Origin of the sequence: Rhizobium sp. BK181, assembly GCF_014193305.1 — a bacterium.
GTDB lineage: Bacteria > Pseudomonadota > Alphaproteobacteria > Rhizobiales > Rhizobiaceae > Rhizobium.
Genome location: NZ_JACHZA010000026.1, coordinates 1 through 54124, shown reverse-complemented (window position 1 = coordinate 54124; position 54124 = coordinate 1). Strand labels below are relative to the sequence as shown.

The window sequence follows — 54124 nt, the reverse complement described above, 5'->3', positions numbered from 1 at the left end:
CAGTCGAGAGCAGCGTGATTTTCGAGGAAATAACCGGGCTTCACCAGCTCTGACCACTTTTCAAAGACGGCCTTTACCTTGGGATCCGTGTAGGGCACCTGCCCGGAGGTCAACTTCATATGGAAGTCGTAACCGTTCACACGCAGATCGAGATAGTCAAACCAACCGCCGGCCGGCCATAGGGCTTTTGTGCCTATGGCAAAGGGCGTCACGCCGGCGGCTTTGAGTTTCTCGCTAGCGGCAAGAAGTTCGCTCCAGTCCTTCGGGGGCTCAATACCCTTGTCCTTGAAGATGTCTGCGCGGTAATAAATACCCCATTGATAATAGGTATATGGGACGCCCCACTTTTTTCCATCGATCGTCATTGCCGATGCGGCTGACTTCAGTTGGTCATCAAGCCCGTTGGCTTGCCAAACATCCGAAACGTCGGTGAAGAGACCGGCCTTTACAAACGGTTCCATACGATTTCCTGCGTACCACGCGACAACATCCGGGGCATCAGCCGTCAGGAAATTGCGGATCGCAGACTTATATCCTTCGTGGTCGAAGTTGTTCCATTTGACCTTGATGTCTGGATGTTTGGACTGAAAGTCGGCGATAAGCTCTTCCATTGCTTTCTTGGGCGCGGGATCGGAGTGGTCCGAGTTGAGCACGATTTCACCCGACAATGCCGCGGAAACGCCCATCGCATAGCTGAGCGCGACCGCGCCCAGACCAAAGAACTTCTTCATGGTTTACCTCCCGGTGTTGAACTGCAAGCCGCTCGCGCTTCTCTCCCACGCGAGTTCATTGCAAATGAGCAAGCAAACCTGTAAGTTTCTACCGACTTTTCGAAGATCACTTCCGGAATCCTAAGGTCCCTCATGGTTTCATCATCATTCACTCGAAAAGAGGACGAGTCGGTACCTGTTCATGATGGATTGTCACGACATCCACTTGTTGTTTTCGGGGATCACAGATTTTGTGCGGGCGAGCGCTTGGACGTGCGGACCATGAGCGGCCCCCACATGCACAGCCAAGTTGAGCTGAACTTCGTGTTGGACGGTACGATAACTTATTGGTTCGATGGTAGGCTGCTGCAAATAAAAGCCGGCCAGCTTTGCCTGTTTTGGGGAATGGTTCCGCATCAAGTGATCGACATCAAGGAGCCGACGAGTTTTGTCTGCCTTTATGTACCGATGTCCGCGCTCATCCATCTCGGCAATAGGCAAGAGTTCCGCGATGCGATTTTTGCCGGCGGACTTATCGAAGCGCAAGTCGTCACGGCATATGACCGCCCGGTCCTGCTTCGGTGGCGCGACGAGCTACTCAGCGGCAATCTTGAACTAGAACAGATTGTTCGAGACGAACTCGTAGCTCGGATCAAGCGGATCGCTGTCGAGGGCTGGCATGATCTACGCCATCTGGGTTCCGCACTCGCCCTGCCATATCATCATGATGCTGACCGCCTCCCCAAGGTGGAGCAAATGCTACGTTACATCGCCGAAAACTGTCATAAAAAAATAAGTGTGAATGACGTGGGCGACGCAGCGGCGCTTCATCCAAACTACGCAATGTCGATTTTCAAAAAATCGGTAGGCATGACAATAAATCAAGCTATTACACGCCATAGACTGGACACAGCGCAGTCTTTGCTTATCGCGACTGAGTCGCCAGTTTCAAATATCGCCTTCGATGCTGGATTCGCTTCATTATCAACCTTTTATGAAGCATTCGAAAAGAGATTTGGAGTGAAACCCAGAGATTACAGAAGCCGGTTCAAATCGGCGTCATCGCCATAGATGGTCCGATTTCTCGAAAACGCTGCTCCACTTAAGAAGACGCCCTACATTTTAGCTAGTGTCGGCTGAGCTTCCGATCGAGGAAATTGTGGATCAGAGGCGCAATCTCGGGCAGCTTGTCTTCCAGCGCGAAATGACCGGTGTCGAGGAGGTGCATCTCGGCATGGGGCAAGTCGCGTAGATACGGCGAGGCTCCGTCGGCCGGGAAGATCTTGTCGTTCTTGCCCCAGACGATAAGGGTCGGCGGCTTCTTCTCGCGAAAGAACTCCTGGAATTTCGGGTACAGGGGGACATTGGTCCCGTAGTCGTGGAACAGGTCCAACTGGATGTCGTTGTTTCCGGGACGATCAAGAAGCGCCTGGTCGTGCACCCAGTTATCGGGGTCGATGTGCGTGATATCGCTCATCCCATCGGTGTACTGGAATTTTGTGGTTTCAGGCGTAAATAGCACCATCAGAGCTTTGCGGTTTTCGGGCGTGTCGTTCTTCCAGTATGCCTTGATCGGGTCCCAGAATTCCTTGAGGCCTTCCTCGTAGGCATTGCCGTTCTGGACAATCAACGCAGACACGCGATCGGGTTGCTTCAACGCGAGCCGATAGCCGACGGGGGCGCCGTAATCCATGAGGTACATCGCGTATTGCTTGACATCCAGCTTGCCCATCAGGCTGTCGATAATGTCCGCATAATGCTGAAACGTATAGTCGAACTTGGTGTGGTCGGGCGCGTCGCTCTGACCGAAGCCCGGATAGTCGGGTGCTATTACATGGTACTTGTCAGCAAGTATCGGAATCAAATTCCTGAACATGTGCGACGACGTCGGGAAGCCGTGCAGGAGGAGCACGACCGGAGCGTCGACTGGCCCAGCCTCGCGATAGAACACGTTAGTGCCGTCAATCTCGACGGTATGATACGTGACCTGCGGCACGACGAGTTCGTGCTCGGCTGCGGACTTCTTGGCGGCAAAGGATGTCGTTGGAATGGCGCTGGACGCGGAGAGCGCGAACACCAAGACAAGGGTCGCCCTGCTCAACATCAATCTGTTCATTTGAACCTCCAAGCTGACGGCGAAGCTGATTGATCTTGGGCATGGTCGGCCGTCGAATGCCAAGATTGCTACGCCCGACGAGCTTCAAGGGCGAGTTAATTGTAGTGAGGCACCGTGAAATCCCGCGAGCAGGCATGAAAGTCCAGTTTATCGATACGCACGAGCATGCTAGCCAAAGCCGTCGGCTTTCCCGACGACACGATGCCGCGGAGATCGAATGGCGGGATCGTTAGCAAGGAAAACCCTGAGCGAGGTGTGGCCGTCGATGGTGTTCGAGGAATGCAATGTCCGTTTCCGGATTTAGCCCACGAGGAAGACACAGAAAGCATGAGGGCTGCACACTGCCGAGCATGCTGCTCAGAGCAGCTTCAGCCGATAGGCCGCGACGACAGCTTGAATGCGGGTGGTCACGCCTAGCTTCTTGATGGCAGTTTTTAAGTATGCCGTCACCGTGTGGCTGCTCAGACCGAGGATAATAGCGATCTCGTCGCTGCTCTTGCCTGCCGCTGACCACCGTAGGCACTCGATTTCCCTTCGCGAGAGAAGCTTGATCGCGCCGCTGCCGCGCGTGAGATCGTCCAAGGCGGTCATCAAATCGTATACCAGATCGGCGAGCTCTGCATTCGAGCAGTTCGATCCCGAAAGCATGAAGAGATATTGCCGCGCCTTGGCGTCATGCAGGGAGATTCCCACATTGCACGCGAAGCCGTCGTCATAAAACACCCCGCCAATCTGGCTTGCCACGCCTTCCCTTTCCGCCCGGGCAAAGAGCAATTGCTCCGACGAGACCGGGAGCACGCTTTCCTTCAGCTTTGCGACGATGTTGCTCTGGGTGAACATGTCGGTCGACCGATAGCTTTGCAGGAGATCGCCCGGCCAATTGGTCGTGATCAGGTTATCGAGAAGGCCGCCACGAGCCGCCTCTGGAAAGACGGAAACCAGGAAGAAGTTCAGCCCGAACTTCCCCACGACGTCGCGTATCGCGACCTCGAAGGCCGCCAGCCGACGGGGCTCCCTGTCCCATATGTGACGATCGTGATGGCTCATGACCTACCCTTTGCCACCACTACCATGATTTGGACCGTCTCGGTGTGAGATTGCGTTAGACGACCGCGCATCGCTCAGCTGCATACACCAAATTTGGGGCATTGGGCCCGTTCGGCCGAGCACCTATCTCGGAACACGGCGGACCTGGGCGACCACCCCCGCCTGAGTTCGACGTGGGCTTCCGTCACGAGGCGGAAGCCCGTTTGTTTGTGTCGCAAGTGAATAGATCAATCCGACTTAATCGAAAGCCCAACAGCCCCGAGCGAGCTACATTCCCATCGAGCGAACATATTCCATAGGGTTGAGAGCACCCAGATAGCTCCTCCCCACTACACCATACCTCAACAGCCCGAGCGTGTTCTGGCTGAACGCCTTCGCACGTCCCCAATAAGGAGAAACGCATGACCAAGAGACTTGAGAACAAGGTCGCCATCGTGACAGGCGCCAACAGCGGCATTGGCCTCGCCACCGCAAAGCTGTTCGCCGCCGAGGGCGCCCACGTTTACATCACTGGACGCCGCAAGGAACAGCTCGACGCCGCAGTCGCTGACATCGGTGGCAGCGTTACCGCCGTCAATGCCGACTCCACCAAGATGGAAGACCTCGACCGCCTGTTTGCGCAGGTGAAGGCCGACCACGGACGTCTCGACGCCATCGTCGTCAACGCGGGCGGCGGGAGCGTGCTTCCTCTCGGTCAGATCACCGAAGAGCAGGTCGACGACACTTTCGGGCGCAACGTGAAGGCCGTGATCTTCACAGTACAGAAGGCGCTTCCTCTTCTCAACAAAGGCTCCTCGGTCGTCCTGATCGGCTCCACGACCAGTATTGAAGGAACGGAAGCGTTCTCCGTCTACTCCGCCTCGAAGGCAGCAGTACGCAACCTTGCCCGTTCGTGGGCGCTCGACCTCAAGGGCAAGGGCGTTCGCGTGAATGTGCTGTCGCCTGGACCGACCCGCACTCCCGGCCTTGTGGAACTCGTGGGCGACGACAAGAACGCGCAACAGGGCTTCCTCGATGCTCTCGCGTCCACGATCCCGCTGGGCCGCGTCGGCGAGCCTGAAGAGATCGCAAAAGCAGCGCTTTTTCTGGCTTCCGACGATTCCAGCTTCGTGAACGGCGTCGAACTCTTCGCCGACGGCGGCAAGGCTCAGGTCTGAGCTTCCACGGGGCAGTCCTCTTTCGGCCGCCCCTCCCTCTCTCGTCATGTCTCCTTCTTGACGAGGGCAGCGCTTGCACTGTCAATTGCGCGGATCGAAACCAACCACATGAAGTGACCCTATGAACCTGGACGACGTGCTTCGCCTTCTGCTCGATCCGATCACGCAGTTCGCGGCGCTGGTCGTTGCACTCGTCGTAGCGAGAACGCTTGTCCGGGGCCGCCCGACGCACCGCTTCATCGTCCACATCGCTTTCTTCGCCATCCTCACCATCCTGCTCGTGGGTCACGACGTCGCTCCATGGACGACGGTCACTGGCGACGAGGACCTCACCCACAAGATGTTCATCGGCGTCGCCAAGGCTACTTGGTGGGCAGGCGGCGCGATGGTGCTCGCGAGTTCGGTGCGCGTCTTCCTGATCTTCGAGCGGAAACCCAGGGAGGGAAGGCTTATTCAGGATTTGCTCGTGGCCTTCATATACCTCGGCGCGGCTCTTTCGATCATTGCGTTCGTATTCGATCTTCCGGTACGTACCCTGGTAGCGACGTCTGGCGTCTTCGCCATCGTCCTGGGTCTCGCGCTCCAGAGCACGCTCAATGACGTCTTTTCAGGGATCGCGCTGAACCTTGGTCGGCCATATACCGTCGGGGATTGGATCGAGGTCGAGGGAGGCGTCCGTGGACAAGTGGTCGAGACGAACTGGAGGTCGACGCACCTGCTCAACGATACCAACGACCTCGTGATCGTGCCCAACAGCACCCTGGCCAAAGCCACGTTGACGAACCTTACTGGCACCGACTCCGTTCATGGCTCGAAGGTCGTCATCAGAGCATTGCCGACACGGTCGCCGGCGGTCATCGAGGAGACGATGAAGACGGTCCTCCTCAGCGCGAACACGATCCTCAAATACCCGGCGCCGTCGGTCTCGGTCACGGGCCTCGATGGTTCCGCGGTCGAGGTCGAGCTCTCCTTCAAAGTCGCTAACCTCGGCCGGACTGGGATCGCCAAGAACGAGATCTTCGACCTCGTCTTTAGGCACGCTAAGGCGGCAGGAATTCAGCTGTCGACCGCGGCGAACGCACTGACAGAGGCGTCGCCTGCTGAAAGCTCAAAGCATCCCGGCACGCCATGGCGCCTGCTGACATCGATCCCGCTGTTCTCGGCTCTCACCGAAGACGAGATGGAGACGGTGGCGAACACCATGAAGCGTTGCACCTTCAAGAAGGGCCTTGTCATAGCTCCGCAGAACGCTTCGATGACATCTCTGATGATCGTCCGGAGCGGTGTCGTATCGGTCGAGCGGGACGAGGAAGATGGAAGGAGCGAGGAACTGACGCGCCTGGCGCCCGGCGACCTGTTCGGTGAGCGGGGTGTTCTCATGGGCGCGCCGGAGCCAGCCACCATGCGCGCACTCACCTTCGTGGTGGTCTACGAGATTTCGAAGGACCATCTAGCGAGCGTCATGCATGAGCGCCCTGCCCTTGTCGAGGAACTCAGCCAGCTCCTGGCGAAGCGTGTCGAGACCGAGGAGCACCTGAGGGCCGACGGGAACGCTGGTGCGGAGGCCCATCCGGTTTCATTGGCAGCCAAGATAAGACATCTTTTCAGACTTCCGCACGGCAGCATCAACTGACATTTGGACGGCTTGGTCGTCTTCACTCCGCCGCCCGTGGGTGCGAGACGGTCAAAAGCCTGCCCTGGATCAGCAGGGCCATCGTTCCTATTGTGATTGCCCCGACAACGACGTTTGCAAACAAGAACAGGTAAGGCGCCAGCTGGCCTCCGATGCCGTCTCCGCCGCGGGATGCCATTCTCATGGACGCAGATGCCAACGCAGTAGTGCCGAGCGTTGCCGCCCAATATGAAGGGGCGAACGGCTGCTTCATGATCCAAGGCACGACGCGAACGAGAAGCGCCACTTGCAGAAGGCAGTAGCCCAGCAGCCCGTTTGCGAAGAGGTCAGGCGGGCCGGACGTCATGCTCAAGTAGGCGGCACACGCGACCGCAGGTGGAGCCAGAACGATGCCGAGCGTCGGCCGAAGTGCTGGAGCCATTTCCGGCGCAGTCAGCAGACGCTGCAGCAGGACGGACTCGGTAGCTGCCCAGGTGAACATCCCAGCGCCGAAAATCAACTGCGCGAGTCCCGTGTATCCGAACGAACCAAGGACAAGTGCTGACACGAGAGATCCCGCCACGGTCGGAAGATAGAGGATAGCCGTCGTCGCCTCGTGGTCGCGGCCGCCGCGCCACATGATCCCGGTTCGCCATGTGGCGAAGAGAATCGAGAATGCCATACCGAGGAACAGGAGGACGAGAGCCACTGGATGCGAATACGGCAGGACAGCTCGGGCCACGAGCATCGTCGCAACGCCTGCAAGGCCGATGAAACAGCAGTGGATCGGGTGCTCGGCCTCTTCCAGGGCCTCCTCCCTAGCAAAGATCCATTTGGCAGCGTAGAAGACGCTGATCGTCACCCAGACGGCGATGGCGACCACGTTGATCGCCTCGCCGACTATCGCGGGAAAACCCCAGAGTTCGTGCGCCAGCCGCCAGTCTCCGCCAAGTCCGGCGAGGCCGAGCACTATGCCGTACATGCCCGCAGGCACTCTGGGGAAGCTTCGGTGATTGCGTGCACTCATTGGCGTCAGCCCTCCACGAACCTGAATGCAGTCCCCGCCCGCTCCACGTAGCCAACGCCCGGATAGGTCCAGTGGTAGCCGAGCATGCGAAGCTTTTCGTTTGCCGCCTTGTCGAGCAGCGAAGCCCTATTCTTTAGGGCGATGTCCGGCTCAGTATCGAAGCCGAAGTGCCATCTCGGGTTCTCGAAGGAAACGACGTTGTTCGGAATGACATCGCCAGAGATGAGGAGATTTCCATCGCCTGCGAGTTCCAGCGAAATGTGTCCGGGCGTATGTCCCCGAGTGCTCACCATGCTCATGCCCGGTACGACCTCGTCTCCCGGCTTGACCAGAGTAAGCGTGTCCTTAACGGCGACCAGATCCCGCTGCGCCCCTCGGGCGAACTCATGCAGGGGCTTTGGCATCGCCGTCTCGTAGTCGGGATCGGTCCAAAACGACCATTCGGCCTCACTGACGTAGTAGTGGGCGTTGGGAAACATCAGCGAGCCATCGGATCTCGTCGTCCCGCCCGAATGATCGGGATGAGCGTGGGTAAAGATCACCTTGGTGACGGATTCGAAGTCAACGCCAATAAAAGCCAGGTTTTCCGCAAGGCGTCCATCGCTAGGCTGAAAGTTCGATCCCGCGCCCGTGTCCACGAGCATGATATCGACGCCGTGGCGGATCAGCGGGACGTTGGTCTGAAGGGGCGCGCTGTCCGCATCGCCTCCGAGCCGCCCGAGGATCGTTCCACGCTCGTCGGATGACGCTTCCGGCATCAGGATGTCCCACGGAAGCGTGATGTAGCCGTCGCTCAGCACGGTGATGTCGAACTGGCCATGACGGAGATTGTGAAAGCCCCGCGAGAAGACTTCCGACGGAAGGTGTGCATGGTCCGGATTCATTAAAGCCTCCTCAACGCCGTCGGACGACTGGCCGCGGCGATGATAGGGTGTTCCCGCACCGTCGCATTGGCGAGTATGTTCCTGTGAGTTGAGGGGCGTTTTCGCCAGACACTCTCTGTAATATTCAACCATGCATCGCGCATTGGGAAGGCAAGCCTGTGGGGCCGACCTTAGGTGACAACGCAGGAAAATCGCGCGTCAAACGCTCGTCAGACGCCAAATTTGGATGCGATCCCTCCCGTGCTTTCGCTCTGTCCAAATATTCCCTTAAAGGGGAGCGTTGTCGTATTTGTGAGTTCTTGTGAGAAATAGAGCGATAGACCGCCTTCAGGTTGCAGAAACCGTGGCGCGGCGGTACCAATTCGGCAAACTCCAAGGATCGGAGCCGTCCATGATTTTTGATCTGCAGTCCTTCGGCCCGCTCGAAGTCGAGGAGGCAGGAATTTTCACTTGGAACGTCAGCGCGGATGTGATGTTCGCCGACAGCGCGGTCGCACTTCTCTACGGCTTGCCTGCCGAAAGCGCGATCAGCGGGCAGAAGATGTGCGCCTATCTCGAGCGCATCCATCCCGACGACCTGGCCAATGTCGCGCTCGCAATACACACCGCCATCACCTCATGCGGCCGCTACCACGCCACCTACCGGGTCAGGGGAGCGCTCGACATCTACCGTCCTGTAGAGTCCTGGGGCCGCTGCTTCCGTGGCAGCGAACGAGAACAGGTCCAGTTCGCCGGAATTATACATCCCGCAGAACCGACACCGCCTGGTCAATAGACCCTACGGAGCCGTCCGGACGACAGCGCCTCCTTTCAAGGTGAAGGAGAAGACGCTTCCTGTCGGCTCGTTCGCCCTCACCCACAGCGTGCCGCCATGGGCCTCGACGATCGAGCGGCAGATCGACAGACCCATTCCGAGGCCCGCTGTCTTCGTCGTGAAGAAGGCGTCGAAAATCTCGTCTCGACGTGACGGGTCGACACCCGGACCGCTGTCCGTCACCGATACCATGATCTTGCCGTCCTCCAGCCGTTCGCTTCGAAGATGCAGGCTGCGCGGCCCATCCGTTGCCGATCCCATCGCCTCGGCTGCGTTAAGGATAAGGTTGAGAACGACCTGCTGCAGCTGGATGCGGTCTCCCACCACAGACACCACATCGGGATCGAGATCCGTCGCCAGGGATATGCCGTGCCGCTGCAATTCGCCACGCGTCAGCACGATCACGCCGTCGATCATGCCGTTGATGTCGACAGCCTCCATCGAGAGCGGCGCCTTTCGCGCGAGTGCCCTGATGCTGGCGATGACGTCTCCGGCGCGGTGGCTGTCACGAATGATGCGCTCGGCCGCCTGACGGGCCTCCTCGATTTCCAGCTGGCCTTCGCTCAGCCATTTCAGGCAGGTCGCCGCGTTCATCACGATGGCCATTAGCGGCTGGTTGACTTCATGCGCGATGGAAGCCGTCAACTCGCCGAGCGCGGTCAGCCTTGCGGCACGCGAGAGATGCTGCTGTGCTTCCTCCATCCGTTTCAGGTCGTCGATATCGATGTTGGTGCCGTACCATTTGATGATCGCTCCTTGCTGGTCACGCATTGGTGTCGCGCGTATCAGGAACGAACGGGCGACGCCATCCATGCGGATCATCCGCGCCTCAACCTCACCCGCCTCGCCCACACCGAGCACCTCGATCCATTTCGCAACGACCTTGTCGAGGTCGTCTGGATGAATGGCCCGCATCCATCCGTTACCGAGGGATTCTTCAAGCGTAAGCCCGGTGAAGTCGTGCCAACGTTTGTTGAAGCTCAAAAGCGTGCCGTCGATATCGCTGTTCCAGGCCAGCGCCGGGATCATGTCGTAGGCGAGCCGAAGCTCCTCGGCGGCTTGCCGGGCCTTCTCCTGGGTGTCCTTGGAGGCCTGGTAGAGGGCAGCGTTCTCCAGGGAGATCGCCGCCTGTGAGGCCAGCAACTGGAGGACCGCAACCTGAGCCTGCTTGAACAGGTTGGTGGACAAGCCGTTCTCGAGATAGAGGACGCCGACAAGTTGCTGCTGCTTGACGATCGGAAGACAGAGGATGGATGTCGATGGTACCTCACGCACGTAAGGGTCTTCGGCGAACGGATGCTCGTTGCCGACGCCATCCAGGATCACGACATCCTGCGTCCTGGTCACGTAGGCCAGAACCGTCTCCGGCAGCCTTCGCTCGAACGTGTTGAGCTTTACCGATATGCCGTCGTCATAGGTCACGGCCTCGGAGACGATCTGCATTTCGCCGTCCTTCGGCAGCAGCAGCAATCCCCTGACTGCGCCGGAATGCTCCACGACGGTCACCATCAGGCGTTCTATCAAGCGATCCAAAACGATCTCTCCGGACACCGCCTGAGACATCGCAACGACCGCCGCCATTTCCAGAGGGTGATCTTCGGACTTCGCTATCGCGTTGGACTCGCTCCCTATCCCTGGGTTCTCTTCGTCCAGCCTCCTGACGATCGCAGTCGCACCCCATGCCGAGAAGCACGCTCTGGCGTTCTTCAGGAAGCTTTCGGCGGTCGATTTCAACCCGAGCGAGCCTGAGAAGCGCCCTGCGAGTTCGCTTGCGATCCCCTCGTTCTGGACGAAGCCGTGCTGCCGGGCCGAAGCGATCGCCTTCTCATAAAGTTCGAGGGCGTCGATCGACCTGTTTTCCAGCCGTGCCATCTCCGCCGAAAGCAGGAAGGCCCGATTGCCGAAGTTCTCGGGACTGCTCTTGGCCCAGATGTCGACATGGAGCTGGTGAAGCCGCAATGCCTCGACGTGCGCGCCGCGACCCATGTCGTCGGATCGAGAAGCGGCCGCCGCGTGTGCGAGAGCGCTGTAGAAGTGGAACTCTGCGATTTCGACGAACGACTTCGCACTTCTGTTGGAAGCTGCCTCCCGCGATGCCGCCAGTGCGCCGATGTAGTCTCCCGCCAGATAGCGCGCCACGATCCTCTGGATCCAGTACCATGCTAGGACGAGCTTCAGGCGCTCCCCTGCTTCGACCAGATAGGTTTCAAATGCCTCGCGGACCGGGAGGGCGGGATCAGGCTCTTCAATGTCACGCAGTTCCCGGATATGGAGGAGCTGTCCTGCAGCCGCGTCGGCCGCCAGCGAAAATCCGGTTTTACTGGCAGCTTCCAAGAACTGTTGCGCGTCCCGTTGAGCCGCTTCCAGATCGACACCGCGGATAAGAAGATGCGCAACCAGCGCCTCCCCAGGCGCAACGCTGAAGACCAGGTCTGCCCCGGCAACCGCTGTCGCTATTGCCTGGCGGGAGTACTTCTCCGAGATCGATAGATGCTGGGTCCAGGGCACGCAAAAGCAGCCGTAGCAGGCGTAGACGCGGGCCTTGAAGCGATCCATTCCATGACGCTCGACAAGCTCCAGCCCCAGCCTGCCGAACTGTCCGCCGGACGCGTAGTCGCCCGATCGCAGACCAAGCGGAATGATGACCGAGACGTAGGCATAGCAGGAAGCGTCGCAGTTGCCGTGGCGGAGGCTGAGCGACACCATCTGCAGGTAGATCAGTTCCTCGAGATTTCCGTCCGTGACGATGGCGGGGAGGATCGTGTACGCGAGTACCTCCATCGCGGCGAGCCAGTCGCGGTCCTCCATCCGCGGAAGGTGAACGAGCTGATCGATGGATCGTCCCGCTAGCCGCTCGTACAGATCGTCGATGCCCGCGCGAACCTCGGCGTCGCTCGGATTAGCGGACCACTCGATCCCGAAGTCGCGCAGGTACTCGAGCGCCACCTCCACCGCCTTGTCCTGGTCTCCGAGCGTCAGATAGAGGGATGACCGTAGGCCGACCACGGCGCCGCGATCAACCGCGTCCTCCGCCTTTGCCGCGAGATGAACGAGATGGGCTTCCGCGACCTCGTTCTCGCCTGACAGATACTCGCACTCGGCACTCTCGAGTTCGAGTGGAAATCTAATTGAGTACCGCTCCCATCCAGCCTTCTCGATCAGGCTCAGGCCCGTCTTGAGATATTTGAGGGCGGAACGGTATGCGACAGATGCCTTGGCGCGCCTGCCAGCTTCGAGGAAAAGTTCGGCGATCCTCTCGAGTCTGTGGGGATCGACCGCCTGGTCGAGGCCGCGCCCGAGTTGGTCAGCCACCTCGAAGATATGCTTCTTCAGCGCGCCCGGCGGCAGCTTTTCCATCAGCGCGGAGCCGATCCGAAAATGAATCTCCGGCCTCTCAGCCTCCGACACCATGCGGTATGCGGCTTCCTGGACCCTGTCGTGCACAAGCACGAAGTCGTCGTCGGAGCGCAGCAGCAGTCCCCCTTCGACGGCCTCCCACAGAATGCCGACGACCTCCTGCCTCGGCTTGGCTGTGATCAGCGAAAGGATAGTCGCAGAAGTGCCGTTCCCGAGACATGCCATCAGCTTGACCATCTCGAGCGCGCGGAGCGGAAGCCTGCCCAGCTTGGAGACCACGAGATCTGCGACGTTGTCGGTGATCTTCGTCGCGCGGATCCTGTTCTCGTCCCATCTCCATTTCGTGGTCTCGTGGTCGTAGGAGAGCGCTCCTTCGAGATCGAGGGCTTCTATGAAATGAAGAACAAAGAACGGGTTTCCGCCCGTCTTCTGTTGCACGAGCTTCGCCAGCCGCGCGACCGACGGGACATCGTTCCCAAGCATGTCGGCCAGAAGGTGTCTGACTTCGCCCTCGTCCAGCGGGCCAAGACGCAGTTCGTCATAACGGCAGCTTCCGGCCCTGAAGGCATCGCGCGCATCGTTCAGCGGATGCCCGCGAGGCACCTCGTCGTCGCGGTAGGCGCAAATGAGCATGAGATTTGCGACGTCCTCGTCCACGGCGATCCTTGCGAGCAGATCAAGCGTGGGAATGTCCAGCCATTGCAGGTCGTCTATGAACAGGACGAGCGGATTGTCCGGCCGCGCAAACACCTGAATAAAACGGCTGAAGACGAGATTGAAGCGGGACTTCGCTTCGTGGGGCGCCATGTCGGGAGCCGGAGGCTGCTCGCCGATCACCAGCGCAAGTTCCGGAATGAGGTTGATCATCAATTGCGCGTTCGGACCGAGGGCCTCGCTCAGCGCCAACCGCCAGCGCCCCAGCTCCGCCTCGCCCGCGCCGAGGATCTGACGTACAAGTCCGCGGAAGGCCTGCGCTATCGTGGCGTAGGGGATGTCGCGCGTGTACTGGTCGAACTTCCCGGCTGCAAACAAGCATCCGCTGAACGGGATCGACTTGCGCAGTTCTCGAATAAGCGACGACTTCCCGACGCCTGCGGGACCGGAGACGAGAGCTACAGCCTTTCCGCCCGGCGATCTGGCGACCTCGAACGACTCGCAAAGAGTGCGTATCTCCACAGAGCGGCCATAGAGCTTGTCCGGAACCTGGAGATGCCGCAGGGCGTCTGCTGTTGCCACGTCGAACTCCTCGACGCGTCCCGTCGAAGCAAAACTGCCGAGACACCGCCTGAGATCGCTTTCGAGGCCCGCAGCCGTCTGATAGCGGTCGCCGGGGTTCTTGCTGAGGAGCTTGAGTACGATCGACTGGACGACAGGCGGAATGGCATCGTGCCGCTCCCTCGGAGGTATTGGTCGGCGGGCGACGTGGGAATGGATCCATTCCATTGCGTCCACCGCCATGAACGGAAGTTCGCCCGTGAGCATCTGATAGAAGACGATGCCAAGAGAATAGAGATCGCTCCGCTCGTCAACGGGCTCCTTCATTCGCCCCGTCTGTTCGGGGGACACATATGGCAGCGAGTCCGCCATGCCACGCGCTGTGGCGGGCAGCTCGGGCACACTCGTCTGGGAGCCCGCCTTTCCAAAGCCGAGCAGCCGAACCGCTCCCAAATCATCTGCAAGAAAGCGGTCTGGGCGAAGATCCTTGTGGATCAGGCCCCGTTCGTGAACCTGTCTCACCGCTGCTGCTGCGTTCGTGGCCACGGCAAGAAATCGGCCCAGCTCGAATGGACGGCCTAATTCAGCAGTCAGCGGCAGCCCGCCCTGGTCCTGCAGCACCAGGAACTCCCGGCCATCGTAACGTTCCAGTGACAGAGGAGTTGCCGCCCACTTTTCATCGAGGCGGTCGGCGAGAGACAGCACGTATTCGAAGCGTGGATGGCATTCGCTGACGGTGTCCGGAGAAGCGGCCGTGACCAGTAGGAGCGGAGCGCAGCCGTCGCTGGCCGTGCCTCGATAGAGAGCGCTGACAGCGTCCTCGCGAAGCAAATGCATCTGGTAACGGGACAGGTCCATCACGAAGCTCCGTATGCCAACGGCTGAGGCCGCTCGTGATCCTAAACTAATTTTACAGGGGCGCCATCGTGGGCGGTTCGAAGGTCGTCGAGAAGGCCGGCCTGACATCCAGCCTCCCAACTTGCTTCCGGCTACGCCTTGATGAAGGCAAGGATGTCGGGGTTCAGGACGTCCGGGTTCGTCGAAAGCATCCCGTGCGGATAGCCCTCGTACGTCTTCAGCGTCGCGTTTTTCAGAAGCTTGGCCGACAGCGGCCCGGCGTCGGCGTAGGGTACGACCTGGTCATCGGTGCCGTGCATGACGAGAACGGGAATCTCGATCTTCTTCAGGTCTTCGGTGAAGTCAGTCTCCGACCAGGCCTTGATACACTCGTAGTGCGCGTTTGCGGCGCCCATCATGCCCTGGTGCCACCAGTTGTTGATCAAACCTTGCGAGACTTTCGCATTGGGCCTGTTGAAGCCGTAGAACGGCCCGGTCGGCACGTCGATGTAGAACTGCGCCCTGTTGTCGGCGAGCGCCTTCCGGAGGCCGTCGAAGACTTCGATCGGCAGACCGCCGGGGTTCTTCTCCGATTTCACCATGACCGGAGGCACGGCAGCGACGATCACCGCCTTCTTGACGCGGCCGGGCTTGGCGCGGGCGACATAGTGGACAACCTCCCCGCCCCCGGTCGAATGACCGACGTGGACCGCGTTCTTGAGATCGAGCGCCTCGACCACCTCGGCGACGTCCGCTGCGTACGTATCCATCTCGTGCCCCGTGCGGCTGTGGGAAGAGCGGCCATGCCCGCGTCGGTCGTGTGCGATGACCCGGTAGCCCTGGGCGATGAAAAACAACATTTGATTGTCCCAGTCGTCGCTGCTGAGTGGCCAGCCATGGTGAAACATGATGACCTGCGCATCCTTCGGACCCCAGTCCTTGTAGAAGATCTCGGTTCCGTCCTTCACTTTCACAGTACCCATGAACTTGTGCTCCGTTGCTGGTGATGGTTTCTGTTTTGTGGCGGCTTCGGCAGCCGTCGCGGGCAGTGCAAGAGCGAGCGCGACTGCCGATCCGGCGATCACCGCTTCCCGTCTGGTGATTGAAACATCCGGCTTGAATGTCATGCGCTGAACCTCCGAATTGCGGGTGTCTATTTCCTCAAGCGGGCGCAGCTACGCCGACTGCGGTCTTGGCGAAAGGCACGAAGCCAGGGAGAGACTCGACCCGGCACAGCCATGACTGGACATTGGGATAGATGGTCAGATCGATCCCACCCTCGGGCGCCCGCGCCACGTAGCCGTACACGGCCAGATCAGCGAGCGTCGGCGAGGACGCCGCGAGCCAATTCCTTGTCTCAAGCTCGTCGTCCAAAACCTTCAGGAGCGCATAGGATCTCGACAGCACTTCGTCCGGGACAGGTTTCGGACCGGATATCCGTATTCTTCGTGCCGTAGCGACGCCGTATGCCACCTCGCCTGCTGCGACCGAGAGCCAGCGCTGAACTGCCGCCGCAACCATCGGATCCTCGGGCAGCCAGTCGTGCCGTCCGAGCTTCTTGGCCAGATAGATCAGGATCGCGTTCGAGTCCGCGAGAACGGTGTCGCCGTCCTTGAGAACTGGCACCTGGCCGAACCTGTTCATCTTCAGGAATTCGTTCGTCTTCTGCTCACCCCGGCGGATGTCCACCTCGACAAGTTCGAACGGCTCGTTGACGAGCGTGAGGAAGAGCCTGACCCGATGCGAGTGGCCGGATAGCGGATGGTAGTAGAGCTGCATTCCGGTCTCCAATATCGTTAGGCGCCGTTGTCGCCTCTTGATCTGGAGTATTCCGCTTTGGTGGGCCGCGGTCTTTCCTATTCGTCAGATGATTAGCGACAGCTCGAAATGCAGCCCGCCTCGGCTATCGTCCGTTGGGCGCTGTCGAAACGAGCCGCGTCCTGGCCTTTCACGCCGAGGGCTTCGAACATCTCCGCAAGGGGATGATAGGCAATCGCGGCCCTGTCTCCGGGAAGCTCCCTGATGAGCAGGCGCAGTGGTAGGTCGAGAGCCGTCAAGGGCGCGTCCGTCATCAAAGGGGTCCCGACTTTCGGGTTGCCGTAGATGAGAACGCGTGTCTCCGGCATCGACAGCCCGTTTTCGCGAGCGGCTTGCGCGTGATCGATTTCAGCGAAAATGGTCAACCCTGCTTTGCCGATGGCGATCTTTATCGCCTCCAACGCTTCATCGAAGTTATGCGTCGAACGATGTTCAATCGGCTTCATGAACGACCTCCTCTAGTCGGCATCGATCTCGTCGCCCTTGGATAGTCTGCCTTCCTGGGCCTTGTAGAAATACTGGGAGGCTACCAGCCAGCCTTTGAGCGGCCGAAGTGGTGGAATACAGGTCGCGAGCAGGAACGGTCCGGTGACGAAGATCTGCGTCCAGATCGACGCATTGTGCGCGACCTCGAGCCATACCGAGAGCAGCACCGTCGGAATGCAGGCAAAACAGATGACAAAGAAGGCCGGACCATCGGCGGGATCGGCGAAGGAGTAGTCGAGCCCACAGACCTCGCAGTTTGGACGAAGCGTCAGAAAGCCCTTGAACAGATGGCCTTTGCCGCATCGTGGACAAAGGCCACGAATGCCCGTCTGTATGGGCGGGAGCGGGGGATAGTTGTCGTTCGTGTTCGTATCGACCTGAGTGCGCTTGGACATCTGCCCTCCTAAATCAGGTTTCCTGCGGCGCTAGAAACCGTAATGGCTCAATCCCCAATGCCCGTCCGGGCGGCGGCCGAGCGGCCACTTGAAGGCGCGGTCCGTTTCCTTAATCGGATGCTCGTTGATGCTCGCATGACGGTACTTCATTAAACCGTCGGCGTCGAATTCCCAATTCTCGTTGCCATAGGCTCTGAACCAGGTGCCACTGTCGTCGTGGTGTTCGTAGGCAAAGCGGACCGCGACGCGATTTCCTGAGAAGGCCCAGAGTTCCTTGATCAGTCGATAATCAAGCTCCTTCGCCCACTTCCGAGCAAGGAATGCTTCTATCGCCGGACGACCGACCACGAACTCTGCGCGGTTCCGCCAGCGACTGTCGACCGTGTAGGCGAGCGCGACTTTCGCAGGATCCCGAGTGTTCCAGGCGTCCTCGGCAAGCCGGACCTTCTCGGTCGCGGACTGAAGGGTGAAGGGTGGCAGTGGTGGGCGGGTCATTTGTCGTCCCTATCCATGATTGGTGGCAGCCGCTTTCAATGCTGCGACTTGCGCTTCCAGTTCCCTGATGCGCGTATCCCTTGTCTCGATTGCCTTGAGCACCTCGTCTGCCTCAAACCGCAGCGGGATATGCTGCGGGCAATTCGCATCCCAGGCCGTCACCTTGAAGAGAATCACCTGTTCCGGCCTCGCTGCGTATCCTTCGGGCATCAACTTCTTGACCGTTTCCTCGTCACCTTCGACGACCTTGGCAGTACCCCAGATCTTCACCCGGGATCGACTGCCGTAGTCGATGAGAAAAAGATGTGCCTTGTCGTTCTCGACCAGGTTTCCCTGCGAGATGAACTGCCGATTTCCAACGAAGTCGACGAAGCCGATCGTCGTTTCGTCAATCACCCGAAGAAACCCCGGAGGGCCGCCACGATGCTGGATGTATGGCTGACCCTCGGAATTTACCGTGGCGAGAAACACGCTGATCTGCTTCTCGATGTAGTCTTTTAGGTCGGGTGTGATCGTGGTCGCCCACCCACCACGCTCTTCCATCCGCAAATACGAACGTCGAGACCCCTTGCGTTCCTGGATCGCCTTCACGCTTGTCGTGAAGGCTACGTCGCTCGAGACCTGATGCGCGATGTCCATAGTCACCCTCCTCCGGCAGCCCTCGGGCCAGAATGCCTTCAGACGCCTTCGTAGACAACACGCGTGAAGAGCGCCGGAGGTATCACCCACTGGCCGAACTTGGCGTCCCATTGCTTGGTCGGGTTGGCAGCGATGGTTTCCTCGACGGAGCGGCCAGCCTTTTTAATTTTGGCCACCTCCTCTCTGGCACCGACGAGCATGTCGAGCCAGACCTTGATGTCTTCGCGGTTCGCGATGTCGCCGTGACCAGGGATAACGACGGTCTCCTTGTCGACCATCTTTATGTTCGCTTCTGCCGCGGCGATCTGGCCGTCGATGCTGCCGCCTGTCGAGGAGTCGATGAAGGGGTATAGCCCGGTCCAAAGCGTGTCACCGACATGGATCACGTTGTCCTCCTCGAAGAACACCGAAATGTCGCTGTCGGTGTGAGCAGGGCCGTAGTACCTGAGTTTGATCGTCTTGTTGTCGAGCTTCAGCGTTTCCTCGTTGCCCTTCATCAGGCGGGTCGGCAGCGCGCCCTTCGGGGACGGTGGGAAGTCGAAGTTCCAGTCATCGACGCGGGTGGCGGCTTCGAGATGCTTCAGGGTGTTCGGATGCGCCATAATGGCGGCACCTTCGGAGTTCAGCCATTCATTGCCGTCGGTATGGTCGAAGTGCCAGTGAGTGTCGATGAGATGAGTGATCGGCTCCGGACCGATATCCGCCAGAGCCTTTTCCAGACGCGGACGCGTGGCGGTTATTCCGGCGTCGACCAGCAGCTTGCCGTCCTTGCCAGTGACGGCGGCGACGTTGCCGCCCGAACCGACGAGTACGTTCACGCCGCCGCGAAGTTTTGTGGTCGCGATGTCGGCTTTGGCGGCGGCCTCGCGGATGATCAGGACCTGGCTCTTGGCGGCCGCGAAGGCCGCGCGGGGCGTCAGCCACGCGCCCGTGGCGGCAACCGTCGCGCCGCCAAGGCAGCAAAGGCAGAAACCGCGTCTTGATAAGGCATAGTCGTGTTTGGTCATTACCCGCTCCATTGGTTGACAGCGTGCCTGAAGAAGTGCCACCACGCTGGGAGGAAGCGTGGTGGCGGCCTCGATCCAAATTCGGCCGAGCTTCGATCGAGGAAAGCCGATCTGCACAATGCGGAGCTATTTTAGCTCGGTGCCAGATCCGCTTGAACCATTATGCTCAAGTCGATTGAGCAATACTCTTCCCCGGCAACGATCACGAGGTAGTTGTCGTGAAGCCGGGTGAGATCCCGTGAGATGTCCAGATCCGCTCGGGAAACCTAGACTAAGGTCGAGTCCGCATCGACCTTGGCCGTGTTCTAGCGACAAGAGTCGGATTGTTCACCATTGCCTGCGGGGCTAGGTTGCTCTCGCGATCACACATTGATGTCGATGCCTCCGCGGGCCGGGGAAGAGAACGAAGCCAACTTCGCGATCCCACACATGCGGCGACATCCGCAGCCGACTGGGGAGTCAGCCATGCAAGTTCCGTTCGCAAATTCGACAGACCGTCCGAAGTCTCGGGACGCACAGCCACCGCACCATGGGCCGCGCGAAACAGGCGACGACGCCATAAGCTTCGGCCGCTTCTGCGCCGTCCCCCACTCGAGACAGCTCCTCATGGACGGCCGACCCCGAGAGATCGGTGGACGCGCGTTCGATCTACTCATGGTCCTCCTGCGGCACAACGGTGGCATCGTGAGCAAGGAAGAGATCTTCGACGAGGTCTGGCCGTCGATGGTCGTCGAGGAGTGCAACCTCCGTTTCCAGATCGGCTCGCTTCGTAGGGCGCTGGGCGACCACGGGGATATGATCAAGACTATCGTTCGCCGCGGATACATGCTCGTTCGGGACGATACAGCGCCGCAAGGTGGCCTGGCCCCTTCCCTTGGCATCGCACCGCAGCCGACAATCGACATCGTAGAGAAGGTTGACAAGGACAAGCCGTACATAGTCCTGATCGACGACGACGATGGCGTCCGACGCGCAATAACCGGGCTCCTCCGGTCGGTCGGTCACTGCGTGGGATCATTTCCCTCGGTGAAGGCCTATGAGGAAAGCGACAGTGTACATCGCGCGGATTGTCTGATACTCGACGTCGGCCTCCCCGGACAGAGCGGCTTGGACTTCCAGACCGAACTCATGAAGTCGGGTCTCCGTCAGCGGATCGTCTTCATCAGCGGCAACGCGGACATTCCGATGTCGGTTCGCGCCATGAAGGCCGGCGCTGTCGAGTTCCTGACGAAACCAGTGCGGCATCAGGATCTGCTGTCTGCGGTGGATATGGCCATCAACGCCTGATCGCCGACCAGATTCCCTGGAGCTTCTCATGACCGATTTCGGCGCACCGAACCCGAGAGCAACGACGTTTGTTGGCGGCAACCAGGGCGGATGGATCGTCGTTTCGCAGCGCGCCCTCTTGGGACCACCATTAGCTGCGGTATCCCGAGTGGCCATGCTTTCAGGGAACGGCCCGGCGGAAGCATCCGACGCCGCCTGGATCCTTCGCGGGGTCGCCACCAACGACCGATACACTACACGTGACGAAAAGCGTTCGCTCGTGGAAAGGCAGGAGCCGATCGGCCGCCCGGAAGCGACAAGAGCCGCTCTCATCCTACTGCAAAAGTCCGCCGACTGGTGGGCAATGACACAGGACGAACGCCGCGCCGTTCTCGAGGAGCAGTCGCATCATATTGCGATAGGACTGCGCTTTCTGCCCGCGATCGCCCGGCGGCTGCTCCACTGCCGGGATCTGGAAATGGATGCACCCTTCGATTTTCTAGGCTTCCTCGACTTCGCTCCTGCCGACGAGCCCGCATTCGAAGACGTGCTGAGCGAACTTAGGGCGACGAAGGAATGGAGCTTTATGGAGCGCGAGATAGACATCCGCCTAGCCAAGGACACCGAGTGAGGTCCAACTCAGGCTCGCCTTCTCGTAGGCGCAGACCGCGCGTGACCGCGTTGGCCAAGCTGTTCATGCTATTGGACAAAGCCCCGATACCGAGGGCACCGCAGGGGATGACCTGCGGTGCGCTTTTTGCGCCGGACAGCCTCCTGCCCGCCCAACATCGTCTCACACCCCTTCCCGACATCTCACACTATCTCCGCGCCGCAAGATGTAGCGTCACCTCAATGAAACCAGTGCCATAGGGACATTCGGATCCCGGCGCTCATAGAGGTGACATCCATGAAGAAGTTCCTTTCAAGCACCGCAATGTTGGCAGCACTCCTGCTGAGCGGATCAGCGCTCGCCGCCTCCAAACCAACCGTCGTTCTCGTGCACGGCGCCTTCGCAGAGTCCGCGAGCTGGGACGGCGTGGCGACAAAACTCCTGAAGGACGGCTATCCAGTCGTCGCTATCGCCAACCCTCTGCGGGGTCTGAAATACGACTCCGATTACGTCAGCCAGGTGCTGAAGTCGATCAAAGGCCCAATCGTGCTCGTCGGTCACTCCTATGGTGGGTCGGTCATCAGCGACGTCTCGATCAAGGATACTGGGGTCAAGTCACTCGTCTTCGTGTCCGGCCTTGCTCCGGAGAACGGTGAGAGCGTCAGCGAGCTGGGCAAGAAGTTCTCCGGTAGCACGCTGGGCGGCACGCTTGCACCGCCTGTCCTTCAGCCGGATGGCAAGCACGACCTCTACATCGAGCAGAGCAAGTTCTGGAAACAGTTCGCGGCTGACGTGCCGAAGGACAAGGCAGCGCTGATGGGAGCCGAGCAGCGCCCGATCGCGGCAGAAGCCTTCGAAGAGCCATCGACCGAACCCGCGTGGAAGTCTCTGCCCTCGCACTTCATCTTCGGCTCCGAGGACAAAAACCTTCCTCCCGCACTGCATGCCTACATGGCCAAGCGCGCTAACGCGAAGGAAGCGGTGGAGGTCAAGGGGTCGTCCCACGTCGTGATGATCTCGCACCCCGACAAGGTCGCAGCGATGATCGAGCGCGCCGCCGAGGATTAGGCCTGGCGTCCCCGCAACACCGTTAACAACAGGAGCATGACATGCACCCCGATATCGCCATCAAGGTGAGCCTGGGCATGACAGGCGACGTCTTCGAAACCTTCGATGACTGCCTGCATGTGGAGCACTATCAAGTTGCTGACCCCAACATCTTCCTTGCGAAGCTCACCCGCGAGAATGGAAGCCGCGCGATCACCACTTCGCTCAGCGCTGGAGCTGGCACCTTCATCCTTGCAGACCGCGATTCCGAGCTTCGCCTCGAGCAGAAAGGATGCGTCCTCTATCAGGGCGTCTTGGTGGAAGACAGCATCGCATTCATCGAAGGCTCTGATCCGATTTCCGTGGAGCTGCAGTCGGATGCCTGCCTGTACGTCCTGACGTTCCTGCGCGAACGGCACTCCTGGCCTTGCCAGGTCATCGGCGGCCGCTTTAACATTCGTGACGAGCGTCTCTCAGAACTGATCGATGACGTGTCGGAAAGCTCGGCGGCGCGAAGAAGCGACCTTGCGCGCGAATTCTCGGCACGGGCATTCGAGCGCTATCAGTCCCTGCCCCGCGTGCATCCCCTGTCCACCTGGCGGCTGAACCGAGTGCGGCGCCATGCAGAAGCGAGGCTCGACCAGCGCCTGACCCTTGAAGAGCTGGCGGACGTCGCGGGCTTCTCGCGCGCGCACTTCGCCGCCACCTTCAAGGCGGCCACCTCGATGAGCGCACATGAATTCCTTCTGCGTCTTCGCATTCAGGAAGCCGCGAAGCTGCTGCTGGGAACTGATCTCCCACTTGTGGACATCGCCCTTCAATGCGGGTTCCAGAACCAGCCTCATTTTACGACGGTCTTCAAGAAGATGACCTCCGTCACCCCACGCAGATGGCGCAACGCTCGCCGCAGCCGTCCCACGTCGTCCGTCCGGGGGCTTCGTCGACGCAATGCCACGACCATCGATCTCCCGGTCATCGACCCCGATCGTCCATCCCACGAGCTGCACTAGCGGCACCCAGCCCTTTCTTGAGGAGTCCTGAGATGACACGCGTAACTCTGCATCCTTCCATCGAAGCGGCGCCCGAGGCTGCTCGCCCGAGACTCGAGGCGATCAAGAAGCAAATGGGCGGCGTCCCGAACGTCTTCCGCATGATGTCCAACAGTCCAGCGGTACTAGAGGCCTATGCGGGGCTCAACGGCGCGCTCGGCAAGGGCAAGCTGGACAAGAAGATCCGCGAGAGAATCGCGCTTGCTATCGCCCAGAAGAACGGGTGCGGCTATTGCCTCGCCGCTCACACCTACACCGGAACCCACGTGACCAAGCTCAGTATCGACGAGATCGCGGCAGCTCGGCGCGGCGGATCCTCGGATGCGCGAGCCGATGCTGCCGTGAAGTTCGCGGTCAAGGTCGCCGAGGAGCGTGGATCCGTGAGCGAAGACGAGCTGCATGCAATGAGAGCCGCTGGGTTCGATGACGAGGAGCTTCTCGAAATCGTTGCCCACGTCGCCGCAAACACCTTCACCAACTACATGAACGAGGTCTTCAAGACCGAGGTCGATTTCCCAAAGGTCGAGCACCACGCGGCCTGACAGAACCAGTCGGCAGGTGTCCGCCTCCCTGCCGACCGAGTGCCGTCGACGTCAATGGGGACCCGGTCGTCTCTCCTTCGGCACCTCCACGCGTCGGCTGCACCCATCCTATTGCGAACACTCTGACACTCGTTGCGGGAGCTGCCGCCGGGCTGCGCCGCCGATGAAGGACTGACAGGCGTCTTCACCACCTCTCGGAATCGAGCCCCGAATACTATTTGGAGATCGACCGCGACAAGGCGCGCTAGCTCGACGTCCCGACCTCCGGGCTCAGGCAGATCGCCAATTCCGGATGGACAGGGACGACATCCTCGCACTCAAGGTGAGGTCGGCAAAGGGTGCCCTCGTCCGGCTCGGAACCCTCATGGACATCCAGGATACGAGCGGGCCGACGCTCGTCCAGCGCTATAACATTTATGTCTCGGTACCGCTGCAGGGGAACCCGACGCCGGGCACCTCCACCGGAGCAGCGATCAAGAAGATGGAGGAGATCGTGGCCAAGGTGCTTCCTCCGGGCTGCACCTGAATGGACCGAACTTGCCTACCAGGAGACACACACGGGCAGCTCCGGGACCTTCATCTTCGCTTTGTCGGTGATCTTCGTATTCCTTGCGCTGTCCGCCCAATACGAGAGCTGGGTCCTTCCCCTCGCGATCATTCTGATCGTCCCTCTCGCCGTCCTGGCGGCCCTGATTGGTGTATTCCTTCGTGACATGGACAACAACGTCCTGACCCAGATCGGCCTCATCGGCCTTGCGGCAAAAAACGCAATCCTGTTCGTCGAGTTCGCCCGCCAGGCCGAAGAAGACTGGAAGTCCATCGTCGACGCGGCGGTCGAGGCCAGCCATCTCCGGCTGCTCCGGAGGCGTCCGTTGGTGCGCCCATCGCCAAAACTTCAAATCGTGAAACAAAGTGAGGGCTGACGCGCAGCCTTCACTTCTCCAGCGGATTGCCGAACAGGTCGGCCGGGACAGCCGCCGTGTCCGCATCCGAACTCTGTCGCTCTGATATGCGTCCGCCGAAGGTACGGACGCTTCCAGGCCTGCCCGTCCACAGGACGATCGGAATTTTTTCACCCGCTTTAATGTCGCGATGTGCCACGAAGTAGCCGCGGTGATCCGGTGCGTTCTCGTGTCCAGCCTTCTCGTTGTCGAAGATGCAGATCTCGCCGGGCTTTGGTTCGTAGGCCAATTTGTTTCCTTAGGCTGCCTCAATGAAGGATACGAGACTGGTGCTCTGAAGACACCTCAGGTTCGTCGGATTCGTCCGAGACGCCCTCAAAGCGTTCGGAAAGGCTCACGACGTAACTGATGCCCTGCTCTAGCAGAATCTCCGCGGCCCGAAGCATATCCGTAGAAGCTTCGATGCCGCACCCTCGCATCGAGCATGCGAGATAGGTCGCATTTCGGGCGGATTTCAGGTCACCTCGCTCGCCGGCATCCTCGGCGACGCTTTCCAGGGGCGTTCACCACGAGCATCAGCATGTCTGCTCTCTCACTGGGCGACATCTCGATCAATGTTCTTCCTGTCATGATAGCCATCCATTCGTGCGCGAGCAGGCGCGCGCGGACGCTGCTGGCGATCGTATTGGTTCTTTGGGAACAGTCTTGGACGTGTTCGTCCGTCGTCGTGACAGTTGGCGATCGAGGAAGAGACCTGCAAGGCCGCGATCCATGCCAAGATGACAACGGAGACCTGCGTGACTTGATCGTCTCGGGGAAATGCTAGCCGTCTGCGAAGCCGCGCGGCGGCCTGGCGCCTCAGCGCAGCCTCGATGTCCAGGGCGAGATTGGCTCGCCACATGTGGAGTTCATCTGGGGTCGGCTCGGGCGACAGAAGCGCGCCGTCCGGCAACTGAAGGGCCTCGACGGCGATGGGGTTGCGCACAACTGAACGTCCTGCTGCGACATGGCGATCTCTCGACGGTTCGACGTGCGGAAAGAGGCCCCCGCCGGGGAAAGAGCGGGGGTCTCTCATGAGGTGATCGCGGCTAAGCGAGGGGACGGCCTTGCAGTAGGGGAGCTGAACCGCTGCGATCGCCTTGGGAGCTATGAAGTTATTCAGTCTGCGTTCGGGACGGCGAACTCGATCGTCTCCGAGGTAATGACCCAATGCGTTGGATCCGCAAGCTCGATGAGGATCCTATGTCGGCCGGGCTTCAGCCCGACCACGATGAGCGTCTGGCCGTTCGCGTCGACGAAGTGCCATGGCAGGTCGTCGACCGTGATGTGCAGGGGCTTCCTTGGCGAGACGTCGAGGGCACCCACTCCAAATACCGGAACGATGGGAATGTTTTCTGTCCGGTACTGAATGAACACGCGCCCGTGTGACAGCGGCTCTGGCAGGGGGGCGTCGACGACAAGCCGCGGTTCCGCTTCATTCTCGCGAGCAACCGCGACGGGCCCTTGACCTCTCGGGCACTCAAAAGCTTCAGACTGGCGTCGGCCATGGTGGTCTCCGAAATCTCCGGACCTGCGGTCGCGACTTGTCAGTCCTGCGGCCCTTAAGTGGCTAGGAGATTGCGCCTGTGATTGCCCAGAGTCGAGCAAGATGCGGTGAGGCGCCGTTAGGAGGCGTTTGCCAGCGCCGTCCGAATCGCCTGCAGCAGTTCGCTCGGGCTGACAGGCTTCAGGAAGACCTTCATGGCACCCGAGCTTCGTGCGCGGTCGCCCGCCGCAACGTCGGTATGCGCGGTTATGAGGATGGAGGGAATGACCACGGACATCCCGGCAAGCCGATCCAGGAGATCGAGGCCCGAAATGCCTCCAAGCTGTATATCCGTCACCAGGCAAGTCGCCGTCTGCAATTCGTCGGAGTCGAGAAATTCCTCGGCAGAAGCAAACGACGCCGCGTTTATGCCCGATGCCCGCAGCAGTCCTCTCAAGGCATCTCGCACGGGTTCGTCGTCCTCGACACACACCACCAGCGAAGGCTTTGTCATTGCGATCATGGCTCAATCCTTGGCGTGGCCGAAAGGCTCGTTCAATTCCAGCAAGTCGTAGTGGCGCACCAGCTCCGGCAGCGTCAGCACATGCATCTTCTGCATCACGTTACCCCGATGGAGCTTCACTGTAGCCTCGGTAATGCCCAGGGCGGCCGAAATCTGCTTGTTCTTTTGACCCTCGACAACGCGGGCCAGCACTTCCTGTTCCCGCTTCGTCAGGGATTGGAAGTCGGCTCGTGCATTGCTAGCAGCCTGCTGCTTCAATGTGGTGCGGTTGTCCAGCTTCACCGCCTTGTTCACGGCGTCGAGAAGGTCCTGCTCGCGGACGGGCTTCGTCAGGAACTCAGCCGCTCCTGCCTTCATCGCCCGCACCGCGATCGGAACGTCGGCATGGCCGCTCATGAAGATAACGGGCCTTTGGAAGCCGCCTGCCCTGACCTCCTCGAAGAACTCGATACCGCTCTGGCCGGGAAGCCGGACGTCGAGGATCATGCATCCCACGCTCGTCAGCTTTCCCTTGGCCATGAAGTCGGCGGCCGAGGAGAATGCCGTCACGTTGAACTTCATAGAGCGCAGCAGGCCGACCAGCGACTCCCGTACACCGATGTCGTCCTCGATCACCACGATATGGCAGGCGCCGTCGTCGCGTGGCTTCTGATTCATCTGCTTTCCCCCGCAAACGGTATCGAGAATTCGAACACGGCGCCGCCGCCTGCTCTAGGCCGGGCAGACAGCGTGCCGCTGTGGGCACTGATGATCGACTTGGAAATGGCCAGGCCCATCCCAGTGCCCTGTTGCTTGGTGGAGAAGAATGCTTCGAAGATCCGTTCCGACGCAATGGGGTCGATCCCCTCTCCCGTGTCCTCGACCCTCACCACGACAGATCGCGAACCGTCCTCTTCGGCGGTGAGGTCGATCCTTCGCGCGCCGTCGTTGGCTCCGATGGCCTCGGCAGCATTCAGCATGAGGTTGAGAAGCACCTGCTGGAGCTGAACCTTGTCGCCGCGTATCGCCGGAATACCAGTAGAAACGGAGACGAAAACATCGATCTGGCGGATCCTGAATTCGGTGCGGAGCATCGTCAGCACATGGGAGATCACTTCCCCGATATCGACCACGCCCATGGATGGCCGTGAGTTCCGGGCCATGCTCCTGACGTTCAGCAGCACGTCGCCCGCTCTCTTTCCTTCCTCGACAAGGCGCTTGGCCGCAAGCTTGGCTTCCGCAACGTCGGGAACATCGCGGTCGAGCCAACTCAGACAAGTCGCGGCGTTCGTGACGATTGCCATCAGTGGCTGGTTCATTTCGTGAGCGATCGAGACGGTCACCGCCCCCATCGCCGTAAGCCTGTTCATCCGGACAATGTCTGCCTGCGCCTTCTGGAGCGCCTCCTCGCTCCTTACCCGTTCCGTGATGTCGATGATGGCGCCGAACACTTCCGGTTCCTCCTCCGGGTTCGTCTCTACGCGTGTAACGCAGTGGACGTACCGGATCGATCCGTCGGGCAACTGGAGCCGATGCTCGATCTCCCATGGCTGGCGGTCGCGTAGGCCCTTGTCAAAGACAGCGGCGACCATTTCGCGGTCACTCGGATGCACTCGCTCTCTGATCACCTTCGAACTCAGCGCCATCGACGTATCGAAACCGTAGATGTTGTAGGTCTCCTCAGACCAGACGACCTCTCCCTTAGACGGCTTGATCCGGTAGCTGCCGACGTGGCTGAGCTTCTGGGCTTCTGCGAGCGATGCCTGCGCGCGCTGCGCGTCCTCCAAGGAACTTCGTATCCTCTCCTCAGCAAGGCGGGTCTCGGTCACGTCCACGATCGTGCCGATGTATGCGCGAGGAGACTGAACCTCGTCGAGGATGAGCCGCCCACGAGCATGTATGTATTTTACGGTACCATCCGGAAGGAGGAACCGATGTTCGACGTTCAGCTCCTCGCCCTGCAAGGCCCGTTGATGGGCTTCAGCGACCATCTGCCTATCGTCCGGATGGACGCGGGAACTTAGTGTTTCGAAGGTAATTTCGTTGGCATCGAGACCTACGATGCTGGCGCACTCGGGCGAACATGTGAACACGTCCGTCGCCATGTCCCAGGACCAGGTGCCCGTCTCGATGATACGCTGGGCGACTGCCATCACCAGCTGGCTCTGTGCCAGCTCGAACTCTATGCGCTTGAGCTCGTCAATATCGGTATTGACCCCGTACCATCTAATGACGTTGCCATCGTCATCCAGCAGAGGAACAGCACGCAGAACGAACCAGCGTGCCTCGCCGTCATGCCGGAGCATTCGAGCCTCGACGCCTCCTGGCTTGCCCGAGGTGCACAGATCCGTCCAGACCTTGATGACCTTGTCGACATCGTCAGGGTGAAATGCGGAGACGAAGCCGAAGCCGACTGCAGTCTCGCGGGTGAGCCCCGTGTATTCGAACCACTGCTTGTTGCCGTCCTCAAATCCTCCGTCCGCCGCCCCGATCCAGGCAAGGGCTGGTATCATGTCCCACCCTAGTCTGGGGTCGTCTGCCGCCCTGACCGCTGTAGGGGCGGTGTCAATCTGGCCATGGAAATTGTTGGCGATTGCCGCGGCCGAGAATGCCGTCGCAAGCCACTCGAGATCTTCGACCTGTGCAGGGGCCGCGCCGTCGGGCATTTCGAGATAGATCGCACCGTCATTCGGTTTCGGCAGAGCGACCGGGAGGCAGACGATCGAGTGCCTGTTCCTGCCCCGCCCCGTCGAGACAACCTCGCGCACCGTCGCTTCGTCGATGTCGAACGCTCCAAGTCTCCCGGATGACAACGCTACCGAAGAAGTGTCTGCCATTGCAGCCACCGTGAGCTCGTTGCCCCGCCCTACGATGAGGAATCCGCGCCTTGCGCCGGACATCGCGACGGCAGCGCGCATGAATGGGCCGACGTCGTGGGCGTCCGACCTGCGTGCCTCCACCGCTCCCGAGCCCTCGTCCATCAGCGACAAAGCTCCTTGTCTCTTCCGACGAGCCACTCCGCCAAGTTGCTGTAACGTGGGGTACCTGAATCAGGCATTCGGAATCCCGGCGTTTGCAGAGATCCTCGGTACCCGAGGGTCGAGGATACGTTTTGCGAACTGTCCGAACACCGCGCCAAGGCCTCCCCAGACGATAAGCTGGAGAATTGCCGACTGCGCCCGGAATGTAAATAGAAGGTCGTCAGGGAAGCCGCTTGGCACTTCCTGAACATCCGGGAGGGCAGACACGAGGATCATCGCCATCGATGCGAAGGCCACCGCTGCGACTGGCACCGAGAACATCCCGCCGTGACTGCGCCGGATGCGGACGCCGATCCAGAAGGAAAGGGCCATCGAAACAAGGGATAGCAGGATTAGCAGGAAGTAGAGTTCTGTGCGACTGCCGATCGTCTCTGCGCTACCGATGCCAGGAGGATTGGCGGGATATTTCAGCTGCGGGACGAGAACAAGCGAGACATATCCCAATGATGCCAGCGTCCACACAGTCGAGCGTGGCCCGAGGCCGAGCCGGCCGTGCAGGCATCCGAGGCCGATTGCCAGAATGCCGCCGAGCGCGACGCTGTAGCTTGCGATCCCCGTCAGGAGACCGAGATTGCGCTGAGTGGCCCGGCTGACGGTTTCCTCTTCCGCATGGCTGTGATTGGCAGCGCTCCGTTCTTCGAGAACGATGGCCCGTTCGACAGTCGGTTCGGAAAACGCCCGCGCGAAGCCGAAGGACAGGAGCGCCACGATCAGGCCGGACAGCATTCCTGCGAGGAGAAGTCGCTGAAGCATAGTGGCATCCTCAGTGACAGGGAAAGCCGAGGAGGTGACGGCCGTCGTGCACGAACTCGTGGACGGCGTTCCCCTGGACGAGTGACGTTGCGCCCTGCTCGGCCCCGACGAAATAAAGGGTCATGAGCGAGAGAAGCCCGACGAAGAGGACCCATGGAAGCAATTCGCCTGCGGTTAGCGGCACGGCAGGCGCCGGGTAAGTGACGATGTGCGTCATGGCAAGTCTCCTGGATGATTTTGACGCTCACATCATGAGCAGGATCCCAAACGCGATCTTTCGTATTCGTTCGATGCCCGCCGCAAGTTCGAAAATCCGCCATCGCACGAATACGAAAGATCGAAGCCTGTCTGGTTCGTACCCTCTTCGGTAATGCAGGAGGTAGCGATGAACCCCATTCCCGGACAAAGGAAGATAGAAGGCGTTGTCCCCGCCCCCGCCGACTTGCCCCGGCTCCGCGTTGGACAGCGCGTCCGCGTCGGTAACCTGACTCCAGTCGGTCACTACCGCGTCCCCACGTACCTTCGTGGCAAGGAAGCCGTGATCGAGGCGATCATGTCTCCGAGGGCCGTCAACAACGAGGAGGAAGGGTTCGGACGGAACGCCGGATCGCTTGGCGTGTACTACAGGATCGCCGTCCCGATGACCGAAATCTGGAAGGACTACGCCGGATCGCCCGGCGACAATCTCCGCATCGAAGTCTTCGAAACCTGGCTGGAGGAACTCGACGATGACCGTCCATGAAGAACATGACCACGATCATGGCACCGAGCACGGGCACCCGCACGCGCCGATCGAAACAACCGAGAAGCCGGGCTACTACGATATCATGGAGCAAGCATTCCAAGAACTGATGATCGAGAAGGGCTACATCGGCGCCGACGAGATTAGACACCAGATCGAGGTTCTGGACTCCCGGCACCCTGCTTTGGGCGCCAAGGTCGTCGCTCGCGCGTGGACGGACCAGGACTTCAAATCACGCCTGCTCGAGAACGGCCGCACCGCTTGCGAGGAACTCGGCATCACCTTCTATGATCTGACGGAACTCATCGTTCTCGAGAACACACCGAAGGTCCACAATCTCATCGTCTGCACCCTCTGTTCCTGCTACCCGCGCCCAGTCCTCGGGCTGCCACCCGACTGGTACAAAGCGAAGCCCTACCGTGCCCGCGCGGTCTACGAGCCGAGAAAGGTACTGGCGGAGTTTGGGACGATCATCCCCGACGACGTGGAGGTCAGAGTGAGCGACTCTACGGCGATCCAACGCTACCTCGTGCTTCCGATGCGCCCTCCTGGAACTGAGGGATACAGCGAAGAGCAACTCGCCGCGCTCGTCACTCGTGATGCGATGATCGGCGTGATACCCGTCAATTCTCCAACCGAAGGAAGAGCGGCATGACCGGAAGCGAACAACTTCTCAAGCGACTGCCGAACGACATCGGCGGGCTGGAAGCACCTAAGATCGAGCAGACCGATCACGAACTCCTCCCCTGGGAGAAACGGTGCCACGCGCTCGCCGACGTGCTCGATTTCCACAAGATCATCAACACCGAGGAGAAGCGCCGCGGCGTCGAAGCCCTAGGGTCGGAGATGGTCGGCAAGCTCACTTACTATGAGCGCTGGATCGCGGCCTTCGCCAACATCGCGTTTCAGAAGCGTCTGATAACGCCCGAGGAACTGGCCAGGCAGATGTCGGCCGTGGAGGATCGATGGAGGGCTCACTCCTGAAACTCGTGCCCCCGCGCGCATCCCGCTGCTTCGTCGAGGACGACGCCAGCGCGCCGCTGGTCAGACGGTCGCTCGCCGAAGCCGTTGGCACGATGTTGCTGATGGTCGCCCTGCTGGGCGCCGGGATCGGCGGAAAAGCTGCGCCGATTTCGTCGGCCATGGCTATATCCGGCACGTTGATCGGACTGATCCTGGCTCTTGGCTCGGTGTCGGGCGGCCACTTCAACCCGGTCATAACCGTTCTTCAGTGGCGCGCGGGACAGCGCGGTCTCGAGTGCACGACCTGGTACGTGGCCGCACAGATCCTTGGAGGAACAGCAGGCGCCGTCTTGGTCGATCTCATGTTCGCGGTCCCACCAAGCCCACCGACTGGGGAGCTTCCGAATGCCGCCGCTGTCGTAAGCGAGGCACTGTCGACATTCGGGCTGATGATGGTCGTGTTCTGCAGCAGCCGTAGCACCAACAAGATGACCGGGCCTTTCGCAGTCGGCCTCTGGCTACTGGGCGCGATCATCGCCACACCGACCGGATCCATCGCCAACCCCGCCGTCGCCATCAGCCTGCTCTTGTCGCCGTCGAGCGCTTCGGTGACGGCAGTAGCCCTCTTCATTGCGGTGCAGTTTGCTGGCGGCGCATTGGCGTTGCGATGTGTCGACTTGCTCTATCCGTCCGCCGGACACTGATCGGCGCCCAGCAAGATCCCGAAGGAGAATGTGATGTCGAAAACGAAGCTAGCGGTCTCAGCACTTGTCATCCTCGGCACCTCTGCTGCTGCGACCAGCGGCCTGACAGGCGACGCCTCGCCGATCTACGGAGTGAAGATTCCCAAAGAATATAGGGAATGGCGGCTGATCACAGTCGCGCACGAAGCTGGCAAGAACAACGACATCCGAGCGGTCCTCGGCAACGACATCGCGATCAAGGCATTTCGAGAAGGAACGAGGCCGTTTCCGGATGGCGCCATCATCGCGAGGCTCGCCTACGTCTACCAATCGTCTCCGGAGAACGACAAGGTCTTCCCGGCGCCGCAATCCTTCGTCGCCGGCGACCCGACCAATGTGCAGTTCTCGGTGAAGGATTCGAAGACATACGCCGACACGGGTGGCTGGGGCTACGGTCAGTTCGAGAATGGCGTCGCTAACCCAAGCGAACCGCTGATCAAGAGCTGCTTTGCCTGCCACGTGAAGCTCGACGCATCGAAAGACTTCGTGTTCAGCCACTATTCGCCGTGAGGCCATCATGCCGAGCTAAGGAGGTTGCCGTGAGAACGAAGTGCGTGATGACCCCTGCGGAGACGATGTCGGCGATCCGCGACATGTGGCAGTGCGGTCGCGTCGACGAGGCTGCCGCTCACTTCGCAGAGAACGGCGTGCTGCTGGTCGAGCCAGACAGGCAGGCAGTCGGTCGGGCCGCGATAGGTGACGGCTTCGCTGGACTCGCGCGGCGCCTTCGCTTCCTGGTGGTCGACGACAGCGTCGTGATCCAGCGGGGCAATATCGCCCTTCACCATGCGCGATGGACTGCCCGCTACATCATAGATGGCGCGCCCTCCACGGAAGAAGTCAGTACAACGACCGCGGACGTGCTCACTCTTCAGGCCGATGGCCGGTGGGTCGCCGTCGTCAACAATCCATGGGGAGGCGACGTCCTCGATGAGTAGGTTTCATTTCCACATTCGCGTCGCAGAAGTGATCGACCGAGATTACGAGGGCATCGAGATCCAGGCGAAGGATTGCGTAGCGGAAGCGATTGCGGTTGCCCGCCGTATTGTCGCCGAGGCAATCACCCTGGACGACTCCGTTGGCGACATGACGTTTGAGATTACGGACTGCAACGGCAAGCTGGTAGCGGAGCTGCCGTTTCGTTGCTGCGCGCGGCTGCAGTGAGGCGGGCCGATACCCCAACTTTGGCGTATTGTCCGGACTGAGAGTGAAACGTAGGCGGTCGGTCTCACATTGCGGAGACACCGATGATCGACAGTCGTACTGCGGCCCTCCAGGCCATTCTGTTCAATGCTCTGAGTAATTAGAGCAGGCTTCAAATCTCGTCCGCACTAGGAGCTAGCCGTGAGGGGCATCTGTTGCCGAAAGGAAAGGCTGCCTAGCTAGGCTGAAAACAGCCAACTGGATCCCTATATCGGCGATTCAACAATTTCTGAAAGGACATCGGTCATGACACTGAACGGAAGCCTGCTGGTTGCGGGGAAGGAAGAGCGCGGCTCGAACAGCGAGTTCCACGCAACTGAGGCAGCGACCGGGCAGGCACTTCCTGTGTCGTTCGGCGGCGCGTCACCCAATCAGGTTGACGCGGCCGCGATGCAAGCGTGGGAAGCCTTTGCATCGTACCGTGAGACCGATCTCGAAAGCAGAGCTGCTTTCCTTGAGAAGATTGCTGCCGAGATCGAGGCAATCGGCGACGAACTGATCGTCCGCGCCATGTCAGAAACCGGACTACCCCGCGGGAGGCTTGAGGGCGAGAGGAACCGCACTACTGGGCAGCTTCGATTGTTCGCACGGGAAGTCCGTGCCGGGCGCTTCCAGGAACTCCGCTTCGACGCTGCGGATCCTTCTCGAACGCCCGTTCCTAAGCCCGACCTGCGGCTTCGCAACATTCCGGTCGGACCTGTGGCAGTCTTCGGCGCGTCCAATTTCCCACTCGCTTTTTCCGTTGCTGGTGGGGACACTGCGTCGGCGCTCGCCGCTGGCTGCCCTGTCGTCGTCAAGGCGCACTCGGCCCATCCGGGCACATCGGAACTGGTGGGGCGCGCCGCCCAGCGGGCTGTCGCCGCCAGCGGTCTTCATCCCGGCACCTTTTCGCTGCTCTTCGACACAGGCTTCGAGGTCGGTCAGAGGCTCGTCGCCGATCACAGAATTCGCGCCGTGGGCTTTACCGGATCACGTCGCGGCGGCACGGCGTTGATGGACATCGCGTCGAAGCGGCGGCAGCCCATCCCGGTCTACGCCGAGATGAGTAGCATCAACCCTGTCATTCTGTTTCCGAACGCGCTCGCGAGGAACGTCGAGGGCGTCGCGAAAGCCTTCGTTTCCTCGTTGATCCTAGGCGCTGGACAGTTCTGCACCAACCCCGGTCTGCTCCTTGCTGTAGATGGTGAAGCTCTCGATGCCTTCATCGCGAAGACCACAGAACTTCTCCCGGCAGTCGCGCCGCAGGCAATGCTTACCCCATCGATCGCGCGGACGTTCTGCGAAGGAGTAGCACGGCTTCGGGCCCATCCGGAAGTGCGAGCCGTCGCATCGGGAAAGCCCGGCAGCGAGTTCGAGGGTGCGGCAGCACTGTTTGAGACGACATCGACAGCTTTTCTTGCTCACGAAGAGCTTCAGGACGAGGTATTCGGCGCCGCAGGCCTTATAGTTCGCTGCCCCGACCTTGCGCAGCTTGAGGCCGTCATCGATGCACTCGAAGGACAGCTGACGGTCGCGCTTTTCATCGACAACGACGACGAGGCCGACGCTGGTCGTCTCGTTCCAAAGCTTGAGATGCTCGCAGGCCGCCTGCTGGTCAACGGTTTCGGGACTGGAGTGGAGGTGTCTCCGGCGATGGTCCACGGCGGCCCCTACCCGGCCACCGCAGATGGCAGATCCACTTCCGTGGGCACGCTTGCTATCTACCGCTTCCTAAGGCCTGTCTGTTATCAAGATTTCCCGACCGGGATCCTGCCTGGTGCGCTCAGGGATCAAAAAATCTGAGGTAATCGAGCGACGCCGATCCGAACCTTCGAACCTCCTGCACGTTGAGGCGCAGGAGGAAATCCCCATGGGTTCTGAAAAGGAAGGTTCGAAGTCCGACGGTCGGGAAGTGGCACCCATCGGAGCGGCCCTGACGCCCGGTCTGATTCCGTTCTGGTCGCCGAAGTGGAAGGGGTTTGCGACAAATCGCCAGTCTGTCTGGGGGTCATGTCCCGCCCCGCCCGCGGCTCCGTGATTAACCGGATCATGGTCAGTAACCGCGCGCTATTTGCCAGGCGCTGTACGGAGCTCAGTCTAATAGCTTGCGAATGGCCATAATCCCCTTCGCGGTATCTGACCAAGATTGGCGCCATATTAGCAGGCAAACACCGAGCACAGTGGCCATCGCGAATGGAATTGGTCCAAGAAACCAGAACGCCGCAGCCACAGTGAAGTAATAGGAGCGGACGCCGACGCTGAACGATCGGAGTGCCGGGTTGAGGACCATCGTCAGCGCTTCCGTCCATGCCGCGATATCGCGCTCCTCCTGTCGCGATGGACTGGCGCCGATTGCGGCAAGACAGTAGTTGAGCTGCCGCACAGCCCAGATGAAATCGGACAGCCCACGCAGAAGCGTCGCGATGATCAGCAGGACTTTCGTCTGGAACAGCCATGCGGGATCCTTGGCCGCGAACATTGCGATGAGACCGTTGCCATTGCCATAGTTCGGCTCCATGAAGAGCGCGCCGCTGAGGCCGACGATGATGATCAGGTTCGCGGATCCGAAGAAGGACGCCGAGTTGATCGTGTGCCCCAGGATGGCGGCGTCGCCGATGAAGTTGTTGTCGCGGGTCAAGGTCTCCCGCATCCACGCAGATCGCACGCGGACCATGTCGACTGAAAGGCTGTCGTTGGGCCGCGGCCAGCCCAATGCCATCAACGGCTCGATTGCAATCCAGACCAATATGAAAAAGGCGATCGCAGCTATATTGAGCGCGTCCATGAGGTTCCCCGGCCGAGTTTGTCGGCACCCTATCGCGGGTGTCGGTTTTCTCCAAGAGACGCCCCCTGGCCGAAGCACTCGCCGCTATGGTTGCTCGCGCGTACCTGACGCCGCCTCGCGCTGATCGGCGTCGATGAGGTCGGCCGGAACGAGGAAAGTGTCGGTGTGCTCGCGAGCAGCTTCCCGAAGGGCTGCAAGGCTGGGCACGTCGTCTCCCTCGAGGATATCGAACTCGTGGAGGATCTCGTGTTCAGCCTGAAGTCAATGGTCTTCGTGCCGATCTTCCGGGCTGCCCTCGGCTTCCCAGATTGAGTAGGCGCGAAGCCGGATCCGTTCGGTAACACAAATACCACTCCGACCATTCGGGCGGATCCTTGTTGGGATGGATTTGATGCGTCGACCGCTTCTCGCGGCGCGGTTGCTTTGGCTCACTGTCCTTAGCTCGCTCATAGGTCATAAAATACCGAGAACTTAATATCACTTGCCACGGCAGTATTTCGAAAGTGAGCGATCGCTAGCAGTTCAGGCACAGGTGAAGCGTGCTGACAAGTACGGCGACAAGCGTGGATACTCTTCATGGCATCCCTCGAAATCGAAACGCAGAAATTGGCGAGAGGGACGAACATGTTGCGCGGAGACCTTTCTGCGCGGTGCGCCCCCAGTCAGTCGCTGGAATGCCAACGTCTAGCGTGATTCATGGGCACCGGGCACGCTACCAGGATGCCCATCATCGCCTGAGATTTCAGCAAGAAACTTATTTTGAGAAGACATCGCCAGCGAACCCGATAGGCTCATACCTGTGTACGGGAGTATCTGAAATGAACTTGAAATACCGCGCTGTCGAATATCCTTCCGATTGGCAAAGCATTGCCATGGCGCTAACAATGCCACTGGCAATCGCCGCGGTTTCGTTCGGATGTCAGTTCTTCCTATAGAAGCGTTACTGGCGTCCACTCGTGCAGTGCACGTGAATCCGTTCGGCCATAGTATCCGCTGGTGCCCATCCTCCTGCGTCAGCCCGATGACACCCGCCATATCCGGTTCCCGACGCGCAGGGATAAACGGCAGTTCCCTCCGTCTTCGCCAGTCGCCATTTCGACAATGCTGACGAGCGCGCCCCGCTTCATGTGATGTCGCATGGCACCCTGTGATAAACCGAACCTCGACGCGACTTGCTCGGCGTCAACGACAAAAGTCGCCGCCCATATCCCGAATGATCTTCACGTTGCCTACCCGCCGGTGGGGTCTCAGATGCGGTCCTGAAACGGGATTTCCGCCGTATGCTTCCAGTTTACGACATCACTGCCACGGATCCGAATACGCTCATAGGGTCCGATCGTGCGCTGTTTCAATTTCGCAGCCGCTATTTCACAGATCGGTCCAATGCTCTGCTGCAACCGGCACTCGTCTGCCCTGCGGGGCGACGCAAATTCCAGCAATGCTTCGCGTTCGACGATGACGGTTCGCTGCTCGCCTTCATTCTCGAGAAGAACGACACCACCGTCTCCAGAGGATTTCAGAAATGCTGTGAGAAACCTGACAGACATGTTCGCGCTCCTTGAACAAGTATTGACCCGTCATACTTCAGAAACGGGCCAAGCTCTCGGGGCTCGGGAACGGGTCGTAACCGAGCGGTTTAGAGAGTAGCTCACATCACGCAGAAGTCTTTGAGCGAGATCAAATACGGACCGAAAGGCGCTAAGAACGGTTGCGTGGCGCAGAGCTCGCCGAGTAAGCAATTGAAGTTGGCGACCGACCTCCGCGAGCCGTGCCCCCAATTTGCCGGCAGGTCCAGAGGCTTGCCAAATGGTTATCGCGATTAGGCTCGTCACTGCTCCAGGACCATTCGGACCAGTTCGGCATGATGCGCCGCTGCGACGTCTGGATGTGATCGAAGCCTGCTTTTAAGTTGATTGATCCCAACCTCGCGGAAGATCGGATTCAACGGATCGACTGAAACTCCGCGCTCGGACCGTTTCAGCTCATCAGGTAGCTCGATGACCGGTATCGTTGCATCCGGTCGGGATCCCAGGAAGAACGCCACCGAAAAGCGCTCGACACCAGGCGGCGGGGCGACCACCTCATGAACATCCGCGCGCACGAACCCGTTCGTCGCGAGTTCCAGGAGTTCGCCAGTGTTGATCACAAATGTATCGGCCACCGGCGGCGCACTGACCCACTCCCCGTCCTCGGCACGAACACGCAAACCCGGCGTCGTGTCCTGCAGCAGCACCGTAACGAAGCCGCCGTCCTTGTGCGCGCCGACGCCCTGATCGGTCTCCGCGACATCCCGCCCCGGGTAGCGAATGATCTTGAGGAGCTGAGACGGCTGAGGTTCATAGATCTGCGCGAAGACGCCCTCGGGCTGGTCCAGTGCCGCGGCGATAGCCCTGAGAATGTCGATGCCGATGCGCGTTACTTCCGCTTGGTACGCCAGAAGAAGCGGCCGTAACTCGGGTAGCGCTTCCGGCCACTGGTTCGGCCCCTGGAGCCACTTCCATGGCGGCGAGTCCGGTCCAATGTCAGCTGCGACGGCTTCGGTGTTGATGTCGAGTTGTTCGCGCCAGTCCTGCGCACCACGCGTGCGTTCCTGCCCGGCTCTATTGTAGCCCCGGAAGTGCGGCGACTTCAGCATTTCGATCTTGAGCTTCTCCTCCATTGGGAGCGCGAAGAAACGTTTCGCAGTCGCTAAGACGTCCCCGATAAGCTCTGGATCAACGCCATGCCCTTTGAGGTAGAAGAAGCCATGGGCATGCAGAATGTGGCGGAGATCTGCGATGAAGGCCAGGCGCTCGCCGGGACCGGCGTGGAATTTCGAAAGGTCCAATGTTGGCAACATGGCCGAGGGCGCGACTGGAAAAGCTGTCGTCATTGCGGTTCCTGAAGATGGCTTCAGGTGATCATAGGCATAATGCGCACCGCGGGAACGGTGTAACCTGCGCCAGGCGCACCGTTTACGGGAAAACCATTTCGCAAGCGTAGCTTGAAGCGAAACAAATACGCGAGCAGGGGATCGGACACCTAAATTAGATGCCGGCTTCGACAAGCTGCTCGGCTCGACGAGCAACGCCGCTCAAGCCGCCTCGGTCCCAGGTGTTCACAGGTGGCGCTATCACGATCGACCGAGCATTCACCGAAAAGCAAGCGCCTTTTAGCGACGGCCTCCCCTGAGCGCCAACCGGCGGCTTCGACTCGAGTGGGGATGTTTTGCCAGCAGCGCGCGACGAACCAAAATCATACATCAGCGTTTCCCCCCCAAAAGGAGACACAGATGCGCCTGTACCGCCATGATCAGACTACTCAGAGCTTTCACCAGGACATGGTCGATGACCGGGTGGCGGAAGCTAATCAATTCATTGATCAGTTCCTGCTTTTCATAAGGGATAACGAGATCGGAAATGATCTCATCGATGAGATCGAGTTGCCCATTGCGAAAAGCATGCTCATCTCGGCATTTAGAATTTCCATTGCCGCCGAGCGCAGACCTGATATTCGCGCACTGCTCATCAAGGCGGGTCTGACCCTTGCTCAATATCGTTCCGGCCTTGGAAATCGCATTACAATGAAAAGCGTAACCCCGCATGGTCGCTTACGGCAGCCGCAATCCCACGTCTTCGAACAGCGTTTGCGTCGGGCACTCGTGGCTGTCGCCGCCGAACGAATTCAGCTTGGCGACCGTTTTCAGCGCGCGTTTGTCGAATCCTTCCACTGACAGCGGTCGGCGCGTTGTCGCAGATTGGCCGTTGGGACTATTTCTCAATCTTGCCCTGTACGGAGGCCGCGACCAGCGGAAGTGCCGCCGTTAAAAGCGGGCCGAGCGGCAAAGACCTGATCAGCCTCGTTGCGATGAACGTGCCCGCCATTGCTCCCGCGAGCTTTAACCACGGATATTGCCCGAGCTGGGCATGAGCACTGGCATCCGCCCACTCTACACGAGATTTGACGACGGTCTCGGCTTGCGCAGTAATGACATGAAGCCGACCTCGGAGATGTTCGATCTCCTGTCGAAGAGCATAAAGATCGGCTTGCACATCGTCAAACGGGCGGCTTGTTTGAGCCGTCGCTTCATCGTCAGCCATAGCCAGAGCTTCCAGCTCCGCAAGATGCGCCTGGAGCTCTTCCTCGGTGTCGGAACCAGCCGGCTGTGTAGGAGTGCTTAGTGGCATTATGATGGATCCTGTAATCGCATATTGCCGACAAAGGACAAGTCTCATGGCCGCCCCTGGTCGTTGCTGACCTCAAGTTGAATTCAACTCAGAAAGGACCTCGCTACGTTAACGCCTTATGACGCGCATGGCGAGCGACACGACAAAGAGAACCAGGAAGATGAAGAACAGGACCTGAGCGATCGATGCGGATGCACCAGCAACCCCGCCGAAGCCGAGCACGCCTGCAATCAATGCAACGACCAGGAATACCAGAGCATAGTACAGCATTTCCACCTCCGTCATTCTGATCACAAGGAAACTGTGCGGAAGGCGATTTGGTTCCGGCGAAGCAGCACTGCGAACCCGACCTAGGCTGCGGCCATCAGGCGACGGCGAGTGAAAACGCTGTCCCCGTCTCTTGGCCTTGGCGGCTCGGCTGGGGGCCTTTGAGAAGCTTTAATACGTCTGGAAAGGACAACATCACACCAACTCGCCGCGAGAAGTGCCGAAATGACAAGGAGATTCCATAAGGGGGCCAGTTCGTCGGGCGAGCGCTGGCTGCGTTCATGCAAGATCTTGAGAACTCGCGACGCCCCCTGAAGCATCGGTTGATCGACAAAATGATTAATGAAAACCACGTCGCGCTCGTCGGTCCACGCGCTACCCACACCAGCGAAATCCGGCATGAACGTGGCGCAGCCCTGCTCTTTTCGCCGGACAGCGCGTGGTTCCATATGTCTTGACGCAATGACCGAACTATGGGGCCATTCCCGGGCCAGGTCGACGCGCTTGCGCTAAGGATTGGCCAAGCGCAGCCAGCCCCACTACCGCTCCGTGGGCAAGCGACCGATTGCTTCTGTCAGAAACGGCACGCTGACGGGCTCGCGTGAACGAAGCTTGGTCTCCCCCTGGGGATCGATCAGCACTGCCTCAAATTCCTCGGGCGACGGGCCATCGAGATCGTGGCGAACCTCGTCCGCTTCTATCTCCATCACCTGGTCGAGACTGGTAAAGACACCGCCGCCGGCCACCCGAACGATGGCGATATTATGCGCGGAAAGCACATCCTGTTGGTTTTCCAGCAGTTGTTCCTGCGCCTCGGGTCGATCATCGTCCCCACCTTCGAAGAGGACAAGGACGTGGGAGGTGTTGCGGAACGCCAGAAGGCTGGGGCACGGATCGGTCGCGACAGGAGGCGCTCCGATGATCTCCCGAATAAACGATTTCAGCATGTCGTGCCTATTTAAAGCCGATAGCTCTGCGCTAGTGAGAAACGCGCTCCGGCTTTCCCTTTCGCTTCGTCGAGGCGAATTCTTCGAGCTGTCGCTCACTCATGCTCTCGACCATTTCTTTGGAAGCTCCCTTGAGCCGGCTCTTCGGTGCCTGACCACGCTTGGCCGCGAGGGCGGCGCCAGCTGCTTTCTGCTGGGCTTTGGATTTGGCGGGCATTCGTGTTCTCCTTTGCTGACCGGAATAACTTGCCTGCCGCGGCAAAGGTTCCCTTTGGATATCGGCTAGCCGGCGGAACCAATTACAATGTGCGATCGTTGCTCCTGACGCTCCCGAAGTCTCCGTCACCCTCCCCAGGCAATCATGGATAGTATTATGGAAAACCACGCAGCGGATGTTGTTCTCGCGACGCGCACTGCATTCAATCAGGCAGCTGCGCTCGCAGTCACATACGGATTTTCACTTCTCGGTGCCATCGTACTGCTGGTCGGCGGCTGGATTCTGTCAGGGGTCATCAGCCGTTCGGCATACCGCGTCATCTCGAAGATCCACGGAATCGACGAGACGCTGGCGCGCTTTTTCCAGAACCTCCTGAATTACGGACTACTCGTCCTGGTGTTTGTCACCGTCCTTGGCCAATTCGGCGTTCAGACTGCCTCGATCATCGCTGCCCTCGGTGCTGCCGGCCTTGCTATCGGCCTCGCCCTACAGGGCACGCTGCAAAACATCGCCGCAGGCATCATGCTTCTCGTGCTGCGGCCTTTCCGGGTCGGCGAATATATTGAGACAGGCAGTGTCAAAGGTTTTATCCGCGAGATCGGGCTCTTCGCTACGGAGATGAAGACGACGGACGGTCTCTACCTCATGGCTCCAAATTCGACGCTATGGAACACGCCGATCGTCAACCACAGCCGCGAGCCAAGCCGTCGCCAGGAGCTGTCAATCGCCATCGGCAACGATGCCGACCTTAGGACGGCCAAACAGGCGGTCATGAGGATCGTTTCATCCGACAAGCGCGTGAAGACGCAACCGGCCCCGCGCGTGTTCAGCGATGACCTGACGACAGATAAGACCGTCCTCAAGATCGAATATTGGGCAAACACGCGGGAGTGGACCGAAACGCGCTATGATATTATCGACCACTTGAAAGCCGGCCTCGTCGAAGAGGGATTTCTATAGAGTAATATTGCCGGCTGGCTGGCGCATAACCGGCGGCAAACTTCAGCTCCGCCTATAAGCCAAGACCGCCAGCGAAGGGGCCCTCATGGAAAAGGGCTCACTGGATCGCTAGGCTTCGGGGTGATCAACATTACTACCCGCTTGACGCCAAACCTCTCTGCTGCTCGTGCGACAATGCGAAAGCTGACATCCCAGGGCCGAGCAATTGGATTGTTGGCGGAATTTACTGGCAGTCAATGTGGGTAGGTCAATGTTTCCTGATATCGAAAGACCTGCGGGGCTCAGAGCAGTGCTTCAGGTGACGCAGGCTGGAATTCGACTGTCCCGCCATCCTCGACGCTGTTGCCCAGCCATCGCTCGTCATTGAGCCAAGCAAGTTCGTGATGGTTCGCTGGTTCCTGTCGCGCGCCACCCCCGTCCTCCATGGAAAGGGCAGGATCAAGCGCTGGTTCGGGACCAATACCGACGTCACCGCGACCCAAAAGCTGGAGGATTTCAAAGCCTGGTCATCAAGGAAATCGGCCATCGCGTAAAAACAGTCTGTCGCTGGTTTCAGCCTTGCTCAATCTCCAGGCGCAGAAATCCGGCGAAACCTCGCGTGCAGTTCTGCGTGATGCAGCCTCACGGGTCCATGCCGTAGCAACGGTACATGATCAACTGTTTCGACAACGAGATGCCCGTGAGATTGATCTGGAGCCATTCCTTTCCAACCTGGCCGGGGCGCTCGGCACGACCGGGCCCAAGCACGGGACTGTGGTCAACGTTGAGCCCGCCACAATAACGGCGGATGCTGCAATCCCGGTCGGCCTGTTCGTCAACGAGCTCATCACAAAGGTGAGGAAGGAGAGGTGTGGGTTCACGGAGAGCGTGTTGATAGCAATCAATACCGTCTGCAAGTCAGGGACCGGGGTATCGGTCTTCCGAGTGATTTCAATATAGCCGCAATCAGCGACAGCCTTGGAAATGAAGCCTGTAACCGGTCTTGCCAAACAACTCGGTGGTGAACTCACCGTTGAAGAGAGCCAATCCGCGCTAGGCTTACACTATTGTTTCCACTCAAGCCGCCAATGGGCAAATAGCTGTTTCTGCGCTTGGTGGTATTGCCGAAGTGATCGGCGGTGAATGCCATGATGCTTCGTCTTGGGATGGTAGTGCCGAAGGCCAAGGCAGCTTCGCCTCACACCAGGTGTCTCCGGCTTAAGGGGCGACGCCGCCAGGTTCATCAACGCACCTCTGCTTGCTACGGCTCAAAAACCCGAGCAAACATTCTGTCCTGGAGATGTGCTGCGCCGACGATAGACGCCGCGACAGCTATCGCGCGCTCTCGGTCAGCCGAATTGTTGATATATCCCTCAAGCAAAACAACAGGACCAATCATTTTGACGGTAATAGACGAGCTGTCGAGTTCGAGATCGGCCGACAGCGCGGCTTGCACAGATGCGATCGTCGACGCCGAGCTGTGACCGCTCGCGCAATGCTGTTCATGACTGAAGCTGTCCGAGCCGAAGTTCATGGTCGAATTCCTTTCTCTATCCTCTATGAAAACAGCCGAACGATCATTAAGTTCTAATATAGGACTTAAGTCCGAGGGCTCTTGTCCGGGAACAAGCTCTACCTCGACAAGTTCTTCCCTTGCGAAACCGCCATGCGTTGCCACCGGCTGTCTTCCCCCCAACGGCAGCCGCAAGGAGCCCGGCTTACCGGGTTCAATTTGAAGAGTCTGGAACAAACGTCGCCAGACTTGGTTTCAATGCGTTGCGATCTTGAAGTCAGTCGCGACCTGCAGCCACCTTCGCTCCCAGATGAATGCGGACAGTTAGTTGTTTGGGACAATCGTCGAAGCGATCTGCCGGTGGTCGGGTCGAACGATCCCCGCGACTTGCGCTGATGGTCCGGTGCTGACAGGGACCCAAACCCGTGCTGAGCTTGCTGCTTGACCAGCGTTCATGACCAGAGCGCCGACGATTGCTGCCATTGCAATCAGGATGACAACCAGCGGAAAGGCGACGCCTGAGGGTTTATCTTCGGGATAAATCATTCCTCAACTCCTGCGGCACCCGCTACGCTGGCACCGATGACGATCGACTGGCTTTGGGTTTTTGAAGAAAAAAGGGCGGCTTGCGCCGCCCAGAGGTCACTGAATGACCTGGATGACCTTCCGCGAAGAAGGTTCCACGATGACGCGTTCGTCATTGACGATTGCGTATGCGTACTTCGGGTTCTCGGGAACCGGGGTTACGACAACCGTTTGCGGCAGCGGCTGCCCGACGACTACCTTCTCTTTCACCACGACACGCGTGGAAGGAGCCGGAGCCTGCTGCACATAGGTTACGACCTGCTGCGGCGGCGGATCAAGAACGGTACCTGCAACGCCACCGACAATGCCGCCGACTGCTGCGCCGACTGGGCCGCCGACAATGGCGCCCGTTGCTGCGCCACCGACTGCACCTGTTACCGTGGACGACTGCGCAAACGCGCCCGTCGATGCCATGAGAACGCCGGCGGCGATACCTATTGCTTTGATATTCATCATCAAGTCCTCCTTTTGGAAGCGGGTTGTTCCGCTGCAAAAAATAACTTCCAGATGATGAGACGGTTCCGAAAATAGGACTTCAGTCGATCGATGTAAGACCTTGGTCCTATAGGCGGCTCCGTGCATGTTTAGATTTTCGTCAGAACCGGAGCCCTGCCTCCATCTTTGTTCAACAGCAGATAACTTCAATGTTCCCGCTAAGCGTAGTTCTTCAAGCTGACGATCTAGCCTTTTGCTCGGGCGCGACCTCCTGCCCGATCGCCCATAGGAACGCGGCCATTTCCCGAGCAATGGCCGTGACCGTTAGACCTTCGGCTTGCCTGCCCCCATCAGCTTGCGATACCGCGCTCAAAGCCTCAGCTGACCTTTCCACGCAAACTCTCGAACTGTTCTTGGTAATCCCTCCAGCCGCACCTGGATCCCCGAGCTTACACGCGCAGGAAAGCGATATGTCCAGGCGCCTTCGATGAGGGCTCGACGCGCCCGGCTGTTGCCCGCTTTGGTGATCCTGCCACGCTTGACCCGGTCGCCGGTTGAGCTTTCCGACGGCACAAGGCCGAGATATGCCATCAATTGACGAGGATTGTCGAAACGGCGGACATCGCCGATTTCTACCACAAAGGTGACCGCCGTCATCAACGCGACGCCACGCATCGCTTGGTAGGCGGCCACAACCGGGGCCATCGACCGGGATGCAGCAGTCTCCACCACCAGCTTGGTCAACCGATCCACACGCACGCCGGCATCTTCAATGGCTTGGCAATATTCCGCCAACAGGATGTGGTGAGCGGGATGATTGAAGGTCTGGCGCGCCAGCCATCTTGTATGGGCGCGCGTCCATGGGGTGCGACCGGTATAGATCCGGCCGTGACGCAGCAGAAAAGACTGGAGCTGCTGGCGTGCCTGCTTCAACACGCTGTTGGCAGCCTCACGAGCCCGTACGAGGTCGCGGATCGCCTCATGAGCTTCATTCGGAACCCGGACCGCGGTCAGTTCCCCCGCCCGGTGCAGGCGTGCCAGACTGACGGCATCGCGGCGGTTGGTCTTCACCCGATCGCCCGCTCGCTTGGGCACCAGCGACGGCGCCACCACCACGCAGTCATGCCCAAGTTCGATAGGCTTCATTCCTTCCGGATCGGCCCAAGAGCTGCTACGGATCACGCAGCGCGCCCGGTCGCTGCAGGGTGTTTTCGAGAAGACACGACTGATCGACACATGTCGCGACACGTCCAGTCGGGTTGCCGTTTCGGGCAGGACCCGGAAAGAGACCTTCACACACTATCGCCACAACGTGAAGACAACGAGCCTTATTGCGTACCATAGAAATTCAGGGCTGCACTGGCGTCCGTCAGGACGAGGAAGACAATCATGTCGTTAGATTAAGGGATTTTACGATACGGAGAGGTCCCTAATTCCCTTTCGAACAAGCAAAGCGGATATCAAGCCTTCGACATCGTCGAGAAAGGGGATTTATAATGGCTGACGCTTTGGGAACTTCTATCGCCCTGCATCGCCTACCAGAAGTGCTGACGGCAGAGCCCGCAAGGCTCCGGGCCCTGGCCCACCTTCTCCGCTTCCGCCGCGAGCAGGACATTTACGTCCAAGAAGAGCGCACCGACACCTGGTACCGTGTCGTTTCGGGGTCAGCCTGCAAATATCTGATGAGTACAGAGGGGCGCCGGCAGCTCGTCGACATCTACCTGCCGGGAGATCTCTTCGGATTTACTGCCCGTCTTCACCACAGATTTGCTGTCCAGGCCGTCACTGACGGGACACTGATAGCCTGCTACCCGCGCCACCGTGTAGAGGCTCTCGCCGAAGAGGACGCGGAGACGGCACTCGAAATCAGAATCCAGATCGTCGAAGCGCTGGAACGGTTGCAGGAGCAACTTCTGGTGACCACCACGATGACCGCACAGGAAAAGGTCCGGGAATTTCTGTTCTACTTTCACCGACGGCTTTCAGTGGCGACTGGCCATGGTCTCGCGTTACCCATCTCGCGCTACGATATCGCCGACATGCTCGGGATCTCCGCCGAGACAGTCTGTCGGGCCTTTAGGGACCTGCAGGAACGCGGCGTTATCTCGCTGCGGGGGCCGCGAAGCATAAGAATCAATCGAATGTGAGGTAATCCAGATGGCCGAGGAGGACGACCTAGAAAGGCGTGTCATCCGTGAGGTGGCTGCCGTATTCCATCGAGAGGAGATCCTCGAAGACGCGGTGCAGGCACTGCTTCACGCAGGATTTGATCGCTCCGACATCGACATCATGGGCGATATCGAAACCGTCCGCCGGCGCCTGGGTACGCTTTACGTGCCTTCCGAAGAAATCGCCGACGTCCCAGGCGCACCGCGTCGCGCTTACGTCACCCGCGACGATATCACTACCGCCACCGCCAGCATTGCTGGCATGCTATTCTATCTGGGCGCCGCCACGGCGGCCATCACGGTCGTTGCCTCGGGCGGAAGCTTGGCGCTGGTTGCCGCCGCAGCCGCGGCCGCTGGGACCGCCGGCGCCGGCATCGGAGCGGCGGCGATCCACCATCTCGGAAAGAAGCAGGCAGAAGACTTGGAGCTTCAGCTTATGGCGGGAGGCATTGTGGTTTGGGTGCGCGTTCAAAATCGCGAAATGGAGGAACGAGCACAGGAAGTCCTGGCTAAGTCAGGCGGTGATTCCATCCGCGTGCACGAAATCGAGATCGAAAAGCGACTGGACGATCTCCCGCTCTCAAAATTCAATCCCGACCCATGGCTCGGTAACGAGCCGCCCGCCCGCCAATGACCGAATTGGTTTGAAACTGACGACCGTCAGGGCCGGACGCCCGCTTATTCGGCAAGACTTTGCACGTGGCGCGGCAGTAACGCTTGTGCCCAATCTTGGGAGATACGGCTATGGCAGGCAAGGTGATCGGTATCGATCTGGGCACGACAAATTCCTGCGTCGCAGTGATGGAAGGGGGGCAGGCCAAAATCATCGAGAACGCAGAGGGCGGTCGTACCACCCCATCCGTCGTTGCGTTTACCAAGGATGGGGAGATTCTCGTCGGCCAGCCGGCAAAGCGCCAGGCGGTGACCAACCCCGAAAATACGATCTTTGCCGTTAAGCGTCTGATCGGCCGCCGGTACGATGATCCGATGGTGGAAAAGGACAAGAAGCTTGTCCCCTACAAGATCGTAAAAGGCGATAACGGCGATGCCTGGGTCGAGGTAGCGGGAAAGAAACATAGCCCCAGCCAGATCAGTTCCCACATCCTGGTGAAAATGAAGGAAACGGCAGAAGCCTATCTAGGCGGAAAGGTGAGTCAGGCCGTGATAACAGTACCCGCCTATTTCAACGACAGCCAGCGCCAGGCGACGAAGGATGCGGGAAAGATTGCCGGACTCGATGTGCTGCGCATCATCAATGAGCCGACCGCGGCCGCTTTGGCCTACGGGTTGGACAAGAAGGACGGCAGCAAGATCGCAGTCTACGATCTCGGGGGCGGCACATTTGATATCTCTTTGCTCGACATCGGCGATGGTGTGTTCGAAGTGAGGGCCACCAATGGTGATACGTTTCTCGGTGGCGAGGATTTCGACAAACGTATCGTCGACTGGCTGGCGGAGGAATTTCAGAAGGACCAGGGTATCGATCTGCGCAAGGACCGGCTGGCACTCCAGCGGCTGCGCGAGGCAGCAGAAAAAGCCAAAATAGAACTCTCTTCCGCCCTGGAGACGACCGTCAGCCTGCCCTTCATCACCGCCGACCAAAACGGCCCCAAGCATCTTGAAATCAAGCTTCGGCGGGCGAAACTGGAGGATCTAGTCGATGACCTCATTCGGCGCACTGAACAACCCTGCAAGGCGGCGATGAAGGATGCCAAATTAAAGCCGGCCGACATCAACGAAGCGGTTCTCGTCGGTGGCATGACGCGCATGCCCAAGGTGCAGGAAGTCGTTTCAGAAATCTTCGCCAAGGAGCCGAACAAGAGCGTCAACCCGGACGAGGTGGTTGCAATAGGCGCGGCAATCCAGGCAGGCGTGCTGCAGGGCGATGTCAAGGACGTACTGTTGCTCGACGTCACGCCGCTGTCACTTGGAATCGAAACGCTGGGCGGCGTGTTCACACGGCTGATCGAACGCAACACCACCATACCGGCAAAGAAGAGCCAGGTCTTCTCAACGGCGGAGGATAACCAGAACGCGGTCACGATCCGCGTCTTCCAGGGCGAGCGTGAGATGGCGGCCGACAACAAGCTGCTCGGCCAGTTCGATCTCGTCGGGATCCCGCCCGCGCCACGTGGAACGCCGCAGATCGAGGTCACCTTCGACATCGACGCCAATGGTATCGTTAATGTGACGGCAAAGGACAAGGCCACTGGCAAGGAGCAGCAGATCAAGATCCAGGCCTCCGGCGGATTGTCGCAGGCCGATATCGACCGAATGGTGAAGGAGGCCGAGGCAAATGCGGAGGCCGACAAGAAGCGGCGTGCTTTGGTCGAAGCGCGCAATCAGGCAGACGCGCAGATCGGGACCAGCCAGAAAGCGCTGGACGAAGCGAAGGACAAGGCTCCATCCGCGGACAGGGCACCCGTTGAGAAGGCAATCGACGAGCTGAAGTCGGCAATCGCTGGGGAATCGGTTGAAGAGATCGAGGCGAAGAGCAAGGCCTTGCAGATCGCATCGGTGAATTTCGGAGCCAAAGTGCATGAGGCTTCGAGCACCTCGCCCTCCGGGTCCGGGGACCCGTCGGGCACCACATCAGGCGATGATGTCGTCGATGCCGATTTCGAGGAAGTCGACAACAAGGACGGGCAGCGCCATGGCTGACACGGACCATAAACAAAAGCCCAGGCCAAAACCTGCAGAATCTGGACCCGTTGTCGATACCCCGGCCTCGGAAACCGTGGCTGACCAAGGTTCATCCGCGGTGCTCCAGGCGGAACTCGCCGAGACAAAGGATAAGCTGCTGCGCGCCCTGGCCGAGCAGCAGAACATCCGTCAGCAAATGCAGCGCCAGCGCGAGGAGGCGGTGAAGTTTGCCGCCTCGCAACTGACGGGAGACCTGCTTGATACGCTCGACAATCTGCGGCGCGCGATCGAAAGTGCGCCGCGAGAGGATTCGGACCGCGACGCGATCGATCCAGTGCTGAAGGGCGTGGAGGCCACCGAAGCCAACCTGCTGGCGACGCTCTCACGCCATGGATTGCAACGCATCGATCCGCTCGGCTCGGCTTTCGACCCGCACGTTCATCACGCCATTCGCCAGCATTCCGACACGACAGCCGCGGAAGGCACCATCGTCGAGGTGCTTCAGCCAGGCTACATGCTTCACGGTCGGGTGCTTCGTCCTGCGATGGTCGGTGTTGCCGTAAATGGCCAGCAAAGATAGCGGGACGGCTACAACTTGAATCGGTTGGCATCCAGGCCATCCCCGTTGAACCCTGGAGGAGGCAGTCGGCTTTCCGCTTTCCATATTGTTTCAACGGAGTGCGCGCGATCTAAGCATGGTGAGCTTCCTCAACTCTTGTGCGTCAGTCACGACGTGGCGCCGGATGCCTAGTGGCTGGGTCTCCAGCGCCTCGATGAGATTATTGCACGCGAAGCGGAGACTATGGAGCTGATCAAGCAGATCCAGCACCACATCGATACCCTCGTCGTTGATACCCATTTCATTTGTCAGATCGGCTATCAGCTCGGCTCGTGCGACGTCCACATCCTTAAACATTGTTTTTCCGTCGATTGTGAACGGCGATATCCAGCTCCGGTCGATGAAGACCCCCAGCCGTGCCATATCGATTTGAAGAAGGAACGCAAATTCCCGATCGTCCATGATCTACACTCCCATCCCTTGCCTGGGATTGTATCTCTTGCCGACCGACCAGCCGGCCACGAAGGTCTTTAGTTCGGTGTCCGGTCTTTCCGGGAGCACGATTTTCAGCGTGGCGTAGACGTCGCCCCGGGTACCGCTTCTCCGAGGCACACCCTTTCCCTTCATACGCAGCGTCCTGCCGCTTGACGAGTTCTCGGGCACGATCGCTAGCACCGGGCCGGCCGGCGTCGGCACCTTGACCTTGCCGCCGAGCACCGCCTCATTGAGCGTGATCGGGAGGTCGAGGCGGATGTCATCACCCTCGCGGCGGAAGAAAGGATGTGGACGAATGTGGAGCTCGATCAGCGCGTCACCCGCCTCCGCGCCCCCTTCGCCAGCACCGCCCTTGCCACGCAGTCTGAGAGTCTGACCGTCGCGCGCGCCAGGCGGAATACGGATTTCGAGCGTCTGTCCGTCGGATAGTGTAACCTGGCGTATGCCGCCATTGATTGCATCGAGAAAGTCGACCTCCATAGTGTACCGGGCGTCCGCGCCGGACATGCGGAAACCCGAACGCCCGCGGCGGGAGAAAAATTCGGAAAATATGTCGTCGCCACCAAAGTCCGCGAATCCTGCGCCGTTCTCGTGAGTACTGCCGCGGGCGCCGGCATCTGCGAAGTCGCGGTAGTATCGACGTTCGGGCTTCTCAGCGCCCGTCGAATCGATCTCGCCGCTATCGAAACGGCGGCGTTTGTCTTCATCGCGCAGAATCTCGTAGGCTGCGGACAGATCTTTGAAGTCCTGTTCAGCCTGCTTGTTTCCAGGGTTGAGATCAGGATGCAGCTTCTTTGCCCTGCGGCGATAGGCCCGCTGGATGTCGTTCTGCGACGCGTCGCGCTTGACGCCAAGGATCTCGTAGGGATCGCGGTCGCTCATTGCCATCGATGCAGACCTGTCCTTCGTGAATGCTCCCTCGGCGGGAGGAAGACCGCTGATGAACTAAGCCAAAACGACAAAAGCAGTTACACGGATTTTTCCAACTTTAAACTGACGGTCATCAATGTCACCTCGGCGGCACGGATGCACCTTGTGGAGACATCGAAGCTTCATCCGACATAAAAAGGGAGATCGGCATGCTGCACAATATCGAGAACACGGGAAGATGGTTAGACCCGCTGCGCCAGATGCGGTCCGCACAAACTGACATGAGCCGTCTGTTTGACAATCTCCGGCTGGCGGCGGCTCCTGAGTTCCCCTTGATGAACATCTGGGCCGGGGCTGACGGAGCGGTGATCACGGCCGAGATACCTGGCGTGATACCAGAAGAACTGGATATCTCCGTCCATCAGAACACGGTTACTCTGCGTGGCAGGCGACCCGCCGAGCCGCTCGCAGACGCAGTTGTCCACCGCCAGGAACGCACCACCGGCGCGTTCGCCCGAAACCTCGTCCTGCCATTCCGCGTCGACGGCGACCGTGCGACGGCGAAGTTCAAGCAAGGTGTGCTCCGCCTGGATCTGCCCCGCCCGGATGCGGACAGGCCGCACAAGATAACAGTCAACCGCTCCTGAGGAGAACGCCGCAATGGCCGACCAGCAAACCAACGGGACAGTGCCCGCCGAAGCCACCCGGACAGAGCCTGTCTTCACCCCGCCGACCGACATAGTTGAGGACCCGAAAGGCGTCCGGTTGTTGCTCGACATGCCGGGCGCGGATCCAGACAGCCTCGACGTCACACTTGACCAACGTGTCTTGCGGGTCTCAGCGCGATCAGTCTCCAGTGCGCCTGAAGGTTATGCGCTGGTACATGCCGAGTATCGCGATGGAAACTATGAACGCAGCTTCACGGTCTCCGAGCCTATCGAGACAACGAAAATCGAGGCCGTGTTTCGGGACGGCGTGCTTAAACTTACACTGCCGAAAGCGGCGCCTTCGCCAGCCGCCAAGATCAGCGTCAAGGCAGGATGAGGGAGGTT

62 protein-coding genes and 3 pseudogenes (1 of these 65 cut by a window edge) are annotated in these 54124 nt (G+C 59.7%); 29 read left to right on the top strand and 36 right to left on the bottom strand.

Annotation, left to right across the window (positions count from 1 at the left end):
- Positions 1–731, bottom strand: partial view of an ABC transporter substrate-binding protein gene (locus tag FHT77_RS29255; protein WP_183758929.1) — the 5' portion only. 502 nt of this gene lie to the left of the window's left edge; only the first 731 of its 1233 coding nucleotides appear in the window; the start codon lies at positions 729–731; the stop codon falls past the left edge of the window.
- A gap of 132 nt (positions 732–863) precedes the next feature.
- Between FHT77_RS29255 and FHT77_RS29250 the strand changes: the two genes are divergently transcribed.
- Positions 864–1781: a helix-turn-helix domain-containing protein gene (locus tag FHT77_RS29250; RefSeq protein WP_183758927.1), complete on the top strand. Its 918-nt coding sequence runs from the start codon at positions 864–866 to the stop codon at positions 1779–1781.
- Between the two features lie 55 nt (positions 1782–1836).
- On the opposite strand, the gene FHT77_RS29245 is transcribed toward FHT77_RS29250, so the two are convergent.
- Positions 1837–2826: an alpha/beta fold hydrolase gene (locus FHT77_RS29245; protein ID WP_183758925.1), complete on the bottom strand. Its 990-nt coding sequence runs from the start codon at positions 2824–2826 to the stop codon at positions 1837–1839.
- Positions 2827–3183: 357 nt separating this feature from the next.
- Positions 3184–3873 (bottom strand): response regulator transcription factor, encoded by a 690-nt coding sequence (locus tag FHT77_RS32005; RefSeq protein WP_183758923.1) that lies wholly within the window; start codon positions 3871–3873, stop codon positions 3184–3186.
- A gap of 401 nt (positions 3874–4274) precedes the next feature.
- Between FHT77_RS32005 and FHT77_RS29235 the strand changes: the two genes are divergently transcribed.
- Positions 4275–5030 carry an SDR family NAD(P)-dependent oxidoreductase gene (locus FHT77_RS29235; RefSeq protein WP_183758921.1) on the top strand — a complete coding sequence of 252 codons (756 nt, stop codon included), beginning with the start codon at positions 4275–4277 and terminating at the stop codon, positions 5028–5030.
- A gap of 121 nt (positions 5031–5151) precedes the next feature.
- A complete protein-coding gene (locus FHT77_RS29230; protein ID WP_183758920.1) occupies positions 5152–6663 on the top strand; it encodes a cyclic nucleotide-binding domain-containing protein in 1512 nt (503 codons plus the stop codon).
- Between the two features lie 22 nt (positions 6664–6685).
- Here the strand turns inward: FHT77_RS29230 and tehA are convergent, their stop codons facing one another.
- Both tehA and FHT77_RS29220 read right to left on the bottom strand, forming a co-directional pair.
- On the bottom strand, positions 6686–7669 hold the full coding sequence (gene tehA, locus FHT77_RS29225; protein WP_183758918.1) for a dicarboxylate transporter/tellurite-resistance protein TehA: 984 nt from the start codon (positions 7667–7669) through the stop codon (positions 6686–6688).
- Positions 7670–7674: 5 nt separating this feature from the next.
- A complete protein-coding gene (locus FHT77_RS29220; protein ID WP_183758917.1) occupies positions 7675–8553 on the bottom strand; it encodes an MBL fold metallo-hydrolase in 879 nt (292 codons plus the stop codon).
- A 391-nt stretch (positions 8554–8944) separates the two neighbouring features.
- Here FHT77_RS29220 and FHT77_RS29215 point away from each other — a divergent pair, with 391 nt between their 5' ends.
- Complete coding sequence (locus tag FHT77_RS29215; protein WP_183758915.1) at positions 8945–9328, top strand: PAS domain-containing protein; 384 nt, start codon at positions 8945–8947, stop codon at positions 9326–9328.
- 3 nt (positions 9329–9331) lie between these two features.
- Here FHT77_RS29215 and FHT77_RS29210 read toward each other — a convergent pair whose 3' ends face one another.
- The 8 genes from FHT77_RS29210 to FHT77_RS29175 form a co-directional block, all read right to left on the bottom strand.
- Complete coding sequence (locus tag FHT77_RS29210; RefSeq protein ID WP_183758913.1) at positions 9332–14797, bottom strand: AAA family ATPase; 5466 nt, start codon at positions 14795–14797, stop codon at positions 9332–9334.
- Between the two features lie 131 nt (positions 14798–14928).
- Positions 14929–15759 (bottom strand): alpha/beta fold hydrolase, encoded by an 831-nt coding sequence (locus FHT77_RS29205; RefSeq protein WP_183758951.1) that lies wholly within the window; start codon positions 15757–15759, stop codon positions 14929–14931.
- 178 nt (positions 15760–15937) lie between these two features.
- Positions 15938–16555, bottom strand: coding sequence for a glutathione S-transferase family protein (locus tag FHT77_RS29200; RefSeq protein WP_183758911.1), 618 nt, complete (start codon positions 16553–16555; stop codon positions 15938–15940).
- A 92-nt stretch (positions 16556–16647) separates the two neighbouring features.
- Positions 16648–17040 (bottom strand): DUF302 domain-containing protein, encoded by a 393-nt coding sequence (locus FHT77_RS29195; RefSeq protein WP_183758909.1) that lies wholly within the window; start codon positions 17038–17040, stop codon positions 16648–16650.
- A gap of 12 nt (positions 17041–17052) precedes the next feature.
- Entirely contained in the window at positions 17053–17475 is a 423-nt protein-coding gene (locus FHT77_RS29190) for a DUF983 domain-containing protein (protein ID WP_183758907.1), read from the bottom strand.
- A gap of 30 nt (positions 17476–17505) precedes the next feature.
- Complete coding sequence (locus FHT77_RS29185; protein WP_183758905.1) at positions 17506–17970, bottom strand: DUF1348 family protein; 465 nt, start codon at positions 17968–17970, stop codon at positions 17506–17508.
- Between the two features lie 9 nt (positions 17971–17979).
- Positions 17980–18609, bottom strand: coding sequence for a pyridoxamine 5'-phosphate oxidase family protein (locus FHT77_RS29180; protein WP_183758903.1), 630 nt, complete (start codon positions 18607–18609; stop codon positions 17980–17982).
- A gap of 38 nt (positions 18610–18647) precedes the next feature.
- Positions 18648–19616, bottom strand: a complete 969-nt coding sequence (locus FHT77_RS29175; RefSeq protein WP_183758901.1) for an MBL fold metallo-hydrolase — start codon at positions 19614–19616, stop codon at positions 18648–18650.
- 606 nt (positions 19617–20222) lie between these two features.
- On the opposite strand from FHT77_RS29175, the gene FHT77_RS29170 reads away from it, so the two are divergent.
- From FHT77_RS29170 to FHT77_RS29145, 6 genes and pseudogenes are all read left to right on the top strand, one after another.
- Positions 20223–20903 (top strand): response regulator, encoded by a 681-nt coding sequence (locus tag FHT77_RS29170; protein ID WP_246720217.1) that lies wholly within the window; start codon positions 20223–20225, stop codon positions 20901–20903.
- A 28-nt stretch (positions 20904–20931) separates the two neighbouring features.
- Positions 20932–21513 (top strand): chlorite dismutase family protein, encoded by a 582-nt coding sequence (locus FHT77_RS29165; protein ID WP_183758897.1) that lies wholly within the window; start codon positions 20932–20934, stop codon positions 21511–21513.
- Positions 21514–21789: 276 nt separating this feature from the next.
- Positions 21790–22560 (top strand): alpha/beta fold hydrolase, encoded by a 771-nt coding sequence (locus FHT77_RS29160; protein WP_183758894.1) that lies wholly within the window; start codon positions 21790–21792, stop codon positions 22558–22560.
- A gap of 41 nt (positions 22561–22601) precedes the next feature.
- Positions 22602–23549 carry a helix-turn-helix domain-containing protein gene (locus FHT77_RS29155; protein WP_183758892.1) on the top strand — a complete coding sequence of 316 codons (948 nt, stop codon included), beginning with the start codon at positions 22602–22604 and terminating at the stop codon, positions 23547–23549.
- Between the two features lie 32 nt (positions 23550–23581).
- Entirely contained in the window at positions 23582–24130 is a 549-nt protein-coding gene (locus tag FHT77_RS29150; protein ID WP_183758890.1) for a carboxymuconolactone decarboxylase family protein, read from the top strand.
- A gap of 262 nt (positions 24131–24392) precedes the next feature.
- Positions 24393–25008, top strand: a pseudogene (locus tag FHT77_RS29145) (efflux RND transporter permease subunit); the annotation flags it as partial.
- 55 nt (positions 25009–25063) lie between these two features.
- On the opposite strand, the gene FHT77_RS29140 reads toward FHT77_RS29145, so the two are convergent.
- The 8 genes from FHT77_RS29140 to FHT77_RS29105 form a co-directional block, all read right to left on the bottom strand.
- Positions 25064–25321 (bottom strand): hypothetical protein, encoded by a 258-nt coding sequence (locus FHT77_RS29140; RefSeq protein WP_183758888.1) that lies wholly within the window; start codon positions 25319–25321, stop codon positions 25064–25066.
- Positions 25322–25624: 303 nt separating this feature from the next.
- Positions 25625–26017 carry a hypothetical protein gene (locus FHT77_RS29135; protein WP_183758886.1) on the bottom strand — a complete coding sequence of 131 codons (393 nt, stop codon included), beginning with the start codon at positions 26015–26017 and terminating at the stop codon, positions 25625–25627.
- 173 nt (positions 26018–26190) lie between these two features.
- Entirely contained in the window at positions 26191–26679 is a 489-nt protein-coding gene (locus FHT77_RS29130) for a DUF6130 family protein (protein WP_246712804.1), read from the bottom strand.
- Positions 26680–26696: 17 nt separating this feature from the next.
- Complete coding sequence (locus FHT77_RS29125) at positions 26697–27080, bottom strand: response regulator transcription factor (protein ID WP_113163030.1); 384 nt, start codon at positions 27078–27080, stop codon at positions 26697–26699.
- A 3-nt stretch (positions 27081–27083) separates the two neighbouring features.
- Positions 27084–27737: a response regulator transcription factor gene (locus tag FHT77_RS29120; protein WP_183758884.1), complete on the bottom strand. Its 654-nt coding sequence runs from the start codon at positions 27735–27737 to the stop codon at positions 27084–27086.
- On the bottom strand, positions 27734–30040 hold the full coding sequence (locus FHT77_RS29115; protein ID WP_183758882.1) for a PAS domain-containing protein: 2307 nt from the start codon (positions 30038–30040) through the stop codon (positions 27734–27736). The genes FHT77_RS29120 and FHT77_RS29115 overlap by 4 nt, the downstream gene beginning before the upstream one ends.
- A gap of 69 nt (positions 30041–30109) precedes the next feature.
- A complete protein-coding gene (locus FHT77_RS29110; protein ID WP_183758880.1) occupies positions 30110–30853 on the bottom strand; it encodes a CbtA family protein in 744 nt (247 codons plus the stop codon).
- A 10-nt stretch (positions 30854–30863) separates the two neighbouring features.
- On the bottom strand, positions 30864–31070 hold the full coding sequence (locus tag FHT77_RS29105; protein WP_183758879.1) for a CbtB domain-containing protein: 207 nt from the start codon (positions 31068–31070) through the stop codon (positions 30864–30866).
- A gap of 168 nt (positions 31071–31238) precedes the next feature.
- Between FHT77_RS29105 and FHT77_RS29100 the strand changes: the two genes are divergently transcribed.
- From FHT77_RS29100 to FHT77_RS29065, 8 genes are all read left to right on the top strand, one after another.
- Positions 31239–31595: an SH3-like domain-containing protein gene (locus FHT77_RS29100; RefSeq protein WP_183758877.1), complete on the top strand. Its 357-nt coding sequence runs from the start codon at positions 31239–31241 to the stop codon at positions 31593–31595.
- The gene (nthA, locus tag FHT77_RS29095; RefSeq protein ID WP_183758875.1) at positions 31582–32250 is read left to right on the top strand and encodes a nitrile hydratase subunit alpha; all 669 of its coding nucleotides are present in this window, start codon (positions 31582–31584) and stop codon (positions 32248–32250) included. Before FHT77_RS29100 ends, nthA begins: the two co-directional genes overlap by 14 nt.
- Complete coding sequence (locus tag FHT77_RS29090; protein ID WP_112643342.1) at positions 32247–32579, top strand: SH3-like domain-containing protein; 333 nt, start codon at positions 32247–32249, stop codon at positions 32577–32579. The genes nthA and FHT77_RS29090 overlap by 4 nt, the downstream gene beginning before the upstream one ends.
- Positions 32561–33262 carry an aquaporin gene (locus tag FHT77_RS29085; protein WP_183758873.1) on the top strand — a complete coding sequence of 234 codons (702 nt, stop codon included), beginning with the start codon at positions 32561–32563 and terminating at the stop codon, positions 33260–33262. Before FHT77_RS29090 ends, FHT77_RS29085 begins: the two co-directional genes overlap by 19 nt.
- A gap of 33 nt (positions 33263–33295) precedes the next feature.
- A complete protein-coding gene (locus tag FHT77_RS29080; RefSeq protein WP_183758871.1) occupies positions 33296–33811 on the top strand; it encodes a cytochrome P460 family protein in 516 nt (171 codons plus the stop codon).
- 29 nt (positions 33812–33840) lie between these two features.
- Entirely contained in the window at positions 33841–34239 is a 399-nt protein-coding gene (locus tag FHT77_RS29075; protein WP_183758869.1) for a nuclear transport factor 2 family protein, read from the top strand.
- Positions 34232–34465, top strand: a complete 234-nt coding sequence (locus FHT77_RS29070) for a DUF6894 family protein (protein ID WP_183758867.1) — start codon at positions 34232–34234, stop codon at positions 34463–34465. Before FHT77_RS29075 ends, FHT77_RS29070 begins: the two co-directional genes overlap by 8 nt.
- A gap of 285 nt (positions 34466–34750) precedes the next feature.
- On the top strand, positions 34751–36286 hold the full coding sequence (locus FHT77_RS29065) for an aldehyde dehydrogenase (NADP(+)) (protein WP_183758865.1): 1536 nt from the start codon (positions 34751–34753) through the stop codon (positions 36284–36286).
- Between the two features lie 289 nt (positions 36287–36575).
- Here FHT77_RS29065 and FHT77_RS29060 read toward each other — a convergent pair whose 3' ends face one another.
- From FHT77_RS29060 to FHT77_RS29045, 5 genes and pseudogenes are all read right to left on the bottom strand, one after another.
- Entirely contained in the window at positions 36576–37268 is a 693-nt protein-coding gene (locus FHT77_RS29060; RefSeq protein WP_183758863.1) for a DUF599 domain-containing protein, read from the bottom strand.
- Positions 37269–37352: 84 nt separating this feature from the next.
- Positions 37353–37604: pseudogene (locus FHT77_RS31170) on the bottom strand (DUF2934 domain-containing protein); the annotation flags it as partial.
- A gap of 677 nt (positions 37605–38281) precedes the next feature.
- Positions 38282–38476 carry a DUF6522 family protein gene (locus FHT77_RS32365; RefSeq protein ID WP_405049322.1) on the bottom strand — a complete coding sequence of 65 codons (195 nt, stop codon included), beginning with the start codon at positions 38474–38476 and terminating at the stop codon, positions 38282–38284.
- 39 nt (positions 38477–38515) lie between these two features.
- The gene (locus FHT77_RS29050; protein WP_183758861.1) at positions 38516–38815 is read right to left on the bottom strand and encodes a hypothetical protein; all 300 of its coding nucleotides are present in this window, start codon (positions 38813–38815) and stop codon (positions 38516–38518) included.
- 281 nt (positions 38816–39096) lie between these two features.
- Positions 39097–40140: an isopenicillin N synthase family dioxygenase gene (locus tag FHT77_RS29045; RefSeq protein WP_183758859.1), complete on the bottom strand. Its 1044-nt coding sequence runs from the start codon at positions 40138–40140 to the stop codon at positions 39097–39099.
- Between the two features lie 399 nt (positions 40141–40539).
- Here FHT77_RS29045 and FHT77_RS29040 point away from each other — a divergent pair, with 399 nt between their 5' ends.
- The gene (locus tag FHT77_RS29040) at positions 40540–40980 is read left to right on the top strand and encodes a hypothetical protein (RefSeq protein WP_183758857.1); all 441 of its coding nucleotides are present in this window, start codon (positions 40540–40542) and stop codon (positions 40978–40980) included.
- A 37-nt stretch (positions 40981–41017) separates the two neighbouring features.
- Here the strand turns inward: FHT77_RS29040 and FHT77_RS29035 are convergent, their stop codons facing one another.
- Positions 41018–41347, bottom strand: coding sequence for a hypothetical protein (locus tag FHT77_RS29035; protein ID WP_405049319.1), 330 nt, complete (start codon positions 41345–41347; stop codon positions 41018–41020).
- 195 nt (positions 41348–41542) lie between these two features.
- A complete protein-coding gene (locus FHT77_RS29030) occupies positions 41543–41704 on the bottom strand; it encodes a DUF1328 domain-containing protein (RefSeq protein WP_183758856.1) in 162 nt (53 codons plus the stop codon).
- A 278-nt stretch (positions 41705–41982) separates the two neighbouring features.
- Between FHT77_RS29030 and FHT77_RS29025 the strand changes: the two genes are divergently transcribed.
- Positions 41983–42159: a hypothetical protein gene (locus FHT77_RS29025; RefSeq protein WP_183758854.1), complete on the top strand. Its 177-nt coding sequence runs from the start codon at positions 41983–41985 to the stop codon at positions 42157–42159.
- 81 nt (positions 42160–42240) lie between these two features.
- Here the strand turns inward: FHT77_RS29025 and FHT77_RS29020 are convergent, their stop codons facing one another.
- Positions 42241–42648: a DUF4174 domain-containing protein gene (locus FHT77_RS29020; RefSeq protein WP_183758853.1), complete on the bottom strand. Its 408-nt coding sequence runs from the start codon at positions 42646–42648 to the stop codon at positions 42241–42243.
- A 31-nt stretch (positions 42649–42679) separates the two neighbouring features.
- Positions 42680–42865: a DUF3008 family protein gene (locus tag FHT77_RS29015; RefSeq protein ID WP_183758851.1), complete on the bottom strand. Its 186-nt coding sequence runs from the start codon at positions 42863–42865 to the stop codon at positions 42680–42682.
- 156 nt (positions 42866–43021) lie between these two features.
- On the opposite strand from FHT77_RS29015, the gene FHT77_RS29010 reads away from it, so the two are divergent.
- From FHT77_RS29010 to FHT77_RS29000, 3 genes are all read left to right on the top strand, one after another.
- On the top strand, positions 43022–43825 hold the full coding sequence (locus FHT77_RS29010) for a mechanosensitive ion channel family protein (RefSeq protein ID WP_183758849.1): 804 nt from the start codon (positions 43022–43024) through the stop codon (positions 43823–43825).
- Between the two features lie 383 nt (positions 43826–44208).
- Positions 44209–44358: a hypothetical protein gene (locus tag FHT77_RS29005; RefSeq protein ID WP_183758847.1), complete on the top strand. Its 150-nt coding sequence runs from the start codon at positions 44209–44211 to the stop codon at positions 44356–44358.
- The gene (locus FHT77_RS29000; RefSeq protein WP_312859791.1) at positions 44318–44764 is read left to right on the top strand and encodes a sensor histidine kinase; all 447 of its coding nucleotides are present in this window, start codon (positions 44318–44320) and stop codon (positions 44762–44764) included. Before FHT77_RS29005 ends, FHT77_RS29000 begins: the two co-directional genes overlap by 41 nt.
- A 301-nt stretch (positions 44765–45065) precedes the next feature.
- On the opposite strand, the gene FHT77_RS28995 is transcribed toward FHT77_RS29000, so the two are convergent.
- From FHT77_RS28995 to FHT77_RS28980, 4 genes and pseudogenes are all read right to left on the bottom strand, one after another.
- Positions 45066–45338, bottom strand: coding sequence for a BON domain-containing protein (locus FHT77_RS28995; RefSeq protein WP_183758843.1), 273 nt, complete (start codon positions 45336–45338; stop codon positions 45066–45068).
- Between the two features lie 303 nt (positions 45339–45641).
- On the bottom strand, positions 45642–45863 hold the full coding sequence (locus FHT77_RS28990; protein WP_183758953.1) for a hypothetical protein: 222 nt from the start codon (positions 45861–45863) through the stop codon (positions 45642–45644).
- 96 nt (positions 45864–45959) lie between these two features.
- The gene (locus FHT77_RS28985; protein ID WP_183758945.1) at positions 45960–46355 is read right to left on the bottom strand and encodes a DUF1236 domain-containing protein; all 396 of its coding nucleotides are present in this window, start codon (positions 46353–46355) and stop codon (positions 45960–45962) included.
- A gap of 214 nt (positions 46356–46569) precedes the next feature.
- Positions 46570–47465, bottom strand: a pseudogene (locus FHT77_RS28980) (IS110 family transposase); the annotation flags it as partial.
- Positions 47466–47833: 368 nt separating this feature from the next.
- Between FHT77_RS28980 and FHT77_RS28975 the strand changes: the two are divergent.
- From FHT77_RS28975 to FHT77_RS28960, 4 genes are all read left to right on the top strand, one after another.
- Positions 47834–48484: a helix-turn-helix domain-containing protein gene (locus tag FHT77_RS28975; RefSeq protein ID WP_183758841.1), complete on the top strand. Its 651-nt coding sequence runs from the start codon at positions 47834–47836 to the stop codon at positions 48482–48484.
- A gap of 10 nt (positions 48485–48494) precedes the next feature.
- Entirely contained in the window at positions 48495–49139 is a 645-nt protein-coding gene (locus tag FHT77_RS28970) for a hypothetical protein (RefSeq protein ID WP_183758839.1), read from the top strand.
- 110 nt (positions 49140–49249) lie between these two features.
- A complete protein-coding gene (gene dnaK / locus FHT77_RS28965; RefSeq protein WP_183758838.1) occupies positions 49250–51166 on the top strand; it encodes a molecular chaperone DnaK in 1917 nt (638 codons plus the stop codon).
- 76 nt (positions 51167–51242) lie between these two features.
- Positions 51243–51728: a nucleotide exchange factor GrpE gene (locus FHT77_RS28960; RefSeq protein WP_312859790.1), complete on the top strand. Its 486-nt coding sequence runs from the start codon at positions 51243–51245 to the stop codon at positions 51726–51728.
- A gap of 90 nt (positions 51729–51818) precedes the next feature.
- On the opposite strand, the gene FHT77_RS28955 is transcribed toward FHT77_RS28960, so the two are convergent.
- Positions 51819–52169 carry a chaperone modulator CbpM gene (locus tag FHT77_RS28955; RefSeq protein ID WP_183758834.1) on the bottom strand — a complete coding sequence of 117 codons (351 nt, stop codon included), beginning with the start codon at positions 52167–52169 and terminating at the stop codon, positions 51819–51821.
- Between the two features lie 3 nt (positions 52170–52172).
- Entirely contained in the window at positions 52173–53090 is a 918-nt protein-coding gene (locus tag FHT77_RS28950) for a DnaJ C-terminal domain-containing protein (protein ID WP_183758832.1), read from the bottom strand.
- Positions 53091–53281: 191 nt separating this feature from the next.
- Here FHT77_RS28950 and FHT77_RS28945 point away from each other — a divergent pair, with 191 nt between their 5' ends.
- A complete protein-coding gene (locus FHT77_RS28945; protein WP_183758831.1) occupies positions 53282–53719 on the top strand; it encodes an Hsp20/alpha crystallin family protein in 438 nt (145 codons plus the stop codon).
- 13 nt (positions 53720–53732) lie between these two features.
- The gene (locus FHT77_RS28940; protein ID WP_183758829.1) at positions 53733–54116 is read left to right on the top strand and encodes an Hsp20/alpha crystallin family protein; all 384 of its coding nucleotides are present in this window, start codon (positions 53733–53735) and stop codon (positions 54114–54116) included.
- Positions 54117–54124 lie beyond the last annotated feature (8 nt).

Excerpts from the sequence above, each read along its gene's own strand:
- FHT77_RS29250 (WP_183758927.1), top strand. The coding sequence starts at position 864 with ATGGTTTCATCATCATTCACTCGAAAAGAGGACGAGTCGGTACCTGTT.
- FHT77_RS29245 (WP_183758925.1), bottom strand. The coding sequence starts at position 2,826 with ATGAACAGATTGATGTTGAGCAGGGCGACCCTTGTCTTGGTGTTCGCG.
- FHT77_RS32005 (WP_183758923.1), bottom strand. The coding sequence starts at position 3,873 with ATGAGCCATCACGATCGTCACATATGGGACAGGGAGCCCCGTCGGCTG.
- FHT77_RS29235 (WP_183758921.1), top strand. The coding sequence starts at position 4,275 with ATGACCAAGAGACTTGAGAACAAGGTCGCCATCGTGACAGGCGCCAAC.
- FHT77_RS29230 (WP_183758920.1), top strand. The coding sequence starts at position 5,152 with ATGAACCTGGACGACGTGCTTCGCCTTCTGCTCGATCCGATCACGCAG.
- tehA (WP_183758918.1), bottom strand. The coding sequence starts at position 7,669 with ATGAGTGCACGCAATCACCGAAGCTTCCCCAGAGTGCCTGCGGGCATG.
- FHT77_RS29220 (WP_183758917.1), bottom strand. The coding sequence starts at position 8,553 with ATGAATCCGGACCATGCACACCTTCCGTCGGAAGTCTTCTCGCGGGGC.
- FHT77_RS29215 (WP_183758915.1), top strand. The coding sequence starts at position 8,945 with ATGATTTTTGATCTGCAGTCCTTCGGCCCGCTCGAAGTCGAGGAGGCA.
- FHT77_RS29210 (WP_183758913.1), bottom strand. The coding sequence starts at position 14,797 with ATGGACCTGTCCCGTTACCAGATGCATTTGCTTCGCGAGGACGCTGTC.
- FHT77_RS29205 (WP_183758951.1), bottom strand. The coding sequence starts at position 15,759 with ATGGGTACTGTGAAAGTGAAGGACGGAACCGAGATCTTCTACAAGGAC.
- FHT77_RS29200 (WP_183758911.1), bottom strand. The coding sequence starts at position 16,555 with ATGCAGCTCTACTACCATCCGCTATCCGGCCACTCGCATCGGGTCAGG.
- FHT77_RS29195 (WP_183758909.1), bottom strand. The coding sequence starts at position 17,040 with ATGAAGCCGATTGAACATCGTTCGACGCATAACTTCGATGAAGCGTTG.
- FHT77_RS29190 (WP_183758907.1), bottom strand. The coding sequence starts at position 17,475 with ATGTCCAAGCGCACTCAGGTCGATACGAACACGAACGACAACTATCCC.
- FHT77_RS29185 (WP_183758905.1), bottom strand. The coding sequence starts at position 17,970 with ATGACCCGCCCACCACTGCCACCCTTCACCCTTCAGTCCGCGACCGAG.
- FHT77_RS29180 (WP_183758903.1), bottom strand. The coding sequence starts at position 18,609 with ATGGACATCGCGCATCAGGTCTCGAGCGACGTAGCCTTCACGACAAGC.
- FHT77_RS29175 (WP_183758901.1), bottom strand. The coding sequence starts at position 19,616 with ATGACCAAACACGACTATGCCTTATCAAGACGCGGTTTCTGCCTTTGC.
- FHT77_RS29170 (WP_246720217.1), top strand. The coding sequence starts at position 20,223 with ATGGACGGCCGACCCCGAGAGATCGGTGGACGCGCGTTCGATCTACTC.
- FHT77_RS29165 (WP_183758897.1), top strand. The coding sequence starts at position 20,932 with ATGACCGATTTCGGCGCACCGAACCCGAGAGCAACGACGTTTGTTGGC.
- FHT77_RS29160 (WP_183758894.1), top strand. The coding sequence starts at position 21,790 with ATGAAGAAGTTCCTTTCAAGCACCGCAATGTTGGCAGCACTCCTGCTG.
- FHT77_RS29155 (WP_183758892.1), top strand. The coding sequence starts at position 22,602 with ATGCACCCCGATATCGCCATCAAGGTGAGCCTGGGCATGACAGGCGAC.
- FHT77_RS29150 (WP_183758890.1), top strand. The coding sequence starts at position 23,582 with ATGACACGCGTAACTCTGCATCCTTCCATCGAAGCGGCGCCCGAGGCT.
- FHT77_RS29125 (WP_113163030.1), bottom strand. The coding sequence starts at position 27,080 with ATGATCGCAATGACAAAGCCTTCGCTGGTGGTGTGTGTCGAGGACGAC.
- FHT77_RS29120 (WP_183758884.1), bottom strand. The coding sequence starts at position 27,737 with ATGAATCAGAAGCCACGCGACGACGGCGCCTGCCATATCGTGGTGATC.
- FHT77_RS29115 (WP_183758882.1), bottom strand. The coding sequence starts at position 30,040 with ATGGACGAGGGCTCGGGAGCGGTGGAGGCACGCAGGTCGGACGCCCAC.
- FHT77_RS29110 (WP_183758880.1), bottom strand. The coding sequence starts at position 30,853 with ATGCTTCAGCGACTTCTCCTCGCAGGAATGCTGTCCGGCCTGATCGTG.
- FHT77_RS29105 (WP_183758879.1), bottom strand. The coding sequence starts at position 31,070 with ATGACGCACATCGTCACTTACCCGGCGCCTGCCGTGCCGCTAACCGCA.
- FHT77_RS29100 (WP_183758877.1), top strand. The coding sequence starts at position 31,239 with ATGAACCCCATTCCCGGACAAAGGAAGATAGAAGGCGTTGTCCCCGCC.
- nthA (WP_183758875.1), top strand. The coding sequence starts at position 31,582 with ATGACCGTCCATGAAGAACATGACCACGATCATGGCACCGAGCACGGG.
- FHT77_RS29090 (WP_112643342.1), top strand. The coding sequence starts at position 32,247 with ATGACCGGAAGCGAACAACTTCTCAAGCGACTGCCGAACGACATCGGC.
- FHT77_RS29085 (WP_183758873.1), top strand. The coding sequence starts at position 32,561 with ATGGAGGGCTCACTCCTGAAACTCGTGCCCCCGCGCGCATCCCGCTGC.
- FHT77_RS29080 (WP_183758871.1), top strand. The coding sequence starts at position 33,296 with ATGTCGAAAACGAAGCTAGCGGTCTCAGCACTTGTCATCCTCGGCACC.
- FHT77_RS29070 (WP_183758867.1), top strand. The coding sequence starts at position 34,232 with ATGAGTAGGTTTCATTTCCACATTCGCGTCGCAGAAGTGATCGACCGA.
- FHT77_RS29065 (WP_183758865.1), top strand. The coding sequence starts at position 34,751 with ATGACACTGAACGGAAGCCTGCTGGTTGCGGGGAAGGAAGAGCGCGGC.
- FHT77_RS29060 (WP_183758863.1), bottom strand. The coding sequence starts at position 37,268 with ATGGACGCGCTCAATATAGCTGCGATCGCCTTTTTCATATTGGTCTGG.
- FHT77_RS29050 (WP_183758861.1), bottom strand. The coding sequence starts at position 38,815 with ATGTCTGTCAGGTTTCTCACAGCATTTCTGAAATCCTCTGGAGACGGT.
- FHT77_RS29045 (WP_183758859.1), bottom strand. The coding sequence starts at position 40,140 with ATGACGACAGCTTTTCCAGTCGCGCCCTCGGCCATGTTGCCAACATTG.
- FHT77_RS29040 (WP_183758857.1), top strand. The coding sequence starts at position 40,540 with ATGCGCCTGTACCGCCATGATCAGACTACTCAGAGCTTTCACCAGGAC.
- FHT77_RS29035 (WP_405049319.1), bottom strand. The coding sequence starts at position 41,347 with ATGGCTGACGATGAAGCGACGGCTCAAACAAGCCGCCCGTTTGACGAT.
- FHT77_RS29030 (WP_183758856.1), bottom strand. The coding sequence starts at position 41,704 with ATGCTGTACTATGCTCTGGTATTCCTGGTCGTTGCATTGATTGCAGGC.
- FHT77_RS29025 (WP_183758854.1), top strand. The coding sequence starts at position 41,983 with ATGCAAGATCTTGAGAACTCGCGACGCCCCCTGAAGCATCGGTTGATC.
- FHT77_RS29020 (WP_183758853.1), bottom strand. The coding sequence starts at position 42,648 with ATGCTGAAATCGTTTATTCGGGAGATCATCGGAGCGCCTCCTGTCGCG.
- FHT77_RS29015 (WP_183758851.1), bottom strand. The coding sequence starts at position 42,865 with ATGCCCGCCAAATCCAAAGCCCAGCAGAAAGCAGCTGGCGCCGCCCTC.
- FHT77_RS29010 (WP_183758849.1), top strand. The coding sequence starts at position 43,022 with ATGGAAAACCACGCAGCGGATGTTGTTCTCGCGACGCGCACTGCATTC.
- FHT77_RS29005 (WP_183758847.1), top strand. The coding sequence starts at position 44,209 with ATGGTTCGCTGGTTCCTGTCGCGCGCCACCCCCGTCCTCCATGGAAAG.
- FHT77_RS28995 (WP_183758843.1), bottom strand. The coding sequence starts at position 45,338 with ATGAACTTCGGCTCGGACAGCTTCAGTCATGAACAGCATTGCGCGAGC.
- FHT77_RS28990 (WP_183758953.1), bottom strand. The coding sequence starts at position 45,863 with ATGATTTATCCCGAAGATAAACCCTCAGGCGTCGCCTTTCCGCTGGTT.
- FHT77_RS28985 (WP_183758945.1), bottom strand. The coding sequence starts at position 46,355 with ATGAATATCAAAGCAATAGGTATCGCCGCCGGCGTTCTCATGGCATCG.
- FHT77_RS28975 (WP_183758841.1), top strand. The coding sequence starts at position 47,834 with ATGGCTGACGCTTTGGGAACTTCTATCGCCCTGCATCGCCTACCAGAA.
- FHT77_RS28970 (WP_183758839.1), top strand. The coding sequence starts at position 48,495 with ATGGCCGAGGAGGACGACCTAGAAAGGCGTGTCATCCGTGAGGTGGCT.
- dnaK (WP_183758838.1), top strand. The coding sequence starts at position 49,250 with ATGGCAGGCAAGGTGATCGGTATCGATCTGGGCACGACAAATTCCTGC.
- FHT77_RS28955 (WP_183758834.1), bottom strand. The coding sequence starts at position 52,169 with ATGGACGATCGGGAATTTGCGTTCCTTCTTCAAATCGATATGGCACGG.
- FHT77_RS28950 (WP_183758832.1), bottom strand. The coding sequence starts at position 53,090 with ATGGCAATGAGCGACCGCGATCCCTACGAGATCCTTGGCGTCAAGCGC.
- FHT77_RS28945 (WP_183758831.1), top strand. The coding sequence starts at position 53,282 with ATGCTGCACAATATCGAGAACACGGGAAGATGGTTAGACCCGCTGCGC.
- FHT77_RS28940 (WP_183758829.1), top strand. The coding sequence starts at position 53,733 with ATGGCCGACCAGCAAACCAACGGGACAGTGCCCGCCGAAGCCACCCGG.